Annotated in this window: 52 protein-coding genes and 1 pseudogene (1 of these 53 cut by a window edge); 25 read left to right on the plus strand and 28 right to left on the minus strand. The window is 68.2% G+C overall.

The annotated features are described in order from the left end of the window. The 4 genes in view from Q0C38_RS06840 to Q0C38_RS06855 are tightly spaced (at most 52 nt apart) and all read right to left on the minus strand, a layout consistent with a single transcriptional unit that may run on beyond the window. Positions 1-1,385 carry the 5' portion of a HAMP domain-containing sensor histidine kinase gene (locus Q0C38_RS06840; RefSeq protein WP_291296324.1) on the minus strand. It extends 49 nt beyond the left edge of the window, so the window shows 1,385 of its 1,434 coding nt (coding positions 1-1,385); its start codon is at positions 1,383-1,385; its stop codon lies off the left edge, out of view. Further along, entirely contained in the window at positions 1,382-2,215 is an 834-nt protein-coding gene (locus tag Q0C38_RS06845; RefSeq protein WP_291296325.1) for a PhnD/SsuA/transferrin family substrate-binding protein, read from the minus strand. Before Q0C38_RS06845 ends, Q0C38_RS06840 begins: the two co-directional genes overlap by 4 nt. A 52-nt stretch (positions 2,216-2,267) precedes the next feature. After that, entirely contained in the window at positions 2,268-3,938 is a 1,671-nt protein-coding gene (locus tag Q0C38_RS06850; protein WP_291296381.1) for an AMP-binding protein, read from the minus strand. 2 nt (positions 3,939-3,940) lie between these two features. Further along, positions 3,941-4,753, minus strand: a complete 813-nt coding sequence (locus Q0C38_RS06855; protein WP_291296326.1) for an enoyl-CoA hydratase — start codon at positions 4,751-4,753, stop codon at positions 3,941-3,943. A 190-nt stretch (positions 4,754-4,943) separates the two neighbouring features. Between Q0C38_RS06855 and Q0C38_RS06860 the strand changes: the two genes are divergently transcribed. Beyond that, positions 4,944-5,924, plus strand: a complete 981-nt coding sequence (locus tag Q0C38_RS06860; protein ID WP_291296327.1) for a tripartite tricarboxylate transporter substrate binding protein — start codon at positions 4,944-4,946, stop codon at positions 5,922-5,924. Between the two features lie 28 nt (positions 5,925-5,952). Here Q0C38_RS06860 and Q0C38_RS06865 read toward each other — a convergent pair whose 3' ends face one another. The 8 genes from Q0C38_RS06865 to Q0C38_RS06900 form a co-directional block, all read right to left on the minus strand. After that, positions 5,953-6,708 carry a hypothetical protein gene (locus Q0C38_RS06865; protein WP_291296328.1) on the minus strand — a complete coding sequence of 252 codons (756 nt, stop codon included), beginning with the start codon at positions 6,706-6,708 and terminating at the stop codon, positions 5,953-5,955. A 34-nt stretch (positions 6,709-6,742) separates the two neighbouring features. Then, on the minus strand, positions 6,743-7,495 hold the full coding sequence (locus tag Q0C38_RS06870; protein ID WP_291296329.1) for a DUF3750 domain-containing protein: 753 nt from the start codon (positions 7,493-7,495) through the stop codon (positions 6,743-6,745). Positions 7,496-7,655: 160 nt separating this feature from the next. Beyond that, on the minus strand, positions 7,656-8,699 hold the full coding sequence (locus tag Q0C38_RS06875; protein ID WP_291296330.1) for a 5-methyltetrahydropteroyltriglutamate--homocysteine methyltransferase: 1,044 nt from the start codon (positions 8,697-8,699) through the stop codon (positions 7,656-7,658). 22 nt (positions 8,700-8,721) lie between these two features. Further along, complete coding sequence (locus tag Q0C38_RS06880) at positions 8,722-9,540, minus strand: ABC transporter permease (protein WP_291296331.1); 819 nt, start codon at positions 9,538-9,540, stop codon at positions 8,722-8,724. After that, positions 9,537-10,355: an ABC transporter ATP-binding protein gene (locus tag Q0C38_RS06885; RefSeq protein ID WP_291296332.1), complete on the minus strand. Its 819-nt coding sequence runs from the start codon at positions 10,353-10,355 to the stop codon at positions 9,537-9,539. The genes Q0C38_RS06880 and Q0C38_RS06885 overlap by 4 nt, the downstream gene beginning before the upstream one ends. Next, positions 10,334-11,089, minus strand: a complete 756-nt coding sequence (locus Q0C38_RS06890) for an ABC transporter permease (RefSeq protein WP_291296333.1) — start codon at positions 11,087-11,089, stop codon at positions 10,334-10,336. Before Q0C38_RS06890 ends, Q0C38_RS06885 begins: the two co-directional genes overlap by 22 nt. After that, a complete protein-coding gene (locus Q0C38_RS06895) occupies positions 11,086-12,099 on the minus strand; it encodes an ABC transporter substrate-binding protein (protein WP_291296334.1) in 1,014 nt (337 codons plus the stop codon). The genes Q0C38_RS06890 and Q0C38_RS06895 overlap by 4 nt, the downstream gene beginning before the upstream one ends. 66 nt (positions 12,100-12,165) lie before the next feature. Continuing rightward, positions 12,166-12,399, minus strand: coding sequence for a hypothetical protein (locus Q0C38_RS06900; RefSeq protein WP_291296335.1), 234 nt, complete (start codon positions 12,397-12,399; stop codon positions 12,166-12,168). 189 nt (positions 12,400-12,588) lie between these two features. Between Q0C38_RS06900 and Q0C38_RS06905 the strand changes: the two genes are divergently transcribed. Beyond that, the gene (locus tag Q0C38_RS06905) at positions 12,589-13,338 is read left to right on the plus strand and encodes a GntR family transcriptional regulator (RefSeq protein WP_291296336.1); all 750 of its coding nucleotides are present in this window, start codon (positions 12,589-12,591) and stop codon (positions 13,336-13,338) included. Positions 13,339-13,351: 13 nt separating this feature from the next. Here Q0C38_RS06905 and Q0C38_RS06910 read toward each other — a convergent pair whose 3' ends face one another. After that, positions 13,352-14,224, minus strand: a complete 873-nt coding sequence (locus Q0C38_RS06910; RefSeq protein ID WP_291296337.1) for a tripartite tricarboxylate transporter substrate binding protein — start codon at positions 14,222-14,224, stop codon at positions 13,352-13,354. A 250-nt stretch (positions 14,225-14,474) separates the two neighbouring features. Here Q0C38_RS06910 and Q0C38_RS06915 point away from each other — a divergent pair, with 250 nt between their 5' ends. Beyond that, positions 14,475-15,491, plus strand: coding sequence for a dipeptidase (locus Q0C38_RS06915; protein ID WP_291296338.1), 1,017 nt, complete (start codon positions 14,475-14,477; stop codon positions 15,489-15,491). Beyond that, a complete protein-coding gene (locus Q0C38_RS06920; protein WP_291296339.1) occupies positions 15,488-16,351 on the plus strand; it encodes a carbon-nitrogen hydrolase family protein in 864 nt (287 codons plus the stop codon). Before Q0C38_RS06915 ends, Q0C38_RS06920 begins: the two co-directional genes overlap by 4 nt. Here Q0C38_RS06920 and Q0C38_RS06925 read toward each other — a convergent pair. The 4 genes from Q0C38_RS06925 to Q0C38_RS06940 are packed head-to-tail and all read right to left on the minus strand — an operon-like array spanning position 16,281 to position 20,910. Continuing rightward, entirely contained in the window at positions 16,281-17,936 is a 1,656-nt protein-coding gene (locus tag Q0C38_RS06925) for a GMC family oxidoreductase (protein ID WP_291296340.1), read from the minus strand. The genes Q0C38_RS06920 and Q0C38_RS06925 overlap by 71 nt on opposite strands. 10 nt (positions 17,937-17,946) lie before the next feature. Then, complete coding sequence (locus Q0C38_RS06930) at positions 17,947-18,669, minus strand: transporter substrate-binding domain-containing protein (protein WP_291296341.1); 723 nt, start codon at positions 18,667-18,669, stop codon at positions 17,947-17,949. 53 nt (positions 18,670-18,722) lie between these two features. Continuing rightward, complete coding sequence (locus tag Q0C38_RS06935) at positions 18,723-19,973, minus strand: M28 family peptidase (protein ID WP_291296342.1); 1,251 nt, start codon at positions 19,971-19,973, stop codon at positions 18,723-18,725. A 28-nt stretch (positions 19,974-20,001) separates the two neighbouring features. After that, complete coding sequence (locus Q0C38_RS06940; protein WP_291296343.1) at positions 20,002-20,910, minus strand: LysR family transcriptional regulator; 909 nt, start codon at positions 20,908-20,910, stop codon at positions 20,002-20,004. Positions 20,911-21,062: 152 nt separating this feature from the next. On the opposite strand from Q0C38_RS06940, the gene Q0C38_RS06945 reads away from it, so the two are divergent. The 4 genes from Q0C38_RS06945 (at position 21,063) to Q0C38_RS06960 (ending at position 24,406) form a co-directional block, all read left to right on the plus strand. Then, positions 21,063-21,839 carry an amino acid ABC transporter ATP-binding protein gene (locus tag Q0C38_RS06945; RefSeq protein WP_291296344.1) on the plus strand — a complete coding sequence of 259 codons (777 nt, stop codon included), beginning with the start codon at positions 21,063-21,065 and terminating at the stop codon, positions 21,837-21,839. Positions 21,840-21,886: 47 nt separating this feature from the next. After that, positions 21,887-22,696, plus strand: coding sequence for an ABC transporter substrate-binding protein (locus tag Q0C38_RS06950; protein WP_291296345.1), 810 nt, complete (start codon positions 21,887-21,889; stop codon positions 22,694-22,696). 61 nt (positions 22,697-22,757) lie between these two features. Continuing rightward, positions 22,758-23,423, plus strand: coding sequence for an amino acid ABC transporter permease (locus Q0C38_RS06955; protein WP_291296346.1), 666 nt, complete (start codon positions 22,758-22,760; stop codon positions 23,421-23,423). Between the two features lie 35 nt (positions 23,424-23,458). Then, positions 23,459-24,406, plus strand: coding sequence for an arginase family protein (locus Q0C38_RS06960; RefSeq protein ID WP_291296347.1), 948 nt, complete (start codon positions 23,459-23,461; stop codon positions 24,404-24,406). A 6-nt stretch (positions 24,407-24,412) separates the two neighbouring features. Here the strand turns inward: Q0C38_RS06960 and Q0C38_RS06965 are convergent, their stop codons facing one another. From Q0C38_RS06965 to Q0C38_RS06995, 7 genes are all read right to left on the minus strand, one after another. Continuing rightward, positions 24,413-25,675 carry a TRAP transporter large permease gene (locus tag Q0C38_RS06965; RefSeq protein WP_291296348.1) on the minus strand — a complete coding sequence of 421 codons (1,263 nt, stop codon included), beginning with the start codon at positions 25,673-25,675 and terminating at the stop codon, positions 24,413-24,415. 28 nt (positions 25,676-25,703) lie between these two features. Continuing rightward, positions 25,704-26,237: a TRAP transporter small permease gene (locus Q0C38_RS06970; RefSeq protein WP_291296349.1), complete on the minus strand. Its 534-nt coding sequence runs from the start codon at positions 26,235-26,237 to the stop codon at positions 25,704-25,706. A 34-nt stretch (positions 26,238-26,271) separates the two neighbouring features. Beyond that, the gene (locus tag Q0C38_RS06975) at positions 26,272-27,261 is read right to left on the minus strand and encodes a TRAP transporter substrate-binding protein (protein WP_291296350.1); all 990 of its coding nucleotides are present in this window, start codon (positions 27,259-27,261) and stop codon (positions 26,272-26,274) included. 87 nt (positions 27,262-27,348) lie between these two features. Further along, positions 27,349-28,338, minus strand: coding sequence for a transketolase family protein (locus Q0C38_RS06980; RefSeq protein WP_291296351.1), 990 nt, complete (start codon positions 28,336-28,338; stop codon positions 27,349-27,351). Beyond that, positions 28,335-29,174: a transketolase gene (locus tag Q0C38_RS06985; RefSeq protein WP_291296352.1), complete on the minus strand. Its 840-nt coding sequence runs from the start codon at positions 29,172-29,174 to the stop codon at positions 28,335-28,337. The genes Q0C38_RS06980 and Q0C38_RS06985 overlap by 4 nt, the downstream gene beginning before the upstream one ends. Beyond that, complete coding sequence (locus Q0C38_RS06990; protein WP_291296353.1) at positions 29,174-29,923, minus strand: SDR family NAD(P)-dependent oxidoreductase; 750 nt, start codon at positions 29,921-29,923, stop codon at positions 29,174-29,176. Before Q0C38_RS06990 ends, Q0C38_RS06985 begins: the two co-directional genes overlap by 1 nt. Positions 29,924-30,009: 86 nt before the next feature. Then, positions 30,010-30,948 carry a LysR substrate-binding domain-containing protein gene (locus Q0C38_RS06995; protein ID WP_291296354.1) on the minus strand — a complete coding sequence of 313 codons (939 nt, stop codon included), beginning with the start codon at positions 30,946-30,948 and terminating at the stop codon, positions 30,010-30,012. Between the two features lie 100 nt (positions 30,949-31,048). Between Q0C38_RS06995 and Q0C38_RS07000 the strand changes: the two genes are divergently transcribed. Then, a complete protein-coding gene (locus Q0C38_RS07000) occupies positions 31,049-33,025 on the plus strand; it encodes a transketolase (RefSeq protein ID WP_291296355.1) in 1,977 nt (658 codons plus the stop codon). A gap of 123 nt (positions 33,026-33,148) precedes the next feature. On the opposite strand, the gene Q0C38_RS07005 is transcribed toward Q0C38_RS07000, so the two are convergent. Beyond that, on the minus strand, positions 33,149-33,838 hold the full coding sequence (locus Q0C38_RS07005) for a PEP-CTERM sorting domain-containing protein (RefSeq protein WP_291296356.1): 690 nt from the start codon (positions 33,836-33,838) through the stop codon (positions 33,149-33,151). Positions 33,839-33,991: 153 nt separating this feature from the next. Further along, a complete protein-coding gene (gene gcvA / locus Q0C38_RS07010; protein ID WP_291296357.1) occupies positions 33,992-34,969 on the minus strand; it encodes a transcriptional regulator GcvA in 978 nt (325 codons plus the stop codon). A 119-nt stretch (positions 34,970-35,088) separates the two neighbouring features. Here gcvA and leuC point away from each other — a divergent pair, with 119 nt between their 5' ends. The 16 genes and pseudogenes from leuC (at position 35,089) to Q0C38_RS07090 (ending at position 51,661) form a co-directional block, all read left to right on the plus strand. Beyond that, positions 35,089-36,513: a 3-isopropylmalate dehydratase large subunit gene (gene leuC, locus Q0C38_RS07015; protein WP_291296358.1), complete on the plus strand. Its 1,425-nt coding sequence runs from the start codon at positions 35,089-35,091 to the stop codon at positions 36,511-36,513. Beyond that, positions 36,513-37,154 carry a 3-isopropylmalate dehydratase small subunit gene (leuD, locus tag Q0C38_RS07020; RefSeq protein WP_291296359.1) on the plus strand — a complete coding sequence of 214 codons (642 nt, stop codon included), beginning with the start codon at positions 36,513-36,515 and terminating at the stop codon, positions 37,152-37,154. Before leuC ends, leuD begins: the two co-directional genes overlap by 1 nt. Positions 37,155-37,229: 75 nt before the next feature. Beyond that, the gene (locus Q0C38_RS07025) at positions 37,230-38,228 is read left to right on the plus strand and encodes an ABC transporter substrate-binding protein (protein WP_291296360.1); all 999 of its coding nucleotides are present in this window, start codon (positions 37,230-37,232) and stop codon (positions 38,226-38,228) included. Further along, on the plus strand, positions 38,228-39,055 hold the full coding sequence (locus Q0C38_RS07030; protein WP_291296361.1) for an ABC transporter ATP-binding protein: 828 nt from the start codon (positions 38,228-38,230) through the stop codon (positions 39,053-39,055). Before Q0C38_RS07025 ends, Q0C38_RS07030 begins: the two co-directional genes overlap by 1 nt. Then, positions 39,052-39,804: an ABC transporter permease gene (locus tag Q0C38_RS07035; RefSeq protein ID WP_291296362.1), complete on the plus strand. Its 753-nt coding sequence runs from the start codon at positions 39,052-39,054 to the stop codon at positions 39,802-39,804. Before Q0C38_RS07030 ends, Q0C38_RS07035 begins: the two co-directional genes overlap by 4 nt. Then, a complete protein-coding gene (locus tag Q0C38_RS07040; protein ID WP_291296363.1) occupies positions 39,804-40,541 on the plus strand; it encodes an ABC transporter permease in 738 nt (245 codons plus the stop codon). The genes Q0C38_RS07035 and Q0C38_RS07040 overlap by 1 nt, the downstream gene beginning before the upstream one ends. A gap of 145 nt (positions 40,542-40,686) precedes the next feature. Next, the gene (gene ilvD / locus Q0C38_RS07045) at positions 40,687-42,561 is read left to right on the plus strand and encodes a dihydroxy-acid dehydratase (RefSeq protein WP_291296364.1); all 1,875 of its coding nucleotides are present in this window, start codon (positions 40,687-40,689) and stop codon (positions 42,559-42,561) included. Positions 42,562-42,633: 72 nt separating this feature from the next. Beyond that, positions 42,634-43,707 (plus strand): LacI family DNA-binding transcriptional regulator, encoded by a 1,074-nt coding sequence (locus tag Q0C38_RS07050; RefSeq protein ID WP_291296365.1) that lies wholly within the window; start codon positions 42,634-42,636, stop codon positions 43,705-43,707. 98 nt (positions 43,708-43,805) lie between these two features. Next, on the plus strand, positions 43,806-45,287 hold the full coding sequence (locus Q0C38_RS07055; protein ID WP_291296366.1) for an FAD-binding oxidoreductase: 1,482 nt from the start codon (positions 43,806-43,808) through the stop codon (positions 45,285-45,287). A gap of 3 nt (positions 45,288-45,290) precedes the next feature. Continuing rightward, a complete protein-coding gene (locus Q0C38_RS07060; RefSeq protein ID WP_291296367.1) occupies positions 45,291-45,569 on the plus strand; it encodes a hypothetical protein in 279 nt (92 codons plus the stop codon). Further along, the gene (gene xylB, locus Q0C38_RS07065; RefSeq protein WP_291296368.1) at positions 45,559-47,052 is read left to right on the plus strand and encodes a xylulokinase; all 1,494 of its coding nucleotides are present in this window, start codon (positions 45,559-45,561) and stop codon (positions 47,050-47,052) included. The genes Q0C38_RS07060 and xylB overlap by 11 nt, the downstream gene beginning before the upstream one ends. Positions 47,053-47,054: 2 nt before the next feature. Beyond that, a complete protein-coding gene (locus Q0C38_RS07070) occupies positions 47,055-48,131 on the plus strand; it encodes an ABC transporter ATP-binding protein (protein WP_291296369.1) in 1,077 nt (358 codons plus the stop codon). A 23-nt stretch (positions 48,132-48,154) separates the two neighbouring features. Next, positions 48,155-49,135: an ABC transporter substrate-binding protein gene (locus tag Q0C38_RS07075; protein WP_291296370.1), complete on the plus strand. Its 981-nt coding sequence runs from the start codon at positions 48,155-48,157 to the stop codon at positions 49,133-49,135. Next, positions 49,135-50,247: pseudogene (locus Q0C38_RS07080) on the plus strand (IS3 family transposase). Before Q0C38_RS07075 ends, Q0C38_RS07080 begins: the two are co-directional and overlap by 1 nt. A gap of 182 nt (positions 50,248-50,429) precedes the next feature. After that, a complete protein-coding gene (locus Q0C38_RS07085) occupies positions 50,430-50,570 on the plus strand; it encodes a hypothetical protein (RefSeq protein WP_291296371.1) in 141 nt (46 codons plus the stop codon). Between the two features lie 335 nt (positions 50,571-50,905). Further along, a complete protein-coding gene (locus Q0C38_RS07090) occupies positions 50,906-51,661 on the plus strand; it encodes a DUF6065 family protein (RefSeq protein ID WP_291296372.1) in 756 nt (251 codons plus the stop codon). An 804-nt stretch (positions 51,662-52,465) separates the two neighbouring features. Here the strand turns inward: Q0C38_RS07090 and Q0C38_RS07095 are convergent. After that, on the minus strand, positions 52,466-53,185 hold the full coding sequence (locus Q0C38_RS07095; RefSeq protein ID WP_291296373.1) for a response regulator transcription factor: 720 nt from the start codon (positions 53,183-53,185) through the stop codon (positions 52,466-52,468). Between the two features lie 2,414 nt (positions 53,186-55,599). Then, entirely contained in the window at positions 55,600-55,824 is a 225-nt protein-coding gene (locus Q0C38_RS07100; RefSeq protein WP_291296374.1) for a CRISPR-associated endonuclease Cas2, read from the minus strand. Between the last annotated feature and the right edge of the window lie 77 nt (positions 55,825-55,901).

The raw sequence follows: 55,901 nt of genomic DNA on the forward strand, positions 1-55,901 counted from the left end.
GTGATCGCCGCGCCCGGTGGACCGGCAATGGTGATGGTGGCGCCCAGTTCGGCTGTCAGCCGCGCCACGGTCCAGAGGCCGAGGCCATTTGTCGGCAGCTGGCGACCGGCCGCAGCACCTGTGAGCAGCACCTCTGCCGCTGCCGGCAGCCCGGGCCCGTCATCGGCAACGGTGAGGATGAGCGCGCCAGCCTCGGTGACGGCATGAAAGCGCAGCGTGCCCTGCGGGGGCGATGCAGCGCAGGCGTTGAGCAGGAGATTGAGCGCGATCTGGCGCACCGCCTGCGCCGGGATCGCGGGGGTCGATGCGAGATCCTGCCGCCAGGCGAGAACCAGGTCGCGGCGCCGCGCCTCGCTTTCGATCAGGTAGCGGAGATCGTCGATGTCGCCGGGCGCGAGGGGGCGGTCATCCACCTCGCCGCGCCACAGCATCAGCGAGGCACGGACCACGTTGTGGATGCCGGTCAGCCCCCGTTCGAGCAGGGCCGCCGCGCGGGCGCGGTGCACCGGATCGGCGCCGTGGCGTTCGATCATGCGGACGGCGTTGAACAGGCCGCCGAGCGGGTTGTTGACCTCATGCGCCATGGCCGAGGCGTAGCGGCCGACCAGGGCGCGGCGTTCCTGCTCGGCAAGGCGCTTCAGCAGTGCCTCGCGCTCGGTGATCGCCGCTGCAGCGGCGTTGTAGCGGCGGTAGGCACGGCCCTCATCCGTATCCTCGGGCGGCAGCTCCGCCTCGGGAATGGGATCGAGCCGCCCCTCACTGGCTTGCGCGAGCCGGTCCGACAGGCGGAGCACCGGGCGCAGCATCCGCTGCACCAGGAGCCAGCCGAGTGCCGCGAGCAGGATGGTCAGCGCCGCGTTGAGGCCGACCAGCGCGGCAAGTGCCGCGCGCCGTTCCGCCGCCAGCGCGGTGACGTCGATCTCGGCGGCGATCCTGCCGATCGCCACGCCGGCCTCGACCATCGCCCGATGGATCCACACCGTGCCGTGCGCGGTATCGAGCTGCGTCGGGTCGCCATCTGGGTGGGAGGCGGGCGGGGCCGGAGAGCCGAGCGGGTGGGGCAGAGGATCGGAGGCTGCGAGCACCGTGTCGTCGGGCAGCACGACGAGCACGCGCAGCGCCGCGACGCCGGAGTAGCGCGTGCGCGAGCGGTCGAGCGCATCGAATGCTTCCCACGGATCGCGGCGGATCAGCGCCGGCTGGAGCGCGGTCGAGAGCCCATCGAGATAGGCGCCGCCGAGCTCGGTGAAATGCGCTGCCTGCGTCGCCTCGATCCGCAGCAGCACGAGCTTGGAGATCGCCGCGGCGACACCGATCATCAGCGCCGCGACGAGCAGCGGCACCTTGATGGCAAGCGGCCAGCGCATCCTCCGCCGCGCGCTCATCCTGCCTCCCTCACCTGGCGCCAGAGCGCCGCGATGCTGTCGAATTGCGATGGGGCGACCGGGGCGAACCCATCAAGGCGGAGTGTGGCGAGGATCTCCTGCCCGATCGTGCTTCTGTCCATCCCGAGGAATGCTGCCTTGGTTGCGGCGATGATCGAGGGCTCGGTCTGGCGGGAGGCGGCGATGGGCGGGAAGCCCATCGGCTCCGAGGTTCGCAGGATGCGCGTCGCCCTGACCAGAGCCGGCTCGAGCTCGGCCATCACGTCCCACACATAGCCATCGACCGATCCGGACTGGGCGAGGCCCGAGGCGACGGCCCGGATGACGTTGCGATGGCCGTAGGTGAAGAAGCTGCGTGCGAAGAACCCGGCGGCCGTCTCTCCCCTGGCGGCCAGCGCGGCGCTCGTGACCAGGAACCCGGAATTGCTGTCGGGGTCCGAGAAGGCGTGGATGTCGCCGCTGAGGTCGGCGAGGCTCTCGGCCCGCCTGTCGCGGCGAACGATCACGTAGGAGCGGTAGAGCGACGCGCCGCGATAGAGCGGTGCCGCCACGAGGCTCAGCGCCTCGCGGTGCTGCACGAAGGGAAAGCCGCAGATCCAGGCGGCGTCGAGCTGGCCGGCAATGAGCAGCGCGCTGATCTCGCGATAGGTGCGGCGCTTGACGACCTGCACCGTCCTGCCGAGGCGGCGGGAGAGATAGGCCTCGATCTGGCGCACGAGCACGATGTCGCTGTCGAGGAAAACTGGGGTGAGCCCGAGCGTGATGGGCCGTGCTGCCCTGGCGCTGCCCGACCAGCCTGAGGCCAGGGCAAGCGCGGGGGAAGCGGCCATGAGGGCACGACGGGTCGTCCACGTTGGCGTCGCGTGCGCCCCTTCCATCATCCTACCGCTCATCGCCGGGCGGTGCATCGTCGCCGCGCGCAAGACGGCGCAGTACGTGCTTCTGCACCTTGCCGGTGGAGGTTCGCGGCACGGTGGTGAACACCACCCGCCGCGGTGCCTTGTAGTGGGCGATCGCCCCGCGCACGAAGGCGATCAGCTCGTCCTCCGTCGCGCCGGCACCTGGCTTGAGCTCGACGAAGGCGCACGGGCTCTCGCCCCAGCGCTCGTCCGGCATCGCCACGACCGCGGCGACGGCAACCGAGGCGTGGCGGTAGAGCGCGTCCTCCACCTCGATCGATGAGATGTTTTCCCCGCCGGAGATGATGATGTCCTTCGCACGGTCCTTCAGCTGGATGTAGCTGTCGGGATGCATCACGCCGAGGTCGCCGGTATGGAACCAGCCACCGGCGAAGGCCGCCTCGGTCGCTGCCTCGTCCTTGAGATAGCCCTTCATCACCACGTTGCCGCGCATCAGCACCTCGCCGATCGTTTCGCCATCGGCCGGCATAGGCAGGAGCGTTTCCGGATCGGCGACCGTCAGCCCCTCGAGCGCCTGGTAGCGCACGCCCTGTCGCGCCATCTTCCGCGCGCGATCCTCCGCCGGCAGCGCATCCCACGCCTCGTTCCACTCGTTGACGACGGCAGGGCCGTACACCTCCGTCAGCCCATACACGTGGCAGACGCGGAACCCCGCTTCTGCCATGGCAGCGAGCACGGCTTCCGGCGGCGGGGCGGCGGCCGTGAGGAATGTGGGCGTGTTCTCAAGGCGCGGCCGTTCCGCAACGGGAACGTCGAGCAGCGTCGCCATCACGATCGGCGCGCCGCAGAGATGCGTCACGCCATGCGCGGCAATCAGCCGCCACATCTCGGGCCCCCGCACGTGCCGCAGGCATACATGCGTGCCGGCCAGCGCGGTGATGGTCCACGGAAAGCACCAGCCGTTGCAGTGGAACATCGGCAGCGTCCAGAGATACACGGGATGCCGCGCGATATCGCCCGCCGTGACGTTGCCGAGTGCCAGCAGATGCGCGCCGCGATGGTGGTACACGACACCCTTCGGCCGGCCCGTCGTGCCACTCGTGTAGTTGAGGGCGATCGCGTCCCACTCATCCTCCGGCCTCAGCCAGGCCCAGCCGGGATCGCCGCCAGCAAGCAGCGCCTCGTAAGCGATTCCCCCAAGCGTCTCGCCGCGCGCGGTTTCCGGGCAGGGCGGATCGTCCACCTCGATGATCAGCGGTCGCGCGGCGCAGTGACCGAGGGCTGCGCGCAGCAGCGGAATGAACTCGCGATCGACGAGGATGGCCCGCGCCTCGCCGTGGTCGAGGATGAAGCCGATGGTCGCTGCATCCAGCCGGGTGTTGATGGCGTTGAGCACGGCACGTGCCATCGGTACGCCGAAATGCGCCTCGAGCATCGCCGGGCCGTTCGGCAGCAGCGCGGCAACCGTGTCGCCGCGGCCGATGCCGTTGCCGTCGAGTGCAGAGGCAAGCCGCACTGCGCGGTCACGGAAGGCGCGGTAGCTCGTCGTTCCGCCTGCGTGCAGGATGGCAGGACGGTCGGGGAAGACGGACGCCGCGCGCGCCAGGAACGGCAGCGGCGAGAGCGGGACGAAATTCGCCGCATTCCGCTCCATCCCGGCATCGTACTTGCCCTGTCGCGAGGCCCCCCCCACCGTCAACGGTCCTCCCACACGGGCGGGCGCTTGGCGAGGAATGCGCCGATGCCCTCGCCCGCGTCGCGCGTCATCAGGTTCTCGACCATCACGCAGGCGGCGTCGCGATACGCCTCGCTGAGATCACGGCCGAGCTGGCGGTGGAACGACGCCTTGCCAAGGCGCACGGCGACGGCAGAACGGGCGGCGATGCGCGCGGCAAGCGCGAGCGCATCATCGCGCGCCGCCCCCGCCACGACGACGCGGTTGACGAGGCCGATGCGATGCGCCTCGGCAGCGTCGATCACGTCTCCTGTCAGCAGCATCTCCATCGCTGCCTTGCGCGGCACGGCGCGGGAGAGGGCCACGGCAGGGGTGGAGCAGAAGAGGCCGATCGACACACCAGGCGTGCAGAACCGCGCGCTCTCGTCGGCGACCGCAAGGTCGCAGGCAGCGACGAGCTGGCAGCCGGCCGCGGTCGCCATCCCGCGGACCGCCGCAATCACTGGCTGCGGTAGCGCAACGATGGCTTGCATGAAGGTGGCACAGGCGCCCATCGCGTTGGTGAAGAACGCCGCGCCGCCATCCTCGTCGGCCCTGTGCGCATCGAGTTCCGCCAGATCGTGGCCGGCGCAGAAGGCAGCCCCCTCGCCGGCGATGACGACGACGCGAACGCCGGGGTCTGCCGCGATGGAGACGAGGGTTGCATTCAGCGCGCCGAGCATGGCGAGCGAGAGGCTGTTGCGACGTGCTGGCCGGTTCAGGCGGAGGAGGGCAACGCCATCCCCCCGCCGCTCGACGATGACCGGCATCGCTGCATCCGCCGCTGTGTCCATGACGTTCTCCTCACCGACCATCCGGGACGCAGGGTGCCGCCAAACCGGCCCGGCCGCCAGCACCGAGGGGGCGGGTGCGCACGTCAGGCTGGCATCCGTCGCCGGATCGCCGCATTCTTGGCTCAAGAGCATTGCGCATGCCGCCGGGGCGGTGCGCAGCGATGCCGGAACGAAGGGAAACGTCATCATCATGCCGACACGCCGCCGCACCCTGTCCCTCGCCCTCGCTGCGGGCCTCGCCCCCTCGATCGTCCGGGCGCAGGGCGCCCCGGCCTGGCGCCCGACGCGCCCGATCCGCCTGGTCGTTCCCTTCGCTCCTGGAGGATCGAACGACATCGTCGGGCGCATCATCGCGGAGGCGACCGGCCAGGCCCTCGGCCAGCCGATCGTGGTCGAGAACCGCGCCGGTGCAGGCAGCGTCATTGGCTCTGACCATGTCGCGCGATCGGCCCCCGACGGCTACACCGTACTGATCAACAGCGCGCATGCCACCGTGCCGGCGATCGTCGCGCGCGTGCCCTACAACGCGATCAACGACTTCGCTGGGGTCGCTGTCGCCGGCTTCTCGCCACATGTCGTGGTCGTCACGCCGCAATTCCCGGCGCGGACGGGGCAGGAGCTGATCGCGGCGATCAAGGCCAATCCTGGCCGCTACAATCTGGCAACCGCCGGCATCGGCAGCGGCGTTCACGTCGCGGCCGAACTGTTCCGCGCGAGGACGCAGATCGAGGTCGAGCTCGTGCATTACCGCGGCGGCGGGCCCGCCGTGGCCGCCCTCGTGGCGGGGGAAGCGCAGCTTGGCACGCCGACCATGGCCTCCTCGATCGGGCAGATCCGGGGTGGTGGCCTGCGCGCCATCGCGGTGATGGCGGAGCGGCGCACCGAGGTGCTGCCGGACGTGCCAAGCGCGCCGGAGGCTGGTTTTCCGCAGGCGATCTTCGAGGAGTTCTTCCCTATCCTCGCCCCCGCCGCCACGCCGGCGCCGGTGCTGGCAGCACTCGGTGCCGCATTCCGTGGCGCGATCCAGCAGAACGCGGCACGGCTCGCCGAGCTTGCCGGCGTCACGCCGCGCGCCGGGTTCGAAAGCCCGGAGCAGGTGATGACGCTGGTGCGACAGGGGGTCGAGAGCTACACGGCGATCCTGCGCGCTGCCGGCGTGCAGCCCGAATAGTGCGTCCGGGGCGTCGCGGGCGGTCGGCTCAGATCACGATCGTCCGCGCCGGGCCCATCACGTCCATCTCGACATCGAGGCCGACGACGGGCGGGCGGGCGTAGTGCCACACAACGCCCGGTCGAAGCACACCGCGCGCCCCGAAGCAGTCGCCGAAGAGATGGCCGATGTCGAACACGGTGTAGAGCTGCGCCTGCACCGCATCGGCCCAGGTAAGGCCGAGCGCTGCAAGCCGGGCCTCCATCGCATCGCGCACGAAGACGAGCTTCTGGCGAAGCGCCTCCGGGTGAGTCTCGCCGTGGCGGACCGTGCGGTCGCGATAGGGGCCGCTGCCCTCTGCCGCCTCGCCGCCGCCGGCGATCACGAAGCTCGGCCGTGCCGATGCCCCGCGCGCGGGAACCGTGTAGGAGAAGGCGAACATCACCGGCTCCGACGGCGCATCGTAGAATGGGCAGACATTGGTACGCGCGACGGGATTCGCGCCGTCGCGCCAGATGCCCCAGCGCTCCAGCGTGGCAACGTAGAATCGGTTGAAATCGGTAAACCCCTGGTCGGTGAACGGGGCGGGGGAGCGGAGCTCGCACGCGGCGAAGGCTGTGGGTGGGCGGCCGAGTGCTTCGAGGTGGCGCTCGACGAATGCGAAGGCCTGCGACATCGGCAGGGGGCGGTGCAGGCACGCGCGCTCGACCTCGAACCCATCGAGGGCAGCGATGCCGGCGGAGTACTGGAACACCGAGGGGATGTAGCGGTAGCCTCCTGCGTCAAAGCGGATCGCCTGCGTCACGGTCATCTCCCTTGGTCGTTGGGCGTGGGTCGCGTCATGGTGCGGTCCCGGCGGGAAGTCCGAGCCGGCCGAGGCCGGGGAGCTTCAGCGCGGGCCGGCGGATATCAATGCCGGCGACGCCGCCGAGGATATTGAGCTCGATGCCTTCGACCCAACCGATCGTAAGCCCGGCATAGCCGCCAAGCGTGAAGCGGATGCCGGTGCCGGACCCGGTGAGGCCGGCCCAGCTGCCATCATGCGGGAAGTCCTTGCCGATCGCGGTCGGCGGCAGTGCCACCAGCGTCTCCGGCACCGCGGCGAGAACGGCGGCGACGAAGGTGTTCGAGTTCGGCCCCGGCCAGGCGCGATAGTCGCCGAGGTTGCGCCATGCATAGGCCTCGATCGCTGCCTGGATGCGCGGGATCATCGCTGCCGCCACCTCGCCATCGGCGGCGAAGACCACCTCCGGGTGGCGGCCGAACCAGCGCCCGTCAGCCGCGAAGCCGTTGACGCGGATGGGCGTGCCCCAGGCGGTGTAGTCATATCGCGTGTAGCTCGTGGCACCTTCGGGCTTGATGACGATCCAGCTGTGCACCGCAAAGATACCGCGCCAGCGCACGGTAGGGGCGGCGAACACACGCACCATCGCGCCCTGGTTCTCCGCTATCGGAGGCAGGTGCCCCGCGCTCGACCGATCAGCGGTCCGCCAATCCGCGCCCACGCTGGTGAATTGGTGGAGCACGGCCGAGATGCCGATGGGCAGGAGATAGAGGAGCACGAACAGCGAGAGCATCACGCGCGAAAGCATGGCCCACCGAACGCCTATTGCCCAGCGTCGTGGTCGCTGCATGACGACCCCGCTCACGAGGCGCCCTCATGGCAGGAGATGAAGGACGAACCCACGGGAAAAATATCGCGTGGGTTCGCTGTCTCCGCAATGCGCGTCTCAGCCGATTTCCCCGCAGGTGCTACCCGCCGATCTCCTTCCGCACGATCGCCGCCCCCTCCGCCAGGGCGCGGAGCTTGCCGAAGGCACGATCGCGCGGCAGGTACTTCATGCCGCAATCGGGTGCGGGGACCAGCCGCTCCGCCGGCAATACGCGAAGGCCAGCGCGGATCCGGTCAGCCACCACGGCAGGCGTCTCGATCTCCTCCGCCCCGAGGTCAAGCACGCCGAGCATCACGGTCTTGCCGGGCAGGTCGCGCAGAATGGCAAGGTCGAGCCTCGGCTGTGCGGCCTCGATGGAGATCTGTGCGGCCGTCGTTCCCGACAGTTCCGGCAGGAAGCTGTAGCCGGAGGGCTTGTCGCTGCTGACCATCGCGGCATAGCCGAAACACATGTGAACGACGGTGGTGCCGGCGATGCCGGCGAGCGCGCGGTTGATGGCGTGGACGGCATAGCGGCGTGCCTCGTCGGGGAAGGCCTGCATCCACGGCTCGTCGAGCTGGATGACATCGGCGCCGGCCGCCTTCAGGTCGCGGATCTCGGCGTTCAGCGCGTCGGCGAAGTCCATCGCGAGCTCCGCGTCGTCGCCGTAGAACTCGTTCTTGGCCTGGCGTGTCATGGTGAACGGGCCTGGCAGGGTGATCTTCACCTGGCGGTCGGTGTTCGCGCGGCAGAAAGCGACGTCGTGCACCTCGACCTGGGCTGTACGGCGCACGCGGCCGGTGATGCGCGGCACGATGGTCGGCTTGCCGGTACGGCCGATCACCTCGCCGGGCCGCTCACGGTCGATGCCTTCCAGCGCATTCGCGAAGTGGTTGGAGTAGCTTTCCCGCCTGATCTCGCCATCCGTGATGATGTCGATGCCGGCACGCTCCATGTCGCGGATAGCGATGATGGTCGCATCGTCCTGCGCCTCGGCGAGATACGGCTCGGGCACCCGCCAGATCTCGGGCGTGCGCACGCGCGGGACGTTCTTTGCGCGCAACGCCTGGTGATCGACCAGCCATTCCGGCTGGGGATAGCTGCCAACGACCGTTGTCGGCAGGAGCGGAAGCGGATGCGGCATGCGTGGTCTCCGTTGGTAGGGTTCAGGCAGCGTTCGCCTGACCTGTCTCGCGCGCGATCGGACGTCTTCGGGGTACTTGCGCCGGCGCTCCACCGCCCCAGGCGGCGCAGCGCCGTTCGACGACGCGCATCGCCATGTCGAAGCCCATCGCGATCACCAGCACGAGCAGCACGCCCGCGAATACGCGCGGGCTGTCGAGCACGGTGCGCGACGATGTCACCAGATAGCCGATGCCCGCGGCAGAGATCAGCATCTCGGCAACGACCACGCCGACGATGACGAGAGCGCCGCCGAGCCTGAGGCCTGCAAGCAGCGTCGGGATCGAGGCGGGCAGGATCACGCGCAGGAGCCGCTGCACCGGGGTCGCCCCCATGCTCCGTGCGGTGAGCACGAGGTTCGGGTCGATCGTCTGGATGCCAGCGGCGGTCGCGAGCATGGTGGGGAAGAAGCCGTAGATGGCGGCGAAGGCAATCTTGGACTCGGAGCCGATGCCGAACCAGGCCGTGAACACGGGGTACAGCACGACGATCGGGACCGCATAGAAACTCGAGAACACCGGCAGCAGGATGCGCCGCGGCCCTGCGAGCGCGCCGACGAAGGCACCGATGAGGATGCCGCCACCGACAGCGAAGACAAGCGCTGCCGCGACCTCGGTCAGCGTCACCACAAGGGCCGCGCCGTACACACGCCAGTCGGAGAAGCCGGCGACAAGTGTCGTCGTCAGCGGCGGCAGAAACAGCATCGGCACGAGCCCGAGCCGCGGCAGCGCTTCCCACAGCACGAGAACACCAAGAATGATGAGTGTGCGAACCGCACCAGGACTCATCGCCCCCAGGCTCATCGCGCGGGCGCCTTGATCTGCTGCCAGATGCGGTCGCGCAGCCGGCCGAACACCGCACCTGCCATCATCTCGTAGGTGCGCGGGCGCGGCAGCTCTACCTCCATCCGGTCGACGATGCGGCCAGGCCGAGCCGACATCACGAGCACCTCGTCGGCGAGGTACACAGCCTCGGTCAGGCTGTGGGTGACGAACACCACCGTCTTGCGCGTGGCCGACCAGATGCGCAGCAGCTCCTCGCCCATCGCCATGCGCGTCTGTTCGTCGAGCGCGGCGAAGGGCTCGTCCATCAGCAGCACCGGCGGGTCCTGCACGAGGCCGCGGGCGATCGAGACGCGCTGCTTCATCCCGCCCGACAATTCGTGCGGATAGCGCCCGCCGGCATCACCGAGCCCGACGAGTTCGAGCATCGCGTTCGCCCGCGCGGCGCGCTCCGCGCGCGACACGCCGCGCAGCGCCAGGGGGAAGGCGACATTGTCGATCGCCGTCAGCCACGGGAACAGGTTCGCTTCCTGGAACACGACGCCGACGCGATCAGGGTCGGGGTCGGTGATCGGCCTGCCGCTGCAGAGGATGGTTCCCGCGGTCTGGTGACGCAGCCCTGCGAGCATCATCAGCAGCGAGGATTTGCCACAGCCGCTCGGGCCCACGATGACGACAAAGCGCCCTTCACCCACCGTCAACGCGATGTCGGACAGCGCATGCACCGGCCCGTCCCGCGACGGGTAGACGTGATCGAGGCCGCTGACCTGGATGATCGGCCGCTCGGGCGCGATCGCCTCGTCGACCACCGGCTTCAGCTCCGCCAATGGCTGCATCGCACTTCCACGGCCCTGATCGCCTCGTTCAGCACGATCGCCACGATCGCGAGCAGCAGCACGCCCGCGAACAGGCGATCCATCATGAAGTTCTCCCCCCAGCTCGCGATCTGGTGGCCCATGCCGGTGCGCGAGGCATACATCTCGGCGAGCAGCACCGCGGTGAAGCCGAAGATCACCGCGAGCCGGAAGCCTTCGAGCAGGATGGGCAGCATGCTCGGCAGGTAGACGCGCCAGGCGATCTGCGCCCGCGTCGCCCCGAAGGCGCGGGCGACGAACACGTGATCGGGCCGCACGGCGCGCACGGCGGCCGTTGCACTCATCAGCACGATGAATACCGTGGAGAACACGCCGAAGGCGACCTTCTGCCAGAAGCCGATCCCCATCGTGAGAATGAACATCGGCAGGAAGATCGATTTCGGGATGCTGAACAGGAAGAACACCAGGGGATCGAAGATCGCGCCGAGGCGTGGGTTCTCCGACAGCAGCAAACCGAGCAGCGTGCCCACCGGCAGTGCCACAGCCACCGCGACCAGGAGCTGGACCGTCGTGATCGCGAGATCGGCGCGGAGTGCAGGCCGCGCGAGCAGGCCCCACAGCGTACCGAGCACGGTGGAGAACGGCGGCAGCAACTCCGGATCGGCCACGCCAAGCCGCGGCAACGCTTCCCAGGCGCCGAGAAACGCAGCGATCAGCAAGGCGCGGCCGAGCAGAACGGGCAGGCTGCTCCTCATGCGCCCGTCGGCACGGGCTTGAACCGTGTCGTGAACGTTTCCGCTGCCGGCGCAAGATCCGTCATGCCGCCGAGCCGGGCGAGGTCGAGCGCGACCTCGATCTGTGCCTGGTCGAGCGCGCCATCGGTCAGCAGCTTCAGGATCGTCTCCTCGTACTCGATCGCGGCGATTTCTGCCGGGATCTCGTTGTTCTCGGCGATCAGCGCGATCGCGCCATCGCGGTTGGCGCGGAGCCACGCGAGCCCGCCGAACAGGGCGTTCACGCTGCCCTGCACCGCCTGCGGGCGCTCCTGGATCAGCTTGTCGGTGACGATCCACCCGGCGACGGTGTGGCGCGGCATCGCGGTAGTGAAATCGATCAGGCTCCGGGCCTGGCCCGCGCGCATCAGCTGGAACGTCAGCGGTGAGTAGATCACCGCGGCATCGAGATTGCGCGTGCGCAGGTTCGGAACGAGGCCACCGCCACCGACGGGAACGCGCGTGAACTCGACCTTGCGGTCCTGCCCGGTCCAGAGTGCGAGCAGATCGGAGCCGGAGCCCGCGGCGGTGATACCGACCTTCTTGCCTGCAAGCTCCGACACCGCGGTGATCGGGGAATCCTGGCGCACCATCAGGTGCCAGCCGTAGTAGGCATCCTGCGCGCCGGCGACGAGTTTCGAGCGCACGCCGCGGCGAATGCCGGTGGCGACGAGCGAGGGCGGATCGAGGATGATATCGGCAGCACCCGCCGCCAGGGCCTCGAAACACTCGGCACCGCTGCGGTAGATCGTCATCTCCGCACGCAGGCCCTCCTTCTCGAACAGTCTCTGGCGCAGCGTCGCCAGCGTGACGATGGTCGGCCAATAGGCCTTGGTCGGCACGCCGACGCGGATCATTCCGCCGGACTGCGCGATCGCTGGTGCTGCCAGCGCCGCGGCGCCGAGGCCGAGCCCGAGCTTCAGTGCGTCGCGACGGTCGATCATCATGCCGCGTGACACGCTGTGCTGCGTGTCGGTTCCTTGCTTTGACATATCGTTTCGCTCCCTGGTTGTTCTGATCTTTGGTTGTCGCCGATCCTGCCGCGTCTGTTTCGGCCGTCAATCGAAGGGTGACGCACCGCCGCGCCGGGCTGGGTTGCGCGCCGCGGGACTGCTGGTCAGCGCATCGTGCATGCTGCACGGCCCCGCGTGGGTGACGGCGTCACGACCTGTCTGATCGCACCCTGCGGGGAAGGCAGGATCAGCGAGCTTGTGGTCAGGCACGATGAATGCGGCGAGCAGCCTGTGCCTGTGCAGCACATTGAGCACCGGACAGTTGTCGAACCCGAGCATGATGCGGGATCAAGCGCCGCTCGCTGGCTTCCGACCGACTTCGCAACAGGGCGGTGTGCCGCTTCATCGGCTACGATGCGCATGCTCCCTCCCCGTGCTGGCCGATAGCGTTTATCGACAAAGAAGGTGCGTCAAGCATTTTTGTCGACATTCTTGTGTCATGCGGCGCGGCGACGCATGCTTCCCCTGATGACAGCGATTCCAGCCACGACCCATCGCGGTGGCCCCGGCGGGCCGCCGACCAGCGAAACCCTGGCGACCGCGGCGTATCGCCGGCTGCGTGCCGATATCGTCGAGGGGCGGCTCGCACCAGGCTTGAAACTGAAGGTGCATGAGCTCGCGCGCCGCTATGGCGCCGGACCGGCGCCATTGCGTGAGGCGCTGGCGCAACTCACGGCCGAAGGGCTGGCAGTGCGGATGGAACAGCGCGGCTTCCGCGTGCGTGCGCTCGATCCGCGCGCACTCGGAGAGCTCGTGCGCACACGCTGCCTTGTCGAGGGGCTGGCGTTGCGCGAATCCATCCTGCGCGGCGATGCGGCGTGGGAGAACGCGATTGCGGGTTCGGCACATCGGCTCGCCAGCCTTCCCGTATCGCTCGCGCCCGATCGCTTCATTGCCAATCCGGCCTGGGAGGCTGCGCACAGGGCGTTTCACCGCGCGCTCATCGACGCCTGCGAGGCAGCGCCGCTGATCGACTTCTGCGAGCGGCTGCGCGAGGAGGCCGATCGCTATCGAACGCTGTCGAGCGTTGCGTCCTATCCGCAGCGTGACGTTCCCGCCGAGCACGCGGCGATCGCGCGCGCAGCACTTGACCGTGACGCTGAGCGTGCGCCGGCTCTGCTTGCCGAACACCTCGCCAGGACCGGCGATGTCGTACGCCTCGGGCTGAAGGAGGGGCCGGAGCCAGCTTTCCGGCGCGGGGCCGCAGAACCTCGTTGACGGTGCGAAGCGCCTACTCGGCGCGGATCCCCGCCCGCGCAGCAACGCGCCCCCACTTGCCGACCTCCGCTTCGATGAAGCTGCGGAACTCGGCTGGGCCAAGCGCCTCCGGCACGAGGCCTCGCTCGGTCAACGCCGTGGCGAAGCCTTCGTTCATCAGGCGTTGCATGTCAGTGGAAATGCGCGTGACGACCGCGGCCGGTGTTCGCGCCGGCGCGACCAGCCCGACCCAGCTGCCACCGGTGAACCCCTTGAGGCCCTGTTCATCCAGCGTCGCCACGTCAGGCGCGAGCGGCGAGCGCCGCAGCATGCCGACGCCAAGCGCGCGCAGCCGCCCAGCCTGCACATGCGGCAGGCCTGCTGGGAACGTGTCGAACGCGATCTGGAGATTGCCGGCGATCAGGTCGGTGATCATTGGGCCGCTGCCGCGGTAGGGAACGTGGGTGATGTCGATCCCGGCTTCTGCCTTGAGCAGCTCACCAACGAAATGATTGGATGTGCCGTTGCCGAAGCTGCCGAAGTTCAGCGTGCCCGGCCGCGCCTTCGCGAGTGCGATCAGCCCCTGGACGTCCTGCGCCGCGACGGAGGGGTGCGCGAGCAGCAGGAAAGGTGACTGTGCCACGAGCATGATGGCCGCGAAGTCTCGCACGGGATCATACGGAAGGTTGCGCAACGTGCTGCGCGCGATCGCGATCTCCGGGCTTGCCGCCATCAGCAGCGTGTAGCCATCCGGCGCTGCCTTGGCGACGCCATCAGCCCCGATCGTCCCGGCAGCGCCGGAGCGGTTCTCGACGATGACGGACTGACCCCACAGCTGTGACAGACGTTCGGCAGCGAGCCGGGCGACGATATCGGTGCTGCCGCCCGCGGGGTAGGCGACGATCATGCGCACAGCGCGCGTCGGCCACGCGTCCTGGGCACGAGCGGCCGGTGCAACGACGATGCCTGCGGCACCCGCGAGAAAAGCGCGCCTGCCCGGCCGGGTTGCCCCGCGGCCTGTGGCATGGATCGGTGGTGTCCCGGTCAGCACCATGATGTCCCCCTGTTTTCGCACTCTTTCCAATACGACCATGTTGGCCTTCAATCCGCAATCCGATCCGCCGACGGATCGGAACAGGGTCAGGGGGAGTGCCGGCATGGCATCGTTGCACGACAGGCTGCTGGTGATCGACGGGCTGATTTTCCATTCCGATGGCGACCCACGCTGGTTGCGCGAGGGCAACATCAGCGCGGTCAACCTCACCATCCGTTCCCCGATCGATGATTTCGAGCAGACCTTCGACGCCTTCGCCGCCTGGCGCCGCCGCACCGCCGATCCGGCATCAGGCTGGCACCTCGTTCTCACCGGCGCCGATATCGATGCGGCGAAGGCAGCAGGCAAGGTCGGGCTCATCATGGGCTGGCAGGACACGAAGATGCTGGGTGACCGGGCCGAGCGCCTGGAATGCTTCCACCGCCTCGGGCTGCGCGTCGTGCAGTTGACCTACAACGAGGCCTGCCCCGTCGGCGATGGTTGCCTCGAGACGCGCAACGCCGGCTTGTCGAACTTCGGTTACGAGGTGGTGGCAGAGCTCAATCGCCTCGGCATCGCGATCGATCTCTCGCATTGCGGCGAGCAGGTGTGCCTCGACGCCGCTGCCGCGACGAAGGTGCCCATCCTGTTGACGCACGCCAACGCCAAGGCCGTGACGGCCCGCGTGCGGAACAAATCCGATGCGGCGATCCGCGCCGTCGCGAATACCGGCGGCCTGGTCGGCGCGTCGATCCATGGCTTCATGAACTGGGACGGCAACCCGGCAAATCCGCCCACGCTGGACCTGTTCCTGCGGCATCTCCGCCACATCGTCGATCTCGTCGGCATCGACCACGTCTCGTTCGGTACCGACATGGCCGCGCTCGCGAGCGAGAGTGCTGCGGATTCGATCCTGCAGATGAGCTTCAGCCGCTACGGCGGGGCGACGGCCGACTACATCCGCGCCTTCGGCAACACGCTCGCCAAGCGCTATCCCGACGAACTGAACAACCCGCGCCTGATGCACCGCAAGACCGATGCGCTCCTCGCGGCCGGATACAGCGAGAGCGATGTCGAGAAGATCATGGGCCGGAACCTTCGCCGTGTCCTCGGCGAGATCTGGGGCGCCGGCGCAGCATGACGCGCAGCGTCACGATCGGGCTGGCCCAGACGGGCCCCGTCGTCAGCGACAGCCCTGCCAACCAGCTCGGCGTCGCGGAGGCGATGTTCGACCGCGCATCGGCCGAGGGCGTAGCCCTCCTCTGCTTTTCCGAGCTGTTTCTGGCTCCATTCTTTCCCAACCGCCTGGACAAGGCATTCGACCGCTTCTTCATTCGCCTCGACGGGCCTGAAATGCAGGCGCTGCGGGGGATGGCGCGCCAGCGCGGCATCGGTGCCGTGTTCGGCGTCGCCGAGGCTGCCGATGACGGCTATTTCAACAGCGCCGTCGTCGTCGGGCCTGACGGCGCCATCCGCGGCGCGTATCGCAAGACGCACATCCCTGCCTATTTCCCCACCGATGCGCCCGGTGGAACCGGGAGCTTCGAAAAGCTCTATTTCGCGCCAGGCAACGCGCTGCCGGTGTTCGAGCTCGCGGGGTGCAGGTTCGGCATCCAGATCTGCAACGATCGGCTCTACCCTGAGCCGAGCCGTGTTCTCGCGCTCGCCGGGGCCGAGGCGATCGTCATGCCGATCTGCTTTTCGACCTACGCCGATCCAGGGCGCCGCGCGTCGATCTGGGAAATCCCTCTGCGGGCGCGGGCGTATGAGAATGGCGTCTGGGTGCTGGCGGCGAACCGCGTCGGCGTCGAGGGGCCGCGACACCATCTTGGCCGGAGCATGGTGGTCGACCCGCGTGGCATGATCGCTGCCGAGGCGGGCACCGACGGCGAAGCGCTGCTCGTGGCGACGATCGATCTCGATGAGGTCGTCAGGGCCCGGAAGGACTTCCCCTGGTGGCGCGATCGGCGGCCGGACCTGTACGGCCCTGTCGTGGCGTGAGCATCCGCCCTGCCTTGATCCGGCGTGCCGCCATCTCGCCGATCATCACACAGGTGAAGTGCAGGTTGGCGCGACAATCCGTCGGCATGATCGATGCGTCGGCGATGCGCAGGCCCTCGACGCCGCGGACGCGGAGCTCGGGATCGACCACGCCACGCGGATCGCCATAGGTCGCCATGCGGCATGTTCCGGCAGCGTGCTGGATGTCGCCCGCTTCCGCGAGCATGAGGGCGTCGAGTGCGTCATCGGGAAGTGCGGCCGCGGCTTCGATCGCGAGCGTGGTGTCGCCGAAGGTGATCGCCTCGGCGATGCGCGTGACCGGCGGCAACGCGCAGAGTGCCGCAAGGCGCCTGATACCATCGCGCATGCGCAGCCGGTCGGAGGGATGGTCGAGCATGTTCTCCTCGACCACCGGCTGGGCATCCGGATCGGCGGACCGCAGCCGCACCTCGCCACGCGAGAAGGCGTCGTATAGCGCGATGCCGATCGCCCCGACGGGTGCCACGCCACTCTCCGCGAGGCCGCGGTGATTGTAGGCAATCATGATCATGTCACGCTCGCCGCCGCCACCGAGGCCGCTCGAGTAGGTGACGCAGCAGTTGGTATGTCGCGCATCCGCCCCCGTGGCACGGCTTCCCGGCGTCAGCGCAAGGCTTGCGCGGAGGATCGGATGGTCCATGAAGTGCTGGCCGACGGCGGGCAGGTCGCGCAGCACGGCGATGCCGAGGTCGCGCAGCGCAGCAGCCGGTCCGATGCCGCTGCGCATCAGGATGCACGGGCTGTGGATCGCCCCGGCAGACAGCACCACCTCGCGCGCCGCGATCTCCTGCCACGGCCCTGCGCCGAAGCGGACGCGCACGCCGCTGGCGCGACGCCCGTCGAACAGCACGCGATCGACCAGGGCGTCGCCGCGGATCGTCAGGTTCGCACGATCGCGTGCCGGCTCGAGATAGGCGTCGTTGGTGGTGATGCGAATGCCATCGCGCAGGTTGATCGGATTGCACGAGATGCCCTCGCCGTCCGGCGCATTCAGGTCGGGCTTCCACGCATGGCCTGCCATAAGTGCTGCCTCGCGCAGCGCATGGTCGACAGCGCCCCACCGCTCCTCCGGCATGCGCCACACGGGCAGGGGGCCGCCCTGACGGCGACCGGCAACGCCATAGGTCGCGTCGTCCTCGATGAGGTCGAACAGCGGCAGGACGTCATCGGCTGACCAGCCCTCGCAGCCTGCCTCAGCCCAGGCGTCGAAGGCGGCGGGGACGCCGCGGATGGCGATCTGCGCGTTGACGGTCGAGGATCCGCCGAGCGCCTTGCCGCGCCAGTAGAAGCGTGGCGCCTGTGCCGTCGTGCGACGCGTCATCAGCCCCGGCCACTGCCATGCCGCCTGGTGCGCCGGGTCATGCATGAACGGCACGATGTTCGGGCTGCGCAGCGCCGCGGGTGCATCGGCCGCGCGCCAGTCACGCCCTGCCTCGAGCAGCAGCACGTGGCAGGTGGGATCCTCCGAGAGCCGTGCGGCAAGTGCAGCGCCGGCAGATCCTGCGCCGACGACGATCACGTCATACGGGGCCTGCGTGGCGTCCATCGATTGAGCTTCAGCCAGCCGGCGCGACCGAGAGGCCGACAACGCCGTGCCGCGCGATGAGATCAGCGACCAGCCCCGATGCCTTGGCCTCCTCGACGAAGCTTCGCAGGAAGGCCGCACCAGCGCCGTTGCCGCGCGCGGTGCCGATCGCCTGCTGCACCGCCATGAACTTGCCATCGAGGATGCGGGCACCCGGCATCGCCCCGACATCCTTCAGCAGACGCGGCCTGAGCCCGGCGAGCACGTCTGCCCCGTCGGCGACGAAGCGCTGGAACGCAGCGTCGATGCTTTCGGTGCGCACCACCGTCGCGTGGCGGATGTTGCGTTCGAGCCAGAGATCGTACGCCGCGCGTGCCGTCGAGACGATGGTGATGCCGGCGCGGTCGACCTCGGCAAGCGTGGCGATGGGCGAGCCTGGCGGCACCATGTAGGTCGCCTCGATCTCGGCGTAGGCCGCCGTGAATGCGATCTTCTCCGCGCGCTGCGGCTCGGCGCCGATCAGCCCGATGTCCCACGCGCCAGTACCCACCGCGTCGGCCAGCTCACCCGGCATCGGGTAGGGAACGAGCGCCAAGGGAACGCCAAGCCGGCCGGCGATCGCGCGCGCCATGTCGGGCGACACGCCTTCGGGTTCCCCGGCGGGGCCGCGGCTGGAGACGAGCAGGAAGTTGCTCATGTTGATTCCGGCACGAAGCGTTCCGCTTGGCGCGAGCTGGGCAATGACGTCCTGCATGGGTCCTCGATCGTTCGGTGCGGCACGGGAGAGTGCGTGTGGTGGGCGGCAAGTCAACCCCGCCAGCGGGCTACCTCGTCGTCATCGGCGGTGCAGGCTGTTGCGACGATCGCCGCGGCGAGCGAGGCAGCCGCGCGCAGCTCCATCCGCGACACCTTGTCGCGCGTGTCGGCCTCCGTCAGCACGTGGCGGACGGGGCTTGCCATGTCGTCGAAGCCGGAGACGAGACGGAAGGCAGGAATGCCGGCGAGCGCGTAGTTCGCGTGGTCGGAATTGCGCATCAACGGGCGCACGGTCCTGAGCGCGGTGCCTTCGCGTGCGGCGACATCGAGCAGGAACGGCTCGATCCCCGCAAAGCCGCTCGTCAGCGCGGCCAGCGGCCCGGAAACGCCGACGGTGTCGATGTTGACGTTGAGCGCGATCGCCGCCCGTTGCGGCCCCGACATGGCAGCGACATGCTGCGCCGAGCCTGTCAGTGCCCATTCCTCGACGCTGTAGAGGGCAAGCGTCACGCCCCGTCGCCAGCCCGTCACCTCGGATGCAAGGGCGCGCGTGACGGCGAGTGCGGCAGCGACCCCGCTCGCATTGTCCATCGCACTCTCGGCCAGCGCGTGTCCGTCGAGATGGGCGCTGAGCACCACACGGCCCTCGCCACGGCCAGGCATGTCGAACAGCAGCGTGCGCGACATGGCAGGCGCCTCTGCTGTATCGATGTGCATCGTCACGCGTGGCCAACCGGCCTCGCTGCGGACGAGCCGCGCAGCCATCTCCGGCGAGAGGCCGAGGGCAGGGATGCCAGCGTCATCTTCTCCCCTGCCCGACGAGCCGGCAACGAGCGATGCCGCGAGTGGCCCTGCGATCAGGAACGCAACGGCACCGGCCGCGCGCGCCATCTCCACCTTGCGGCCGCGATGGATCGTTCCGGCCGTGAACATGTGCTCGTGGCGCACGAGGGCCGCGCGGCCGGCCAGATCGGCCGCATGCGCGGCGAACTCCTCCGGTGTTCCGCGTCCGACATCGACGACCTCGACCGTGAGCCCGCCTGGTGGCGTCGGCGCCGAACGCAGCAGCGGGTGGCAGCGTGCGATGGCGCCATCAGGCAAGGTCAGCCCTGCCGAAACCCCCTGCCAGCCGCTGTAGTGGACGGGAATCTCCCGCATCGCGACGCCAGATGCAGCGGCGCCGCGCTGCGCTGCCCAGGACAGCGCCGCGCGCTCTCCCTCCGTGCCGCAGAGCCTGCCGCCGAAATCGCAGAGCGCGGTGAAGTCGGCCCAGAGTGCGTGGTGATCGATCGTCACGGGCATGGATTGGTCCTGTCAGCGCGGGGGACCTCTACCTCAGCGGGTCGAGATGCCTGGCGTAGGTGGTTTCGAAGAGCTCGAGAAACGCGGCGGCGAGCCGCGACAAAGGCTGGCCGATCGGGTGGAACACGGCAAACTCGTAGGAGAGGTCGGGCAAGACCGGCCGGGCGACGACGCGGCCGGTTGCCGCGGCGGCATCGGCGCTGATCCGGTCGACGAAGGCGACGCCCGCACCCTCGGCGGCAAGGCCGATCGCGGTCGCATAGTAGTCGCACGAGGCAACGGGGGACCAGCGCGTGCCGGCAGCCTCGAAGGCGCGCGTGGCGGCGACCTGCGCTGCGTGGCCGCGATACATCGCGATGATGGGTTGCCCATCGAGCAGGCGGGGGGTGACTACCTTGCGGGCAGCAAGCCTGCTGCTGGGCGCCATGACGGCAACGATACCGAGGCGGAACCGCCGCACCATCGCCATCGGGTGTTCGATCGGCGGCTCGGCGAAGGCGAGATCGAAGGCCCGCGTCGGGATCATCTCGCGGATGGATTGCGAGCGCCGCGAGATGAAGGAGATCGTCACCCCCGGCCGCTCATTGATGAAGCGCGCGGCCACGGGCGGCAGCCAGGCGATGCTTGGCCCCGGGTGGGCGGCGACAGCGAGCGAGCCGAAGCGATCCTCCCTGATCCCGGCGGCGACGCGGCCGAGCTGCTCGTGCGCCGCCAGCGCCCTGCCGGCCTCGACGCAGAGGATCGTGGCCTCCGCCGTGGGGTGCAGGGAGCGGCCGATGCGGGTGAACAGCCGGAACCCGACGCGGCGCTCGAGCCTGGCGAGCAGGCTGCTGACCGCCGGTTGGCTCACGCCGAGGGCCGCCGCCGCACGCGTGACGGAGCGGAGCTCGACCACCGCGCGCAACGCTTCGAGCTGCCTGATATCCAGCATATCCATTACGCCGCATTATGGTTTTCTGTCCCGTCGAGGCAATGGATTTAGGCGCTGAGATCGCCGATGCTGGAACGAACCGAGTGGCATGACGATTGCTGATGTTATTCAGCCATGACTGCGCCGTACGCCGTGCTGGAGGGGCAACGCCTGCCGTGATGACGGGAACCGCAACGATGGCACCTGCCGCGATCATCGCGGCGGAGGGTTTGCACAAGTCCTTCGGCGCGGTGCACGTTTTGCGCGGCATTGACCTCGCCGTGGCCGAGGGCGAGGTGTTGTGCCTGATCGGCCCCAGCGGATCGGGGAAGACAACGCTGCTGCGCTGCTTCGCGATGCTCGAACAGCCGAGCGGCGGGGCGATCAGCATGCGCGGGGCAACCATTGCCTCCGCCACCCCCGATGCTGCAACCCGGCGTGCGGCGAAGGCGGTTCGGCCCGAGATCGGCATGGTGTTCCAGCACTTCAACCTCTGGCCACACATGACGGTGCTCGGCAACATCATCGAGGCGCCGATGCGCGTGAAGGGCACCGCGCGCGCCGAGGCCGTCGCACTGGCCGAGCAGCTGCTCGCCAAGGTCGGCCTCTCCGACAAGCGGGATGTCTATCCCACGCGGCTCTCGGGCGGGCAGCAGCAGCGCGTGGCAATCGCCCGCGCACTCGCCATGGCACCGCAGGTGATGCTGTTCGACGAGGTGACATCTGCGCTCGACCCGGAGCTGAAGCGCGAGGTGTTGCTCGTGATGCGCGCGCTCGCGGCCGAGGGCATGACGATGATCGTTGTTACCCACGAGATGAATTTCGCCCGCCACGTCGCGCGGCGGATCGTGTTCATGGACGAGGGGCGCATCGTCGAGGAGGCACCGCCGGCGGCCTTCTTCGATGCGCCCGCGACGGATCGTGCGCGGCGCTTCCTCCAGCAATTCGAGGAGTAGGGGCCAACATGCGTTTCAGGCAAGGCCACAGGCAGAAGGAGGTTTCCATGTCATTGTTCCGCAGGGCACTCACGCTCGCCGCCGCCGCGGCGGCACTGCTCGTTGCAGCACCAGGAAGCGGCAGCGCGCAGCAGGCGCAGTCGCGCCTGTTCGAAATCACGCAGAGCAAGAAGCTCAAGGTCTGCGTGTTCCCACTCTACTACGCCATCTCGTTCCGCAATCCGCGCACCGGCCAGCTCGAGGGCATCGACGCCGACCTCTCCAAGGAACTCGCCAAGGAGCTCGGCGCCGAGATCGAATATGTCGACACGAGCTTCGGCACGTTCATCGCCGACCTGCAGGCGAACAAATGCCACATCGGCATGTTCGGCGTCGGCGCCACGCTCAGGCGCGCGCAGGCGGTGGAGTTCTCCAAGCCCTACCTGCTGACAAGCATCTACGCCGTGACGCGCCGCGGCAGCCGCGTGCAGAGCTGGGCGGACGTGGACAAGCAGGGCGTGCGCGTCGCCGTCTCGCTCGGCAGCTACATCGAGCCGTTCATGCAGCGCTACCTGAAGAACGCCACGCTTGTCTCAATCGCGCCGCCAGCGACGCGCGAGGCGGAACTCGTCGCCCGCCGCGCCGACGTGATCATGACCGACTTCCCGACCGCCATCAAAGTGACCGACGAGTTCGACTGGGCGGTGTTCTTCACCCCGCCCGAGCCGCTGGCCGTCACGCCCTACTCCTACGTCATCCCGCAGGGCGACCAGATCTGGCTGAACTACGTGAACCTCTTCATCGATACCATCCGCCTCGACGGGCGGCTGATGGAAGCGGCCAAGCGCCATAAGCTCGATCCGATCGTCGTTCGGTGAGAGCGGCCTGCACCGTCCGGCCCGGGCCTCGTGCCCGGGCCGAATATCCAGGACATCGCCGATGATGACGTATCGCTTCCGCTGGGATGTCGTCTGGAGCAACGCGGGCTTCCTGCTGTCCGGCCTCGAGCTCACGCTGATGATCTCAGCGATGACGCTTGCCATCGCCATCGTGCTCGGCCTCGTCATCGCCGTGATGCAGATGTCGGCGAGCCGCATCCTGCGCTGGATCGCGATCGCGGTCGGCGAGGTGGTGCGGAACACGCCGATCCTCGTGCAGCTGCTCTGGGTCTACTACGTGCTGCCGATCGTGTTCGACATCGAGATCAGCGCGATTTCTGCCTGCGTGATCGGCCTCTCCGTCTACGCGTCGGCCTTCATCGCCGAGGCGTATCGTGCGGGGATCCAGGCGGTGCCGCGCGGGCACAGCGAGGCCGCGCAGGTGCTCGGCCTCACCGGCGTGCAGACCTTCCTGCGCATCGTGCTGCCGCAGGCGATCCGCTTTACCCTGCCGCCGCTCTGCGCCAATTTCGTGCTGCTGATCAAGTACTCCTCGCTCGGCGCCGTCGTGTCGGTGAGCGAGATTACCCGCAAGGGGATGGAGCTTTCTGCCTCTACGTTCCGGCCGCTCGAGATCTTCACGTTCATCGCGGTCGTCTACTTCTTCATCTGCTGGCCGCTCACGATGAGCATCCGCGCGTGGGAGAGGCGGCTCGCACGCCGCTGACCCGACGGGCCGTCAATCCGGGAGGAGAACAACACATGACGACGCTGGCCGACGACGGGCTGTTTCGTGCGCCGCGCACCTTCATGGGTGCACCCTACGGGCGGCCGGGCGAGGGCAGCCGCGCGGCCTTCATCGGCCTTCCCTTCGATTGCGGCGTGCATCCCTTCCGCGTCGGCTGCCGGCAGGGGCCGCATGCGGTGCGCGAAATGTCGGCGCTGATGCGACGCTACAACCCGACCTATGCCGATTTCGACCCCGTGAAGGCACTCGGCCTCGTCGACTGCGGCGATGTCGAACTGACGCCGGGGCGCATCCTCGATGCCTATGCGCGGATGGAGGCGGGCGTGTCGGCGATCGTCGAGGCAGGGGCGATCCCCGTCACCGTCGGCGGCGACGGCTCGGTCTCGGTGCCGGTGCTTCGCGCGGTGGCGAAACGGCACCCGGGCCTCGCCGTGCTGCACATCGACAGCCACACGGACACCTACCCCTACGACGACCCCGATGACCGCTACAACGCAGCGACGCAGCTGACGCACGCGGTCGAGGAGGGCCTCGTCGATCCGCACCGGTCCTGGCACATCGGCATCCGCGGCTCGACCTTCGCGCAAGGGGTTGTGAAGCGCGCACGGTCGCTCGGCTACGGGGTGGTCTCGATCGACGATCTCGTCCGCCGCGGCTTCGCGCAGACGATCGCTGAGTTCCGCGAGGGCGTGGCGCGCCGGCCGGTCTACATCTGCTTCGACATGGACGTCTTCGACCCATCCTGCGCACCAGGTGTCGCGACGCCGACCTGGGGCGGCCTCAGCGCGCGCGAGGGCATCGACCTCATCCGCACGCTGACCGACCTCGATATCGTCGCGGTCGACATCAACACGGTGAGCCCAGCGCAGGATGTGAACAACATGGCAGCACATCTCTGCGCGCATGTGGCCTACGAGTTCCTGGTGCTGCTCTGCCGCAACCTTGGCCTCGCCGAGGACTGAGCGCCGTCAGAACCGCATCGTCAGCCCGGGGAAATAGCTGAACAGCAGCAGCACCGTTAGGCCGACGGCATAGAAGGGCAGCAGCTCCACCGTCGCGCGCAGGATCGGAACACGCGCGATCGTCGTCGAGATGAACAGCGTGGTGCCGACCGGCGGCGTGTAGAGGCCGATCGCGAGGTTCAGCACCATGATCACGCCGAGCTGCACCAGGTCGAGCCCGATCGACTGCGCGAGCGGAACGAAGATGGGGCCGAGGAGAAGGATCGCGGCCGGCAGGTCGATGAACATGCCGGCACCGAGCATGATCGCGTTCATGGCAAGCAGGATCAGCCATGGCTGTTGCAACGTGCCGGTGGCCCAGGCGGCGAAGGCCTGTGGTGCCTGCACGAAGGTCATGATCCAGCCGACAGCCGCACTTGCCATGATGACGAGCATCACGACGCCCGTGGCGCGCCCTGAATTGACCAGCGCGCCGAGGAAGCGCGCGATCGTCATGTCGCGATAGATGAAGGTGGCGACCACCAGCGCATAGAGCACCGCCATCACCGAGACTTCCGTCGGCGTGGCAACGCCGAAGCGAAGGCAGGCGAGGATCAGCACCGGCATGGCGAGCGCGGGCAGCGCACGCAGCGCGAGGCCCCACACCTCGCCACGCGCGAGCCGCTGGTGCGTGACCGGAAAACCGCGCAGCCGCGCGGAGACGTTGCACACGAGCAGGAATCCCGCGGCCAGCATCAGGCCGGGCAGCACGCCCGCGACGAACAGCGCACCGACCGAGACGTTGCTGACGAGCGCGTAGAGGATCATCGGGATCGAAGGCGGGATCAGGATCGCGATGGTCGCCGCCGCCGCGTTGTTCGCGGCGGCGAACCCTGCCGGATAGCCCTCGCGCTTCTGCCACGGGATCAGCACCGAGCCGAGGGCGGAGGCATCCGACACGGCGGAGCCGGAGACGCCGCCGAACACGACGGAGCCGACGACCGTCGTGCTCGCCAGCCCGCCGCGGTAGTGTCCGACAGTGGCCGAGGCGAAGCCGATCAGCCCCTGGCCGAGCTTGCCCGTCATCATCAGCTCGCCCGCAAGCACGAAGAACGGCAGCGCGAGCAGCGGGAATGACTGCGTTTGCGCGAACATCTGCTGCACGACGAGCAGCAGCGGCAACGCGCCATCGGCCCAGAGCGATGCGCCGGAGGCGATGACGAGGGTGTGCGCTACCGGAACCGACAGCACGAGCAGCCCGAAGAACACGAGCGAGAGGACGAGGCTCACCGTTGCGGATCCTTGAAGTTGCCTCTGCTCACGTCACCGCGTCCTCGGGCGCTGCCTCCGGGGCGGCACCCGAGCCGAGCAGGGCAACCCGCAGCGCGATCGTCGCTGCCGTCAGCGCCGTCAGCGCGGCGAGCATCGCCATCGCCCAGTAGCCATAGCTGCCGGGGATGCGCAGGATCGTGCTCTGCTGCAGCTTCGCGATCTCCGCCACCTCGAGCGCCAGCAGCGCCAGCCAGGTGTAGGACGCGACGACGAGCGCGTTCACGATCACGATCAGCAGCTGTCTGCCGCGCTCGGGCAGGGCGCGCGGCAGGATATCGACGGCGATATGCGCGCCCGACTGCGCGGCCAGCACGACGCCAGCCGCGATGAACCAGGGAAATGCCTGCTCGGGGATCTCCTGCGCCCAGGAGAAACCGCCCATGCCGAGCGCGTAGCGCGCGATCACGTTCGCCGAGAGAACGCCGAGCAGGAGCAGGCCGGTGGCGACAACGACCACGCGGCAGAGAAGGGCGACGGCGCGATCGATCGCCGCCGCCCCGCCGAGAAGGAGCGCGCGCATCGCGCCCGCTCCCCGCCCGTTCCGGCCCTCTCCCTCAGGCCGTCGCTGCCCGGCGCACCTCTCGCACGAACTCGCCGAAGGGCCGCTTCTCCCACGCATCGAGAACGCCCGCGGTCGCGGTGCGGAACGCGCCCTGGTTCGCCTCGTTCACGGCAACGTTCGCGTTGGCCTTGAACTCGGCGAGCAGCGTCGTGTCGCTCTCCACCATGATGCGGCGGTTCATCGCCTCTGCCTCCTTCATCGCGTCGAGCAGCAGGCGCCAGTCGGCATCGTTGATGCGCGCGCGGGCGATGCGGCTGAAGAGGACGGGCGTGCTCTCCCACTTGTGGGCGGAGAGGGAGATGTACTTGTTCACCTCGAACAGCTTCGAGGAGTGGATGTTGGCTAGCGGGTTCTCCTGCCCGTCCACCACGCCCTGCTGGAGGGCGACGTAGAGCTCGGAGAAGTTGATCTGCTGCGTCGCCGCGCCAAGCGCCTGGAACGTGTCGATCGTCGCCGGGTCGGCCGGGGTGCGGATCTTGAGGCCGCGCAGGTCGTCGGGCGTGTTGATCGGCCGCCGGCTGTTGGTGATGTGGCGGATGCCGTTGTCCCAGTAGCTGACGAGCAGGAGGCCGAGCGGCTCGAACCGCTTCGCCAGGTTCTGCCCGACGGGGCCATCGACCAGGCGATAGGCCTGGGCGTTGGTCGCGAACAGGAAGGGCAGTCCGAGGGCGGCCATCTCCGGCACGAGCGAGGAGGACGGCCCCTGGCTGTTGACCGAGATGTCGAGCGTGCCGGTGCGAAGGCCCGTCAGCATGGCGAGGTCATCGCCGAGCTGCGCGGCACCGGCGACGCGCACCTCGATGCGGCCGTTGGAGCGTGTCTTCACCAGCTCGGCAAAGTGGTCGGCAGCGACCCAGCGCGGGTTGCCGCGCGCGGCATTGTGGCCGAGCGTGAGGCGGACCTGCCCCTGGCCGCGGGCGATGGAGGGGGCGGCAAGCAGCCCGGCCGCGCCAAGCAATGCGGTGCGGCGGGTCGTCTTCATCCGGTTGATCATGATCTTCGTTCCTTCCCTGTCGATATCCCCAGCCGGCATCGTTCTCCGGCGGGCCTTGGTGAACTCACGTCCCGGTCACAGCCACTCCCTGATGCGGCGTGCGACTTCTGTCGTCGAAATCCCGTACCGGTCATGCAATGTCGGCAAGGCGCCGGCATCGAGGAACCGGTCGGGCAGGGCGATCTGGCGGAAGCGGGGGCCATGGCCGTGGCGGAGCAGCAGCGCCGCCACCGCCTCGCCAAGCCCGCCGATCTCGCTGTGGTTCTCGGCCACCACCACGAGCCTGCCGGGCCTCGCTGCCGCGGCGAGGATCGTCTCAGTGTCGAGCGGCTTGATCGTCGGGCTGTGCAGCACCGCCGCACCGATGCGGTCGGCTTCGAGAAGCTTTGCAGCCTCCAGCGCGCGCATCGTCATGATGCCCGACGAGATGACGAGAACATCCGCCCCGTCACGCAGCATCGCTGCGCGGCCGAGTTCGAAGCGGTAGTCATACTCGTCGAGCACCAGCGGCACGTTGCCGCGCAGCAGCCGCATGTACACCGGGCCCGGGTGGGCGGCGATGGCGGGAACCGCACCGGCGATGTCGTGCGCATCGCACGGGTCGATGATCGTCATGCCCGGCATGCCGCGGAAGATCGCCAGATCCTCCGTCGCCTGGTGGCTCGGCCCATAGCCCGTCGTGAGGCCGGGCAGCGCGCAGACGATGCGGACGGGCAGGTGCTCCTCGGCGATCGCCATGCAGATGAAGTCATACGCCCGGCGCGAGGCGAACACGGCATAGGTGGTGGCGAACGGCATGAACCCTTCGCGCGCCATGCCGGCTGCGGCGCCCATCAGCAGCTGTTCGGCCATGCCCATCTGGTAGAAGCGGTCGGGGAAGCGCTCGGCGAACACGTGCAGGTCGGTGTACTTGCCGAGATCGGCCGTCATGCCGACGATGCGGTCATCGGTTTCGGCGAGACGGGAGAGAGCGTGTCCGAACGGCGCGGGCGCGGTGCGCTGCCCCTCTGCCGCAAGCGAGGCGATCATCGCCGATGTGGTGGCGCGACGTGGTGCGGCCGTCATGGCGCTGCCCCCTCGACCAGCCTGATCGCATCGGCCCATTCATGCGGCTCGACGCGCAGGAAGTGGCTCTTCTCCCGCGCCTCAAGGAAGGGAACGCCGCGGGCCATGCGCGTGTCGCAGATGATGACGCGCGGGCCGGCGACCGTGGCGTTGCGGGCCGCATCGAAGGCAGCGACCAGGCTCGGGATGTCGTTGCCGTCGACACGCTGCGCATGCCAGCCGAAGGCGCGCCATTTCTCCGCCAGCGGCTCGAAGCCGAGGACGGAGGAGGATCGCCCATCGGCCTGCATCTGGTTCACGTCGACAAGTGCCACGAGGTTGTCGAGCGACCAGTGGGCGGCCGACATCGCAGCCTCCCACGTCGCCCCCTCGTTCAGCTCGCCGTCCGACAACAGCGTGTAGACGAGCGACCGTGACGCCTTGCGCTTCAGCCCCAGGCACATGCCGACAGCAACCGTCAGCCCCTGGCCGAGGGAGCCGCCGGTGATCTCCATCCCCGGCGTGTACGCCGCCATGCCCGACATCGGCAGGCGGCTGTCATCCGACCCGTAGGTGTCCAGCTCCGAGACCGGAACGATCCCGGCCTCTGCCAGCGCGGCATAGAGGGCGATGGCGTAGTGGCCGATCGAGAGCAGGAAGCGGTCGCGCCCCTCCCACGCCGGATCCTCGGCCCGAAAGCTCATCGCGTGGAAATAGGCGACCGCCAGCACATCGGCGATGCCGAGCGCCTGTGCAATGTAGCCCTGCCCCTGCACCTCGCCCATGCGGAGCGCGTGCAGCCGAATGCGGCGCGCGCGCTCAGGCAGGGTGGGGGCGTTGGCGAGGGCGGGGGGCATCAGTGGATCAGCATGCCGCCGTTGACGTCGATCACCGCGCCGGTGACGTAGCCGGACAGGTCGGAGGCGAGGAAGAGGTAGATGTTCGCGACGTCGATCGCGTCGCCGAGCCGGTTCAGCGGGATGCCCTTCTTGATGTCCTCCTTCATCTCCGGCGTCAGCTTGCCGCCGGTGATGTCGGTCTGGATCAGGCCTGGCGTCACGCAGTTGACGCGGATGCCATCGGGGCCGAGCTCGCGCGCCATCGCCTTGGCGAGGCCGAGAACGCCCGCCTTCGCCGCCGAGTAGTGCGGCCCGCCGAAGATGCCGCCGCCGCGCTGCGCCGAGACCGAGCTCATGCAGGCAATCGCACCCTGCTTGCGCGAGCGCATGTGCGGGATGAAGGCCTGGCTGAGGTAGAGGACGCCGGAGAGGTTCACGTCGATCACCCGGTCCCAGTTGTCGGGGCGGATGTCCATGATCTTGAGCGGCTGGGTGATGCCGGCGTTGTTGATCAGGATGTCGACATGGCCAAGCCCGGCGATCGCGGCGTCCGCCGCTGCGGTGCAGCTCGCGGGGTCAGACACGTCGCAGCCGAGGCCGAGATGCTGTGGCCCGAGCGCCGCCGCGGCTGCCTTGGCGCCGTCTGCGTCGATGTCGAGGATGGCGACGCGGGCGCCGTGTTCCGCGAAGAGGCGGGCGGTGGCGAGCCCGATGCCGCGCAGGCTCGCGGCGCCAGAAATGACGGCCGTCTTGTTGGCAAGCAGCACTGTTCCCTCCGGGTATTCTCGTTGGAGTGCACTATCCGGGTGGCCAGCCTCACCAGCAAGTGAGGAAAACCCGCCGTCACATGAACTCAGTTCACCGGTGTGCCATCAATCACTGTCAGGTCGAGCGGGAGGGCGAGCTCGCGGCTCAGCCAGTCGATGAAGAGGCGCAGCGCCGGCGCGTAGCGACGCGCGCGCGGGAACACCAGCCAGTGCCCGACATAGGTCACGTCCTCGCCCACGCCGGCGAGCGGCCTGACGAGCCGCCCGCTGGCGAGCTCGCGCTCGGCGAAGCGGAGGGATTCGAGCGCGACGCCAAGCCCCTCGGCGGCTGCGGAGAGCGAGAGGAAGCTGCGGTCGAAGCGCGGCCCGCTGCTCTCCGGCGCGATCAGGCCATTGGCCGAGAACCAGTCGGGCCAGCGGACCTTCTTCACCGCACTTTCGATCAGCGTCTGGCCGAGCAGGTCGCGCGGCGCCCTGATCGCGCCGGCAAGCGAGGGCGCGCAGAGGGGTGTGACCGTCTCGTGGCCGAGCGGCATGACGACCAGCGCCTGGAAGGCCTGCGTGCCGTAATGCTCCGGCCGGGGTGCGCCGTAGACGATGTCCGCGTCGAACTCGTCGCCGCGGAAGCGCGTGTAGTCAGCCCCCGCCGCGATGCGGAGTTCCAGCCCGGCATGCTCCTCCAACAGCCGCTTCAGCCGCGGCACCAGCCATTGCGCCGCGAAGGAGGGCGCGCAGTGAAGGCGCAGCCGCTCGGGCCCGCGCGCGGCGATCGTGCTGATGCCGAGGCGGAGCTCGCCGAACCCGCGCTCGACATGCCCCATCAGCGTCTCGCCCTGCGCCGTCAGCCGGGTGCCGCGCCCCTCGCGCAGGAACAGCGGGGCGGCCAGCAGGTCCTCCAGCCCGCGGATGGCGTGGCTGACGGCACTCGGCGTCAGGCCAAGGTCGGCGGCGGCGGCGCGGAAGGAGCCGGTGCGCGCCACAGCCTCGAAGGCGCGGAGGGAGGAGAGGGGCAGATGCGGTCTCATCGGCCAATGATGAGCCTGTTTCACCGCCCTGCGCAAAATTCTCTCTTGCCGGTGACTTCGCCGCACGCAAGGGATGCGGCGAAACTCGGGAGGAAACAGCATGTCCAACGTCGATCCGCGGCGCATGGCGGATGCGATCCGCATCCTCACGGTCGATGCGTGCGAGCGTGTGGGCGAGGGGCATTGGGGCACGCCGCTGGGCGCGGCCGAGATCGCGACCGCGCTGTTCACCCGCCACCTGCGCTTCAACCCCGCCGACCCGACCTGGTTCGACCGTGACCGCTTCGTGCAGTCGAACGGCCACGGCTCGATGCTGCTCTATTCCCTGCTGCATCTGGCCGGCTACGCGCACATGCCGCTCTCGGCGCTGAAGACGTTCCGCGAGATCGGCTCGATCTGCCAGGGCCATCCGGAGCGTGAGACGGAGGCGGGGATCGAGATCACCACCGGCATGCTCGGCCAGGGCATCGCCAACGCCACCGGCATGGCTGTGGCGGAGGCCTATCTGAGCCACCTCCTCGGCCCCGGCATTGTCGACCACCGCACCTGGGCACTCGTCGGCGATGGCTGCCTGCAGGAGGGCATCGCGCAGGAGGTGATCTCGCTCGCTGGCCATCTCCGGCTCGGCAAGATGACCTGGCTCTGGGACGACAACCTGATCCAGGACGATGGCGGGGTCGAGCAGTCGGTCAGCGAGGATGTGGATGCCCGGTTCCGCGCCTCGGGCTGGCATGTGCAGCGCGTCGACGGGCATGACATCGAGGCCGTCTCGGCCGCCATCGCCGCGGCGAAGTCCGACCCGCGCCCCTCGCTCATCGCCTGCCGCACCGTGATCGGCCGCGGCGTTCCGGGCCTCGAGGGAACCCGCTACGCCCATGCCGGCCGCCTCACACGCGAGAACACCGATGCCGCACGCGCGGCCCTCGGCTGGGAGGGAGAGGCTTTCGCTGTGCCTGACGACATCCTTGCCGCCTGGCGCATGGCCGGAAGGCGCGCGGAAGCCGAGCATGCCGCGTGGCAGGCCCGCGTCGCCGCGCTGCCGGAGGAGAAGCGCGCGCTGGTCGCGCGGCTCCAGGCCGGCCACCTGCCGGAGGGGTGGCAGGAGAGCCTCCGCGCCTATGCGCGCGACGCGGCGGGGCGGAGCGAGTTCGGCATCTTCTTCTCGGGCGAGATCGTCGATCGCTTGGCCGCCGCCATTCCGGAGCTGCTCAGCGGGGCGCCGGATCTCGAGGCGGCGACGAAGCACAAGCGCTCCCTCACGGCCTTCACGGCGGAGGATCGCGGCGGGCGCTACGTCCACTATGGTGTACGCGAGCACGCGATGGGCGCGATGCTGAACGGCATGGTCGCGCATGGCGGGGTTCTGCCCGTCGGCGTCACCTATCTCGTGTTCGCCGATTACGAGCGGCCGACCTTCCGGCTCGCGGCGATGATGGGGCTGCCCACGGTGTTCGTGTTCAGCCACGACAGCATCGGCATCGGCCGCAACGGTCCGACGCACCAGCCGGTGGAGATCCTGGCCAGCCTCCGCGCGATCCCGAACATGCTGGTGTTCCGCCCGGCCGATGGCGTCGAGGCAGCCGAGGCATGGGAGCTCGCGCTGGCCAACCGCACCGGCCCTTCATGCTTGGTGTTCCCGCGCCAGAAGCTCGGCCCCGCGCGCGCGGCGGTGACGGTGGGCGAGAACCTCTCGGCCCGCGGCGCCTATGTGCTGGCCGAGGCGGAAGGCGGGGCGCGGCGCGCGACTCTGCTGGCCACCGGAACCGAGGTCGCGATCGCGCTGGCCGCGCGTGCGATGCTCCAGGCCGAGGGCGTGCCGACGGCGGTGGTCTCGATGCCGTGCTGGGCGCTGTTCGAGCGGCAGGACGAAGCGTATCGCACCGCCGTGCTTGGCCCCCGCACGGCGAGGGTGGCGGTGGAAGCGGCCGTCAGGCTTGGGTGGGACCGTTACGTCGGCCCCGATGGCGGCTTCGTGGGGATGAGCGGCTTCGGCACGTCAGGGGCGGAGGATGCCCTCTACCGGCATTTCGGCATTACGCCGAAGGCAGTCGTAGCCGAGGTTCGGGCGAGGCTCTGAGCGTCACGGTCGCTGCCCACCCGTTCACGAAGAATGGGATGGCACGATGTGCCATCCCATCTTCACGGGCGAAGGGCCTGTAAAGGATTCCGACACCCCTCCGAAAGGGGTGTCGGACCTGGATCAGGCGCGGCGGCGGCGGGCGAGGCCGAGGCCGAGCAGGCCAGCGCCGAGCAGCGCGAGCGTTGCGGGCTCAGGCACCGCCATCGCAACCGACGACACTTCGAGCTCGGAGATGTCGAACCCGTCGGCGGAGGTGTTCAGCGAGTAGTCGACGAAGCGGATCGAATTGAAGTCACCGGTCACGCCGCTGATCGAGTAGCGCGTGCGGCCTTCGGTGCCGCCGCCGACCGTCGTGGCGCTGAGCGTCGGGCCGCCGGCGAGGTCGATCACCGTGCCGCCGAGGTTGGTGTTCAGGAACGAACCGATCTCGACGTAGCCGGCATCGTCGATGCCGAGGAACACGCGCACCTGCTCCTGGTCGGACGAGCCGACGTTCGTCCGCTCAACAGCGAGGCCGCTGGTGATGCGGTTGGTCGTCGGGTCGATCACGAGCGACAGGATGCCGCCACGGCCGAGCGACAGGAACGTCCCCACCTCGTTGTTGTCGAAGATGTTGAGGAAGTCCACGCCGCCATTGCGGCTGGCGTCGCCCGCCGGGAAGCCGGCGCCGGGCGTGAAGGTGATCGAGGAGAACTCTGCGAACGTGTCATGCACGATCGACGCGGCATTGGCCTGAGGTGCTGCGAAGGCAGCGGCTGCGGCGATGGTGGCGGCGAGAAAACGGCCCTTCATGATAAACTCCAGGTTCATGAGTGATAGATGTCAATAGTTGATGCAAGTCATGTGCCAAAGCGCTAGTTGCCTGATTCCTCACGCTTTCCGTGCACGTCTGCCAACTAGCTGTAAAAAATCCTGACAACGTGGCATCAGCACCCCGCCATCGCCGTCGCGACCAACCTGCCGTCAGGGTGCGCGGGCGTCAGTGACCGGGGCGGAAGCCGCGACGGCACCGTGCAGGCGCTCGGTCGCCGCCCCCTCCTCCGCCAGCCAGTCGCGCAGCAGTCGCACCTTGCGAAGCCTCGCCTTGGCGCGCGGATAGGTCAGCACATAGCCCATGTCGGTCGGCGCCTTCAGCGGATGCGCCTCGACGAGCCTGCCGGTCTTGAGCTCGTCATGCACGAAGGCGAGTTGCGCGATCGCGATGCCGAGGCCCTCGATGGCGCCCTGGTAGGTCAGGCTCGAGTTCTGGAAGATCATCGTCCGCTTCAGGGCCTGGTCGCGCACGCCGGCTGCGTCGAACCAGCGCGGCCAGTCACGCGGGCGCTGGATCGAGTGCATCAGGACCTCGCGGGCGAGGGCAGTGGGCGAGAAGCCACCCTGCGGCATCGGGAAGCGTGGGCTGCAGACGGGGACCAGCACCTCGCCGAACAGGCGCTCGCCTTCGACGCCGCGTGGCGGGCGGCCAATCCATTGCACCGCGGCATCGACATCCTCGCGGTCGAAATCCACGGCGTCGTGCGAGGTCGTGATCTGGACCGAGAGCGTCCCGTCGCGCGCATGCAGGCTGGCGAGGCGCGGGATGAGCCAGCGGATCGCGAAGGTCGGCGGCAGCTTCAGGCGCAGCAGCCGCTCGTCATCCGCAGGCACCAGCCGGGCGGTTGCGGCCGCGATCTGGTCGAACGCCGTCCTGATCCCGTCGAGATAGGTTTCGCCGGCGCGGGTGAGCGAGACCGAGCGATGCTGCCGCTTGAAGAGCCGCACGCCCAGATGCGCCTCGAGCAGCAGGATCTGACGGCTGACCGCCCCGGCCGTGACGCAGAGCTCTGCGCCTGCCAGGGTGAAGCTCGCATGCCGTGCTGCCGCCTCGAAGGCCCGCAGCGCGTTGAGCGGAGGGAGGCGCCGTCCGTCGCTGCTTGAGTTTTCATCGATGATGGCGATCATTTTATCGCTCGCGATGTCGCGCTCCCGGTGATCACATGATCCTGTTCCGACATGGTCGTCGGAGCAAACCAAGATTTGGGCACGGCCCGTCAACGCGGCCGGTGGGAAATGGGAAGGGTATGCACGCACGAGCGCACGGTGGCGGGCGGAGCCTGTTCGAGAAAATCTGGGACAAGCATCGCATCCGGGAGCTTCCCGGCAACCGCGACCTGGTCTTCGTCGACCGGCACATCGTGCAGGAGACCACGAGCGCGCTCGCCTTCGATGGCCTCTCGCGGGCCGGCCGGCCTGTCGCGCGGCCGGAACTGACCTTCGCCGTCCAGGACCACATCGTTTCCACCGCGCCCGATCGCGACGAGGACACCAACCCTGGCGGCCGCGAATTGATGCGCGCGATCCGCAGCAACGCGCTCGCCCGCGGCATTCGCCACTGGGGTGTCGAGCATCCGCGCCAGGGCATCGTGCACGTCATCGGGCCTGAGCTCGGCATCGCACTTCCTGGAACGATCCTCGCCTGCGGCGATAGCCATACCGCCACCGTCGGCGGCATCGGCGCGCTCGGCATCGGCGTCGGCACCAGCGAAACCGAGCACGTGCTCGCGACGCAGACGCTGGTTCTGCCGCGGCCGAAGCCGATGCGCGTCTCGTTCGAAGGCACGATCCGCCCCGGCGTGACGGCGAAGGACCTGATCCTTTTCGCCATTGGCCGTCTCGGCATCGATGCCGGGCGCAGCCATGCGATCGAGTATGCCGGGCCGGTGATCCGCGCGCTTCCTGTCGAGGGGCGGCTGACGATCTGCAACATGTCGATCGAGCTCGGCGCGCGGCTTGGCGTGATCGCTCCCGATGATGCGACCTTCGCCTATCTCGCCGGCCGCCCCTATGCCCCCGCGGGCGCCGACTGGGAGCGTGCCGTCGCTGCCTGGCGCGACCTCTCGAGTGACGCGGATGCCGCCTTTGCCCGTGACGTGGCCCTCGATTGTTCTGCCGCGGCGCCGCAGGTGACCTGGGGCACGACGCAGGACCAGGTCGTTGCCATCGACGGCCGCGTCCCCGACCCCGACGGCATGCTGGACCCGGAACGACGCCGGCTCGCAGCGGCCGCACTTGCCTACATGGACATTCCGCCCGGGCGACCGATCGAGGGCATCGGCATCGACATCGCCTTCATCGGCTCCTGCACCAATGGACGGCTGTCCGACCTTCGCGCAGCCGCCGAGGTGGCGAAGGGCAGGCGTGTCGCCCCAGGCGTCCGGGCGCTGGTCGTGCCTGGCTCGACCACAGTGCGCCGCGAGGCGGAGGCGGAGGGTCTCGACAGGGTTTTCACCGAGGCAGGCTTCGAGTGGCGGAGCGCCGGATGCTCGATGTGCGTGAGCATCAACGAGGACGTTGTGCCGCCGGGCGCGCGATGCATCGCGACATCGAACCGGAACTTCGAGAACCGCCAGGGGCCGGGCAGCCGCACGCATCTCGCGAGCCCCGCGATGGTCGCTGCCGCGGCCATCACGGGGGCGATCGCCGATGTCAGGAAGGTGCTCGGCTGATGCAACCCTTCGTCGCCTTCAGGAGCGTCGGCGCCCCGCTGAACCGGGCGAACATCAACACCGATGCGATCATCCCCTCAGCCTGGCTCCGCTCCGCCGAGGCGGATCTCGCGCGCGGGCTGTTCGCGGCATGGCGGTTCGACGCTGACGGCAACGAGATCGCCGATTTCGTGCTCAACGTTCCGCCCTTCCGCACCGCGCGACTGCTGTTCGCGGGTGCCAATTTCGGCTGCGGCAGCTCGCGCGAGGCAGCGGCCTGGGCGCTGAAGCGCTTCGGCTTCGGCTGCATCGCCGCGCCATCCTTCGCCGACATCTTCCATGAGAATGCACTGCGCAACGGCCTGCTGCCGGCGCGCATCTCCGAGGAGGATCTCGCCCGCGCGATCGCGCTGATCGAGGCCGACCCGAACACGCGGTTCCACGTCGACCTTGCCGGAGAGGCGATCACGCCCGAGGCTGGGCTTCCGTTCCGCTTCGCGATCGAGGCGCACCGCAAGGAAGCGCTGCTGCGTGGTGACGACGAGATCGCAGCGACGCTGCGGCACGGCGAGGCCATCGCCGCCCATGCCACGGCGGACATGGCGGAACGCCCGTGGCTCTATGCAGCGCTCGCTCCAGACGCTGCGCGGGAGAAGGTGTGACCTGACGAACGGAGTGCCGCACACACGCGAAACAGTCCCGCGCAGACAAGGCGGGCAGCATGGGAGGAACGAACGATGATGAAGCCAGCACGACGACAGGTGATGATCGGCGCGATGCTCGCCTCCGCCGGCCTCGCACGGCCAGCGCAGGCGCAGGCGGCGCAGATCGTCGTCAGCAACTACGCTGTCTCGACCAACGGCATGCCCTACGCGGTGGCGCTGGAGAAGGGCTTTTTCCGCGAGGAGCGTGGCGATGTCAGCGGCATCATCACCTCCGCCGGCGGCGGCACCACGCTCAGGAACATGATCGCGGGCGGCGTTCCCTATGCCGAGGTGAACCCCACCGTGGCGATCGCCGCGATCCAACAGGGTCTCGACCTCATCATGATCAGCGACAACGTGCTGACGGTGGCCGAATTCGTCTGGGCCACGCGCGCTGATTCGCCGATCCGCTCGATGGCTGACATGCGCGGCAGGAAGATCGGCTTCACCAACCCGCGCTCGACCAGCCAGGCGCTCGCCAACATGCTCGTGCAGCAGGCTGGGTTGCCGCAGGGCTCGGTGGAACTGGTCCGCACCGGCGGATTCGGCGAGGGCATGGCCGCCCTCGAACGCGGCATCGCCGATGCCGTTCCGCTGCCGGAACCGCTCTGGTCGCAGCACGGCAGCAAGTATCGCGTGATCGCGAGCGCGAGCGAGCTTCTGCCGCCGCTCGCCAACGTCATCGGGGTGACGACGCGCAACATGGCCGAGACGCGCGGCGACTTCATCCGGGGCGTCATCCGCGCCCGCCGCCGCGCCGTCACGTTCATGCACGAGAATCCGGACGAGGCGGGCGATATTGTCGCGCGCGTCTACAACATCCCGCCCCAGGTCGGGAAAACCGTCGTCCGGAACCTGACCACGAGCCGAACCCAGGGCATTCCCTACTGGGGCTCAGGCCAGTTCGAGATGGCCGGCCTCGTGCGCATGGTCGAGCTGCAGAAGAGCGTCGGCGCCCTGACCGGGGAAGTTGACCTGGCGAAGATGATCGACACCAGCTTCCTGCCGGAAGACATCAGGGCGCTCGCCTGATGCACGGCCCCGGACGCCAGGGCGAGACCCATGTGCGGCTCGAGGGCGTGACGAAGGTGTTCCGCGGCCTCGGCCGCGGACGCCCCGACGTCCATGCCCTCGGCCCGATCGACCTTGACCTTGCCAAGGGCGAGTTCTTCGCCGTCGTGGGGCCCTCGGGCTGCGGCAAGTCGACGCTGCTCGAGGTCCTCGCCGGACTCGCGACGGTGACAGAGGGCACGGCGACGTTCGAGGGCAGGCCGATCAAGGGCGAGGTGCCGGACGGCGTCGGCGTGGTGTTCCAGGAGGATGCGTGCTTTCCCTGGCTCACGGTCGCCGAGAACATCGGCTTCGGTCTGCGTGAAACGTCACTGCCGGCCGGTGAGGTCGAGGCGCGCGTGCGCCGTGCCGTGGCGACGATGGGGCTCGACGGCTTCGCCGGCGCCTATCCCTCACAGCTTTCGGGCGGCATGCGCCAGCGCGTGTGCATCGCCCGCACGCTCGTGCTGCAGCCGCGGCTGATCCTGCTCGATGAGCCCTTCGGCGCGCTCGACCAGCAGACTCGCCTGTTGATGGGCGAGGAGCTCCTGAAGCTCTGGCGCGAGACGGGGGCGACGGTGTTCCTGATCACGCACGCGCTCGACGAGGCCGCCATGCTCGCCGACAGGATCGGCGTGATGTCGGCGCGGCCTGGCAGGCTGCTCGAGATCATCGAGACAGGCTGGCCCGCCGACCGCGACAGCCGGATCATCGAGGAGAGCGCGTTCGGTGCGATCACGGCCAAGCTATGGCGCCACCTGCGCGCGGAATCGCTCAAGGTGCTCGGCAAGGGAACGGACGCGGCATGAAATATGCCTCGCTCGTGCGGCTGGTGATCATCGTCGGGCTGATCGGCCTGATCGAGGTGATGTGTCGCACCGGCGTGATCACGCGCTTCACCATGCAGCCGCCGACCCTGATCCTGCGTGACCTTGCCGATATCCTGGTCTCCGGTCGCTACAACGCGGCAATCGCGAAAACGCTGACCAACTCGGCAATCGCCTTCGTCTCGGCCGTCGTCGTCGGGGTTGCAGCGGGCGTGGTGATCCACGGCGTGAAGCTGCTGCGCGAGGCGCTGGAGCCGCTGTTCGCGACCTACTACGCGATCCCCGTTCTCGCCTTCTATCCCCTGCTCATCATCCTGTTCGGGATCGGCGATGCGCCACAGATCATGATCGGGTTCATGCTGGGCGTCGTCGCGGTGATCGTGAACACGCTGAACGGGATTGACCGCGTGCCGCGCGTGCTGATGAAGACCGCGCGCATCGCCCGCCTCTCGCGCGCCGCCACGGCGCGGCGGATCACGCTTCCCTACGCCATCCCGTTCGTGCTCACGGGCGTGAAGCTCGCCCTCGCCTACTCGCTCATCGGCGTGATCGGTTCCGAGTTCATCATGTCGACGGGCGGGATGGGGTTCGAGATCTCCTTCGCCTACAACAACTTCGACAACGCCACGATGTATCCGCTCATCGTTCTCGTTCTCTTCACCGCGATCGGGCTCAACATGATCGTCAGGCGCTGGGAGCGGCTTGTCCTCGGCCGCCGCGGGATGCAGTGATGAACGATGCTCCCCCCTGGCGTGGCCCGCTGCTGCTCGTGATCGGCGTCACCGCCGTGTGGCAGGTTCTCTACCTGCTCGTGGGCGAAATCGCGCTGCGCTCGCCCGCCGAGACCGTGGCGTCTCTCGCTGGTCTCCTGGCCGATCCGCGCTTCTGGCCGCATCTGCGCGAAACCACGCTGGCATTCGGCTTCGCACTGCTGCTCGCTGCAGCGTCCGGGCTGCTGATCGGCATCACGCTCGGGGTGAACCGTTTCGCGCGCGACGTGGCCGAGCCGATGCTGGTGGCCATCTACTCCATTCCGAAGGTGACGCTGTATCCGATCCTGCTGCTCGCCTTTGGTCTCGGCATCTCGGCGAAGGTCGCGTTCGGGGCGATCCACGGCTTCATCCCGATCGCGCTGTTCACGATGAATGCAGTGCGCACGATCCGGCCGGTGCTGATCAAGACAGGGAGGATCATGAAGCTGTCCCCGCCGGCGCTGATGTGGCGCATCCTGCTGCCGGCAGCACTGCCGGAAATCTTCACGGGCTTGCGCATCGGCTTCTCGCTGACGCTGATCGGCACCTTGCTCGGCGAGATGTTCGCCTCGCAACGTGGCCTCGGCTTCATGCTGATGAACGCGATCGGCCTGCATCATGTCGACATCATCATGTCGATCACGCTGCTGGTCACCGTGTTCGCCGTCACCGTCAGCCTCCTGCTCATCCATCTCGACCGCAAGCTGCCGCGGTGAGAGCCCTGCAGGCGCCGCCGGCCATGCGGGCCGGTCGCAACGGCCGCGCCCATTCTTTCCCTGCCTGACGGAGTCCTCCCTTGCCCGACGGGGCCCGGTTGCCCGACAAAGGGCGCTCGCCTCCCCTGGCCGGAGATCATCGCCAATGCCCCAGTACCGCTCCCGCACGACCACGCATGGCCGGAACATGGCCGGTGCCCGCGGCCTGTGGCGTGCCACGGGCATGAAGGACGGCGATTTCGGCAAGCCGATCATCGCGGTGGTCAACAGCTTCACGCAGTTCGTGCCGGGCCATGTCCACCTGAAGGACCTTGGCCAACTCGTCGCACGCGAGATCGAGGCGGCGGGCGGGGTCGCCAAGGAGTTCAACACCATCGCGGTGGATGACGGCATCGCCATGGGCCATGACGGCATGCTGTACAGCCTGCCCTCGCGCGAGTTGATCGCAGACAGCGTCGAATACATGGTCAACGCCCATTGCGCCGACGCGATGGTGTGCATCTCCAACTGCGACAAGATCACGCCTGGCATGCTGATGGCGGCGATGCGCCTCAACATCCCCGCCATCTTCGTCTCCGGCGGGCCGATGGAGGCGGGCAAGGTCGTCCATCGCGGCCAGAAGCGCAGCGTCGACCTGATCGATGCGATGATCGTCGCCGCCGATGCGAGCGTGACCGACGAGGAGGTAGCGGTCATCGAACGCTCTGCCTGCCCGACCTGCGGCTCGTGCTCGGGCATGTTCACCGCGAACTCGATGAACTGCCTGACGGAGGCGCTGGGCCTCGCGCTGCCGGGAAACGGCACGGTTCTGGCCACGCACGCCGACCGCAAGCGCCTGTTCCTCGAGGCCGGGCGGCGGATCGTCGAGATCACGCGCCAGCACTACGAGACCGACGATCTCTCCGTCCTGCCGCGCAACATCGCGACCGTCGTTGCCTTCGAGAACGCGATGACGCTTGACATCGCCATGGGCGGGTCGACCAACACCGTGCTGCATCTGCTTGCCGCCGCGCAGGAAGGCGGCGTCGCCTTCACCATGGCCGACATCGACAGGCTGTCGCGCCGCGTGCCGGTGCTCTGCAAGGTCGCCCCCTCGGTGCAGAACGTTCACGTCGAGGATGTGCACCGCGCCGGCGGCATCATGGGCATCCTGGGCGAGCTCGATCGTGCGGGGTTGCTCGACACCTCCGTCAGCCGCGTCGATGTGCCGACGCTGGCCGAAGCGCTTGCGCAATGGGATGTGCGGCGGACGGCGGAGGAGCGCGTGCACCACTTCTTCCGCGCGGCACCAGGCGGCGTCCCGACGCAGGTGGCGTTCAGCCAGGATGCGCGGTGGGATGACCTCGACCTCGACCGCGAAAGCGGCGTGATCCGCGATCTGGCGCACGCGTTCTCCGCCGATGGCGGGCTCGCGGTGCTCTACGGCAATCTCGCCGAGGAGGGCTGCATCGTGAAGACTGCCGGCGTCGATGCCTCGATCCTCAATTTCTCCGGCCCCGCCCGCGTGTTCGAGAGCCAGGATGCGGCGGTTGACGGCATCCTCGGCGGCACGGTGAAGCCGGGTGACGTGGTGCTCGTGCGCTACGAGGGGCCGCGGGGTGGGCCCGGCATGCAGGAGATGCTGTATCCGACGAGCTACCTGAAATCGAAGGGCCTCGGGAAAGCCTGCGCGCTCGTCACCGATGGGCGGTTCTCAGGCGGTTCCTCGGGCCTCTCGATCGGGCATTGCTCGCCGGAGGCAGCGGAGGGCGGAACGATCGGCCTCGTCGAGGATGGCGACCTGATCGAGATCGACATCCCCACCCGCCGCATCCACCTCGCAGTCAGTGAGGTTGAGCTGGCGCGGCGGCGCGCGGCGATGGAGGCGAAGGGCGACGCTGCCTGGCAACCTGACATGCCGCGCAAGCGCCAGGTGTCCACCGCGCTGCGCGCCTATGCGGCGATGGCGACCTCCGCCTCACGCGGCGCCGTGCGGGATGTCGACAGCGCGGGGCGGCGGCGCGGCTCGGCGCGCGGCTGAGCCTGGGCGAGCGGGCAGGGTGCGACGCCGCTTGCCGGACGCGGTGAAGGCGCGGCATCGTCCCCTGCAACGATGACCCGGAGCATGGCCCCTGCCGCCCGACGCGCCGCGAGACCGGCCCCGCGGGCGGCCGTCCCGACCCTCTCCGACGTGGCGGCTAAGGCAGCGGTCGATGTCTCGACGGCAAGCCGCGTGCTGCGCGGCGAGCAGGGGCAGCGCGTGCGCGATGAGACGCGCGCGCGCATCCTCGCGGCAGCCGATGCGCTCGGCTACAGGGCCAACCCGGTGGCGCGTGCCCTGCGCACCGCGCGAACCCACACGCTCGGCATCGCGGTGCCGCAGCTCGACAACCCCGTGTTCGCTGCCGCGATCGCCGGCGCTGAGCGCGTTGCAGCGGCCCGCGGCTATGCCCTGCTGATCTCGCATCTCGAGGATGCCCTGCCCGCAAAGGATGCCTACGCGCGGCTCGCCCAGCTGAACCGCGTCGACGGGCTGCTCGCTGCGACCTTGGAGGAGGATGCGCCCTTCGCCGAGGCGCTCGCGGAGGCAGGCGTACCCTTTGTCGCGCTCAACCGCGTCCTGCCTGGCGCCTGTTCGGTTGCGCTCGACAACCTGGCGGCAGCGCGCGTGGCGATCGATCATCTCGTTTCGCTCGGGCATCGGCGGATCGCGCATCTCGCGGGTCGCGTCGGTGGCTGGAACGGCCAGGGCAGGCTTGCCGGCTGGCGGGCGGCGCTCAAGGCGCATGGCATCCGGCACGATCCGGAACTTGTCGAGCATGCCGGCTACACCGCGTCGGGCGGTGCGGCGGCGATGGCAGCCCTTCTCGCGCGCGTCCGTACGCGCCCGACAGCGGTGCTCGCCGCCACCCTCGTTTCTGCCGCCGGCGCCTTGCGCACGCTCCGCCAGGCGGGGCTTGCCGTGCCGGGCGACATCTCGGTCGTCGCGCTGCATGACGGGCCGGTGGCGGAACTTGTCGAGCCGCAGCTCACCACCGTCGCGCTGCCGGCCGAGGCGATGGGTGCTGCCGGGGCGGAGGCGCTGATCGCGATGATCGAAGGTGGCGCGACCAGCGCGGCGGCAACGCTCCTTCCTCCTGGCGGGCTTGTCCGCCGGGCCTCGACCGGCCCCGCGCCTGAGCGGTAACCGGCCCCGCGCCTGAGCGTTGACAAGCATATGAAGCCGCGCCAGCATCCACTCAGAACAAACGATTGCGCACACGGAGCGTGTGCCTGGAGGAAACAATGTTGCCGATGCTGGCGGCCCAGGCCGCGTCCGGCCCCGATGCCGCGCTCGCCGACGCGCTCGCGGGGATCGTGGGTGTCGCCAATGTCCTTGCCGATTTCCCCGATCGCCTCGCCGCATCGCGTGACCGGGCCCCGCTCGCCACTTTCGCCTTCCGCGATGGCCTGGTGCCCGGCGTGCTTCCTCGCGCCGTCGTTCGCCCCGGCACGCATGACGAGGTCGCCCGCGTGCTCGCCTGGGCGCACGCCAATGCCGTGCCGGTCATTCCCTACGGCGCCGGCTCCGGCGTGCTCGGTGGCGCCATTCCGCTTGGTGGCGAGATCGTGCTCGACCTCAAGCGACTCAACCGTCTCGTCGCCGTCAACGCGACCGACGGGCTCGCGACGGTCGAGGCCGGCATGAATGGCGGGCGGTTCGAAGCGGCGCTCGCGGCGCAGGGCTTCACGTGCGGCCACCTGCCGCAGAGCCTGCATATGTCGACAGTCGGCGGTTGGCTCGCCTGCCGCGGTGCGGGGCAGAACAGCACGCGCTTTGGCAAGATCGAGGACATGGTGGTCGGCCTTCGCGCCGTACTTGCCGATGGCACGAACGTCGAGGTGCGGCCGGCAGCCCGGCGGTCAACCGGCCCGTCGCTGCGCGATGTGTTCGTCGGCTGCGAGGGAACACTCGGCATCATCACCGAGGCGACGCTGCGCATCTGGACGCGCCCGGAAGCGGAACTCCCACTGATGCTCTCCTTTCCCGACATTGCTTCCGGGCTTGAGGCAGGGCGGCGGATCATGCAGGCGGAACTTCGCCCCGCCGTGTTCCGGCTCTACGACGACACCGAGACGGCGCCGCGCACCAAGGACCTCGCCGGCTTTGTTAAGGGACGCGTGCTTGCGATCCTCGTCTTCAGCGGCATCGAACGGCTTGCTTCCCTCGAGCGTGACCTGGCGCGCGAGATCACCGATGCGCTGGGCGGGCGGGAGGAGGGCGATGCCCCCTACCGCCACTGGCTCGCGCATCGTTTCGAGAGCTATTCGCCGCCGTGGCAGGCCTCCGGCCACTACATGGACACGTGCGAGATCACCGGTGCGTGGAGCCGTCTCGTCGAAATGCACGGGCGGATGCGCGAGGCGATCCTCGGCCTCTGCCCAGGCGCGCATTTCGGCGCCCACTGGTCGCACGCCTATCCCGAGGGGGCGTGCCAGTACATGACCGTCCGCCTCCCGCCGATGCCGCGTGCTGACGGCCTTGCGCTCCACGCCCGTGCCTGGGACCTCCTGCAGACGCTGACGGTGGAGATGGGTGGGTCGATCGCGCACCATCACGGCGCGGGGCTGCTGCGCGGTCCGTGGATGGCAGCGGAACTTGGGGCTGGCGGTGCGGCGATGCTGCAGCGGATCAAGGATGCGCTCGACCCTGGCAACATCCTCAACCCCGGCAAGCTTGGCTTGCGCGGGCGGGACGGTGCTGCCCGCGTCGGCGGGGAGGGCTGAGCGATGGCTGACGCGATGGCCACACTGCGCTTCTGCGCCTGGTGCCCCAATCTCTGCCGCAGCGCCTGGCCGGACGGAGCTCCGCAGCGCGAGGCGTCGACGCCGTCTGCGTTGTCTGCGCTCACGCTGATGCTGGCCGAACGGCGCGTGGCCCCCGATGCATCGATCGCCGCTGCCCTCGGCGACACGGCGATGGCGGAGGCGTGCCGCGCGGCCTGCCCCTACGGATACGACATCCCGGCAGCGGTCGCTGCCGTCGCGGGAGCGGCCCATGCCGGCTGAGCTCCTCCTCGGCATCGACCTCGGCGCCGGCTCTCTGAAGGCGACGCTGATCCGCACCGACGGCACGGTGGCCGGAGAGGCATCCGCCATCGTCACGACCCTCTCTCCACACCCGGGATGGAGCGAGCAGGACCCCGCCGGATGGTGGGCAGCGCTGGTCGATGCGGTGCCGCGCGCGATCGCGGCCTCGGGCGAGGGGGCGGGGGCGATCCTCGCGATCTCGTTCTCCGCCGGCGCGCATACCCAGGTTCTGGAGGACGTCGACGGTCGCGTGATCCGCCCAGCGATCCTCTGGAACGACCAGCGGAGTGCGGCAGAGACGGCGGAGCTTCGGGCCGGCCACGACGCGCGCATCCTCGCGCACGGTGCCAATCGCGCGAACCCGACCTGGACGCTGCCGCAGATGCTGTGGGTGCGCCGGCACGAGCCGGAGGCCTTCGCGCGCGTGCGGCGGATGTATCTCGCCAAGGACTGGCTCCGCACGCGGCTGACGGGCGGTTTTGAGACCGATACGATCGATGCGCTCGGCGCGCTGATGGTGGATGCGGCGAAGAAGACATGGTCGGCGGAGCTTTGTGGGCTCATCGGCTGGGATATGACGACGCTGCCGCCGATCATCGAGCCCACGGCACGCGCTGGCGTCGTCACCGAAGCGGCCGCGAAGGCCACCGGCCTCAAGGCTGGAACCCCCGTGATCTGCGGGACGTCCGACACCGCGATCGAGACCTTCGGCGCCGGCATGGTCGAAACGGGGCTCGGCTGCGTGAAGCTCGCCACCGCGGCGACCGTGAGCGTGCTTGCGCGTGAGCCACGGATCGATCGCGAGTTGATCAACTACTATCACGTGGTGCCGGACCACTGGTACGTGATCACCGCCACCAACTCCTGCGCCTCGGCGCATCGCTGGCTGCGCGACACGCTGTTTCCCGGCGAGAGCTTCGCCACGCTGGACGCGCTCGCCACCGCGGCGCCGCGTGGCAGCAAGGGACTGCTGTTCCATCCCTACCTGAACGGCGAGCGCTCGCCCTACTGGGACCCGAAGCTCAGGGCCGACTTCGTTGGCCTTTCCTTCGCGCACGGACGCGGCGAGATCGTCCGTTCACTCTACGAAGGGATTGCCTACTCGCTTCGGGACTGTACCGAGGTGCTGCGGAGCAGGGGGCTCGGCTTCACGACCGCGCGGATCACCGGCGGGGGTGCGCGCAGCGCCACATGGCGGCAGATCGTGGCCGATGTGCTCAATGCCACGATCGAGCTTCCAGCCACGGCGGATGCAAGCTTCGGCGCTGCCCTGCTCGCGGGCGTCGGCATCGGCGTGTGGCCCGATCCGGTAACGGCGGCGCGGGCGGCCGTTCGCATCGTGGCGCGGCACGAGCCGGATGCAGCGGCGGTGGAGGCCTATGACAAGGGCTTCACGTTGTACCGTCAGGCGCAGGCAGCGTTGGCGCCTGTCAACCACGCGCTCGTCGACGCGGCGCGCTGACGATGGCCTCGATCACGCTCGATCGGGTGAGCAAGCGGTTCGGTGGCCTCACCGTCGTCGATGCCGTCTCGCTCGACATCGCCGACGGGGAGTTCATGGTCCTCGTCGGACCGTCGGGCTGCGGCAAGTCGACGACCCTGCGGATGATCGCTGGCCTCGAGGAGAGCAGCGAAGGGCGCATCAGCATCGGTGCGCGCGACGTGACGAGGCTCGAACCGCGTGACCGGAACGTCGCGATGGTGTTCCAGAACTACGCTCTCTATCCACACAAGTCGGTGTACGACAACCTCGCTTTTGGCCTGCGCATGAAGAAGCTCGACAGGGCGGACATCGAGCGTCGGGTCCGGCGCGCCGCGGCGATGCTCGGCATCGAGCAACTCCTCGCCCGCAAGCCGCGGCAGCTCTCCGGCGGCCAGATGCAGCGCGTCGCGCTCGGCCGTGCCCTGGTGCGGGACCCCGAGGCCTTCCTGCTCGACGAGCCGCTGTCGAACCTCGATGCCCGCATGCGCGTTCAGACACGAGAGGAGATCGCCAAGCTGCACCGCGAGGTCGGCACCTCGATGGTCTATGTCACGCATGACCAGGTCGAGGCGATGACGTTGGGCGACCGGGTGTGCGCCATGCGCGATGGGCGGATCCAGCAGGTCGGCCCGCCGCTCGCGCTCTACGATCGCCCCGCGAATCGTTTCGTTGCCGCCTTCATCGGTTCCCCCGAGATGAACCTGGTTGAGGCGGATGTCGTGCCAGGGCCGACGGTACACATCGGCGAAGCCGTGTTGCCGTTGCCGGAGCATGGCATCCGACTGCCGGCACCGGGAAGCCGCATCACGCTCGGCATCCGGCCGGAACATCTGGCGGTCGCCGACGGCGCCGGGCCGCGCATCACCGGCACGATCGGCATGGTCGAGCGGCTCGGTGACCGGACGCTGGTCGGCCTCGATGTCGCTGGCATCATCATCAAGGCCCTGCTGCCGCGCGATGACGCGCTGGCGCCCGGCCAACACATCGCGCTGGCGCCCATGCCGGGCCGCCTGCATGTCTTCGACGGCGAGACGGGCGCGAGCCTTGCCGTTCCATGAACCATAACGGAGGAGACGTGACGATGAACAAGGGGACACAACCAGGCGGCGTTGGCCGCCGCACGTTGATCTCGGCCGGCACGGCTGCTGCTGCCTATGCGGGGCTGCCGATGCCGGCGGTGCATGCGCAGGTGCGCGAGCTCCGCTTCCTGAACGCAGAGCCCGGCATCGACAGCGTTCGTGCGCTGCGCGTGGCCGCCGCGCAGTACGAGCGTGAGCGCCGCGTCAAGGTGGTGATCGATACGGTGCCGCCGGGCGATGCGTATACGCGCATGGTCTCCGCCATCCGTGGCGGCAGGCCGTATGACATCGGAACGCTCATTTTCGTCGCGCACGTGCTGACGCTCGCGAACGAGGGGCAGCTCACGCCGATCACGGAGCTCGTCAACAAGCACCAGTGGGGCAAGCGCATCCTGTTCCCCATCGGCGGTCAGCACTACTGGTACATGTATGATTACAACCTCTGCTGGCTGTTCTACCGCAAGGACGTCTACGACCAGCTCAAGCTCGAGCCGCCGAAGACCTGGGCGCAGCTGCTCGACAACAGCCGCCGGTCGATGACTGAGGGCGCGACGCGCCGCTTCGGCTACACGACACCGATCGGCTCGAACGACGCGACGAACTGGATGAGCATCGGCCGTCTCTGGGCCGAGGACGTGAAGCTGTTCGACGACAACTGGACGCTGGTGTTCGACACGCCCGACATGCGGCGCAAGACGGCGGCTTGGCTCGACTTCTTCGGCGAGCTCTACAAGACGATGCCGCCAGGCCTCACGCAGGTGACATTCGGCAACATCCTCGCGCAGTTCGCCGCCGAGCAGGCGGTGCACGCGCCCTATGCCGGGCGGATGATCGAGTTCATCGAGCAGCGCGCGCCCCAGCTTGCCGACAAGTACGGCATGATGCCGTATCCGGATTCCGGTGGCGTACGCTCGGCCGTCAATGACCTTGCCCCTGAGGATGCCTCCGGTCTGCGGCAGAGTCCGTCGCAGGGAGACGGATGATGAAGCGATCGAGGTTTACGCAGGAGTTCATCAATCGTGTGCTGAAGGAGAACCCGGCCGGTGCGGCCGCACCGGATCTGTGCCGCAAGTATGGGATCAGCGAGGCGACGTTTTACGCCTGGCGTCGAAGTACGGCGGCATGGAGGTTTCCGATGCCCGCAAGCTGAATACCCTTGGGGAGGAGAACGCGCGGCCGAAGAAGCTGCTCGCGGAATTCATGCTCGACGTCTCAACGCTGCGGGAGATGTTGACAAAAAATGCTTCTGACGCCCGGCTCGCGGAGAACGGCAGTGACCTGGGCGATCGAGGAGAAGGACTACTCGCAACGGCGCGCCTGCCAGCTCGTCGGCCTGGCACCTAAGACGTATCGCTACGTCTCTCGGCGCCCCGACAATCACGAGGTCCGCATTCCGCTGCGAGCGCTGGCGAATGACCGCCAGCGCTTTCGCTACCGGCGCCTGCACATCCTGCTGGCGCGTGAGGGGCACCGGCTGAACCACAAGAAGCTGTTTCCGTCTGTACCGGGCGAAACGCCTTGGTGTACGGCGGCGTGGCGGTCGCAAGCGCGCGCTCGGCACGCGCGCGACGATGGTGGTGGCGCAGGCGATGAACCAACGCTGGTCGCTGGACTTCGTCTCCGACGCGCTGGCCTACGGGCGGCGGTTCCGCGTCCTCGCCGTGGTGGACGACTTCACCCGCGAGTGCCTGACGCTGGTGGCGGACAAATTCGCTGTCGGGGTTGAGCGTTGAGCGTGAGCTCAACCGGATCGTGGCGCTGCGCGGCCGCCCGGCGCTGATCGTGAGTGATAACGGCACCGAACTAACCTCGCGTGCGATGCTGCGTTGGCAGCAGGAGCGTTGTGTCGGCTGGTACTACATCGCGCCGGGCAAGCCGCAGCAGAACGGGTTCTCGAGAGCTTCAACGGCCGGTTCCGCGACAAGTGCCTCAACGAGCACCTGTTCAGCAACCTGCTCGCAGCGCGCCGGATCTTCGAAGAATGGAGGAACGACGATAACACGTCCCGCCCACACACGAGCCTGAACGGGCTCCCCTAGCAGCCTTTGCAACCCGCCCCGCATCGAGGCAAATGGAGAACAGGCTCTGCTCATGAACGAGGGCGCATCGAGGGCTAGGTCAGACGCCGACGCGGCCGATGTGCCACAGGGCCCCATCGGTCTCATTAACCATAAGAAATAGGGACCATAGTCGATTAACCGTTTTTTCAGAGTTCTCGCACACATTCGCGTTCGGCGACTTGGACAGGCCAAGTCGACCTTCGCGTAGGAACAAAACATGATGAAACGCATCCGCCTGCCTGCAGCCTCTGCTGTTGATGCTGGTAAAGTCCGCCTTGGCGGCATCATTAACCCGCTGCAGCGGGCGATTGCCGACAACGTCAGGGTCCGCCTCGGCGGCATCGCGCCAATCGTGTGATCCACTTCTTTCGCTGCTATTTTCGCTGGGGCGCCAAATGTGTTCGAGGCTTGGTGAGGTTGAGTTCCGCCAAGCCTCGAACTTTACCTCGGAGCCAGCTTCGTTGGAATCGCAGAAGCCTGAGGCGCACCGAAGGGGCGTGCCTTTTTCTGGGGCAATGGTGGTGCGAGTTACCCTTTCAACCCGCTGTTCCGCTGCGAGAGGCAAGAGGACCATAGCTGCCCGAAATGTTCTCAATAGGAATCCGCCCTGTGTCGAAAACCTTCGATCCCGGAACAGCGACCCGCGCCAAGCACTGGTTGGCACCGCACAACCCTCTGGTCACCTTCAACCGCATGATCGGCACCGCCCGCGCCCCCCAGCGCGCTGACCGCTCGGGCGCAGGCACGCTGCCCACGCGCGCCTTCCGCTACTGCGAGGCGGTGACCACCGCGACGGGCCTTGGCTGGTACGTCTTCCCCCCGATCGGCCTCACCTTCCTCTGGGACGGCTCGCAGGTGTTCTGGACGTGGGATGGCGGAGAGGAGCACGGCTTCCTGCCGCTGTCCGTCGCGCAGTTCCCGGGCTTCGCAGACACCTTCGATGCCGCGGCACCCGAGAAGGTGCGCGGCTATTCGCCGCCCTTCGTCGCCGCGCTGAAGGAACCTGGCGTGGTGCAGATCTGGTCCGGCCTGATCGCCCGCACTGCCCCCGGCTGGAGCCTTCTGGTCCGCCCTCCCGCCAACCTGCCGCGCGCGCCCGGCTACGAGGTGTACGAGGGCGTGGTCGAGACCGACCGCTGGTTCGGCCCCCTCTTCACGAATATCCGCCTGACGAAGACCGACGTGCCGGTGCGGCTCGACCCCGACTTCCCCTTCGCCACCGCCGTTCCCGTGCCCCGCATTATGTACGCCGAGGAGCTGCAGAACTCAGGCCGCGTTGTCGCCGACATCGCGACGATGACCGACGAGGACTGGGCCGACTACCGGGCGACCGTCGTCGAGCCCTCCATCGATCCAGAGCGCAACCGCGGCCGCTATGCCAAAGAGGCGCGCAAGCGGCGCAGCAAGGGGCTATGCCCCTACGCGGCGGCACCCCAGGCCACCGCCTAAGCCTCTCTGTTGACGCGCCCGGAGCGATCATATCTGCGCATCCGCGGCAATCGTGCTGCGCGCGGCCCTTGTACATTGCGGTTCGGCGCAGGATGACTCAAGTGGTTCCGTCGCTACATGACGTTGACTAAACCGCCGCCGCGTCAGCTTGCCCTGCTATGGATTGAGCGGCTCAGCCGGCTGAAGCCCACGACCAGTCCTGCCGCTGCCCCTGACCCCGACCCGATGTTCCCGCGACGTGCCTGAGCGCGTCGGCGAGTTAACCCGGCGGGCGACACCTAGCGGCACTGCCTGGCGCCGCTGCCGCGCACAGAGCGTGTCTCTCGCCACGCGTGCGCGGAGAGCCAACATGACTGGGGCGTGCGCGACACACTGCAGGGGCGATCGCTGGAGGCACGTAGCGACGGCGCTGCCCTGACCATTCCGCGCGGGTCGCGGTCACCGGATCGTTATCAGGCGTTAGCCGCCATTTTCGGCAGCATTTACAACGTTCTGACTTAAAATCTGTGCTTCGGCTGACACACAAGTGCCTGCACCGGTAACCACTCGTTAACCTTTAGGTAAAAACATACGTGGGCGTTGGGAGGAAAATCGGGAGAACGTCAGCCGATGCTTGATTTCATCGAGAACACGCAGAACGCGCGACACAGCGCAGACCAAGCGGAAATGCAAGACATCATCCGTACCGTCTGCGTAGCGCTAGACCTATCAGTTCCAAACGCGAAGCTGACAGCTGAAGAGGCCCATCTCCGTGTAATTCTTTTTTCCCAAAGGAAGCTCCTGGAGATGTCGGAGCGCCTGATCTCAAGCACCGCACCCAGCCGGCCCCTCGGTTCCGTCAGTCATAGGGCGCTCTAACTCGCGCATAATGTAGCCGCTGCCCCAAGCTGTCGCGATGACGTTCGGGCTGCCCGCATTAGCGAGCTTTTTACGCAGCTTGCACACGAAGACGTCGACGATCTTGATCTCGGGCTCGTCCCTGCCGCCGTAGAGATGCGTCAGGATCGCCTCCTTCGACAGCACCATGCCCTTGCGGGTCATCATGAGCTGGAGGATCGCCTGCTCCTTGCCAGTTAGGTGCACGTGCCGCCCGTTGACTTTGCAGTCATGCGACTGGAGGTCCATCTCGACCGGGCCGGCGCGCAGCGTCTGGTCGGCGAAGCCCGAGGCGCGGCGGACGATCGCGAGAAGCCGCGCGACCAGCTCCTGCGGCTCGAAGGGCTTGGTCAAGAAATCGTCGGCGCCGAGGGTGATGCCCTTCACGCGGGTGGCGCTGTCGCCATGGCCCGAGAGCATCAGGATCGGCGTGGTGATGCGGGACGTGCGGACGCGGCGGACGAATTCGAGCCCGTCCATGTCCGGCAGCATGCGGTCGAGCACCACGGCGTCGTAGGTGTAGGTCCGCAGGTGGTCGAGGCCGTCTTCGCCGCTGCCGGCAATATCGGTCGTGATCCGGTGCCCACTCAGCAGCGCGGCGACCGATCGTGCAACGACCAGCTCGTCTTCAACGAGAAGCATACGCATCGCCGTTTACCCTACGCCCAACAGCTGCACAACTCATACGCGAGCATTAAGGCAGCGACGGCGTGCGAGTCTATCGTCAACCAACCTTGGGTTGCATCATGATGGCGATTTAACGCTTTTTCCCGAGTATCAAGCAGCGTGATCCCAGTCGATCCAGGGATGGGTCACCGGTTCCGAGATTTTTGCTGCGGCCTAAGCCTTTGGGTAGCCTCGGTCTGCACGCGTCATTCTTCCACTTTTTGCGCTTCGCAACGAGGCGCGCGAGGCCGGTCCCGCCGGTGTGCTGCAACGGTTTCTCCTACGGGCTGCGCAGCAAGGCCGAGACATCGCTGGCGGCACGCGTGAGCGAGACGATGACCCGCTGGGCCTATGCAGCGGGAGGAAGGCGCCGCGTTTACGGCGGCCGCAGCACCACCTCCGGATCTGCCCCGCCGCGCTGATGAGCGTCTGCGCGACGGGATCGTTGGTCGCAATGCCCTGCTGCACCATGATGCGGTCCGCGAGTGCGGCGCGGCTGACGGGAGCGAACGCGAGCGGGACGACTGCCTCCCAGATGCCTGCGGCCTAGACGCCCTCCGCCACCACCGAGAGCTGCACGGGCACGTCTGGTAGCGATCCAGGCTCGGCATAGGGCTCTGACATGGCGCCAGCGGTGGCCAGGGGCGTCTCGCACGGTATCGGCCGTAACTGCCTCCGCCGCCAGCAACGGCTGTCGCTGTGAATTGCGGCTGCAGAGACTAAGGGCTGCGTGGGGTTCAGAAAACCTCGTCCAGGCTCATGCACATGCGTTGGCCGCTTGTCGGGGGAACGATCCATTAAGGTTTGCACGGCATACCTATGTCCGCAGGCGGCTGGATCGGCCAGTCGCCACTGGGAAAAAGGGGTTCATGCAGATGACGAGCAAGCGTATCCGCGTTCCGGGGCTGACGACCGACGCCGGCAAAGTTCGCCTTGGGGGCATCATCAATCCCCTCCCTCGTTCGGTGGCTGATGGGGGCCGGGTCCGTCTCGGCGGGATTGCGCCGATCGTCTAATGCCGTGTCTTCAACCCGCCACGTGGAGGCGCGTGGCGGGTTCAACTGCTCTTTCCTCGCATGACCGTTGGACGATTCCACCGAAGCCACTTTGGTCCTCGACACGTCTCCCATAATGCTCATGCTTGGCGCCCTGGGTCGTGTAGCACGCTAGCCAGAATACATGCGCCAGCCTTCGGCAAGCCGCGCTGGACTTGGTTAACGCTGACGTGAATACGAACATTAACCGTTCGACAACTTCTTTGGCGGCACGCTTACGTGTGTGTCGGTCGAGGAGGCAAGCACGTGCGGGACCTCATTCGCGATCCATATGCGTTTCTAGCGCGTGCCACTGCGCGTGAGGCCTGGAACGAGTGCAACCTGACGCGGGCGGCCCTCGGCTTGCCCAATTCGGGAACCGAGGCTGAGAGATCCGTGACACTCGTCGGGCAGTTGCTGTGCGTCAGCTCCTGGTGGACGAGCAAGGCGGAAGACGCAGTCATGGAGCACTGCCCGGCCTGCCCGGCCAGGCACTATTGGGAACTGCGCCCACGAAGGCATCGCTGACGCCACCGTCCGGCTCGGCTCCGAAGGCGCGGACAAGCGTTCAAGATCGGATCCCGAAGCTGGCTGACGCCTATCATCGGCGCGGAGAATCCGCGGCCGACTGAGCTAGGCGCCAGAACGCCGAGTGCGCTGCCCTGGAGCGGGGCTCGGCCTCCTAGGGGCCCGTGGTCGGGCTCTACCAAGGAGAGCGCTGACGCTGACGAGCGTGTCGGACACCAACCTCACGTCGGGCATGTGGGGCGCGTACATTCCGCCTTAAGCAGATCATCTGGCTCGGGTACCTGGATCGAAAGCCCCAGTCACCGCGAAACAGGCGCTGCCGCATGCGATGCTTCGATCCACGCCCCCGAGGAGCCGATGCCGCCGAGCGCCTGGCGCATGTGCTGGCGCCGCAGTTCCGCTTTATGCCCCTGCAAGGGGGCGATCGGGCGAGGGGGGCGACCGGGCTGGGCGCCGCACCCCGCCGAACTTCGGCCAGTTTCGATCCACGCCCCCGCGAGGGGGCGACTCGCCCGTGGTACCGCTTTTGACTCTGCCGTCGAGTTTCGATCCACGCCCCCGCGCCGGGGGGGGGGGGGGCGGAGGCGACCATCTCCATTTATCTCTGCCTCGCGCCAGGAATGTTTCTATCCACGCCCCCGCGAGGAGACGACGGCCAAGTCAGAACATGTACTCCGCCAAAGAGAATCTATCGCAATCCGCGAGCCCTCTGATGCGCCTACAAAAATCGACAGTACGAATTATCGGGTGAGGTAATTTTGCAGCGTTAAAAATGCTGTATCATCTTCCACAACACGCCAGGGTGCATAGACACTATGGGTATCAGAATATGCGTCAGATCAAGAGCGGACCACTAAGGACGGGCACAGCCTTAGCGGCGATGCCCTGGCCCCCGCGAGGCCCATCAGCGCCAAGGCGATAGAACAGCGGGCTATCGGCGTTGGGATCAACCTCAGACACCAATCGCGTTCGGAGCAGTGCCCACTGCGCCGGGTCATCCTCGCACTCGCACACTGGCTCCTGCACCCGCTGCCCAAAATCAAAGCACGCCCAAGCCACGCGGTGAAGCTACCAGCGTCCAGCGGCGACGCGCTGCACCGCTGGCCCGGCGGACCGCAACGGGAGGCAGCGCTTCG

The organism is Elioraea sp. (assembly GCF_022842375.1).
GTDB lineage: Bacteria > Pseudomonadota > Alphaproteobacteria > Acetobacterales > Acetobacteraceae > Elioraea_A.

Excerpts from the sequence above, each read along its gene's own strand:
- Q0C38_RS07035 (WP_291296362.1), top strand. The coding sequence starts at position 39,052 with ATGAAATATGCCTCGCTCGTGCGGCTGGTGATCATCGTCGGGCTGATC.
- Q0C38_RS06950 (WP_291296345.1), top strand. The coding sequence starts at position 21,887 with ATGTCATTGTTCCGCAGGGCACTCACGCTCGCCGCCGCCGCGGCGGCA.
- Q0C38_RS07070 (WP_291296369.1), top strand. The coding sequence starts at position 47,055 with ATGGCCTCGATCACGCTCGATCGGGTGAGCAAGCGGTTCGGTGGCCTC.
- Q0C38_RS06925 (WP_291296340.1), bottom strand. The coding sequence starts at position 17,936 with ATGGACGCCACGCAGGCCCCGTATGACGTGATCGTCGTCGGCGCAGGA.
- Q0C38_RS07005 (WP_291296356.1), bottom strand. The coding sequence starts at position 33,838 with ATGAACCTGGAGTTTATCATGAAGGGCCGTTTTCTCGCCGCCACCATC.
- Q0C38_RS06910 (WP_291296337.1), bottom strand. The coding sequence starts at position 14,224 with ATGATCGTCGCCTACCCCGCGGGCGGCAGCACCGATATCGTCGCCCGG.
- Q0C38_RS07030 (WP_291296361.1), top strand. The coding sequence starts at position 38,228 with ATGCACGGCCCCGGACGCCAGGGCGAGACCCATGTGCGGCTCGAGGGC.
- ilvD (WP_291296364.1), top strand. The coding sequence starts at position 40,687 with ATGCCCCAGTACCGCTCCCGCACGACCACGCATGGCCGGAACATGGCC.
- Q0C38_RS06880 (WP_291296331.1), bottom strand. The coding sequence starts at position 9,540 with ATGAGCCTGGGGGCGATGAGTCCTGGTGCGGTTCGCACACTCATCATT.
- Q0C38_RS07000 (WP_291296355.1), top strand. The coding sequence starts at position 31,049 with ATGTCCAACGTCGATCCGCGGCGCATGGCGGATGCGATCCGCATCCTC.
- Q0C38_RS07090 (WP_291296372.1), top strand. The coding sequence starts at position 50,906 with ATGATCGGCACCGCCCGCGCCCCCCAGCGCGCTGACCGCTCGGGCGCA.
- Q0C38_RS06935 (WP_291296342.1), bottom strand. The coding sequence starts at position 19,973 with ATGCCCGTGACGATCGATCACCACGCACTCTGGGCCGACTTCACCGCG.
- Q0C38_RS07050 (WP_291296365.1), top strand. The coding sequence starts at position 42,634 with ATGACCCGGAGCATGGCCCCTGCCGCCCGACGCGCCGCGAGACCGGCC.
- Q0C38_RS06975 (WP_291296350.1), bottom strand. The coding sequence starts at position 27,261 with ATGAAGACGACCCGCCGCACCGCATTGCTTGGCGCGGCCGGGCTGCTT.
- Q0C38_RS06905 (WP_291296336.1), top strand. The coding sequence starts at position 12,589 with ATGACAGCGATTCCAGCCACGACCCATCGCGGTGGCCCCGGCGGGCCG.
- Q0C38_RS06995 (WP_291296354.1), bottom strand. The coding sequence starts at position 30,948 with ATGAGACCGCATCTGCCCCTCTCCTCCCTCCGCGCCTTCGAGGCTGTG.
- Q0C38_RS06980 (WP_291296351.1), bottom strand. The coding sequence starts at position 28,338 with ATGACGGCCGCACCACGTCGCGCCACCACATCGGCGATGATCGCCTCG.
- Q0C38_RS06875 (WP_291296330.1), bottom strand. The coding sequence starts at position 8,699 with ATGCCGCATCCGCTTCCGCTCCTGCCGACAACGGTCGTTGGCAGCTAT.
- Q0C38_RS06870 (WP_291296329.1), bottom strand. The coding sequence starts at position 7,495 with ATGCTTTCGCGCGTGATGCTCTCGCTGTTCGTGCTCCTCTATCTCCTG.
- Q0C38_RS07095 (WP_291296373.1), bottom strand. The coding sequence starts at position 53,185 with ATGCGTATGCTTCTCGTTGAAGACGAGCTGGTCGTTGCACGATCGGTC.
- Q0C38_RS06970 (WP_291296349.1), bottom strand. The coding sequence starts at position 26,237 with ATGCGCGCGCTCCTTCTCGGCGGGGCGGCGGCGATCGATCGCGCCGTC.
- Q0C38_RS06920 (WP_291296339.1), top strand. The coding sequence starts at position 15,488 with ATGACGCGCAGCGTCACGATCGGGCTGGCCCAGACGGGCCCCGTCGTC.
- Q0C38_RS07025 (WP_291296360.1), top strand. The coding sequence starts at position 37,230 with ATGATGAAGCCAGCACGACGACAGGTGATGATCGGCGCGATGCTCGCC.
- Q0C38_RS07085 (WP_291296371.1), top strand. The coding sequence starts at position 50,430 with ATGATGAAACGCATCCGCCTGCCTGCAGCCTCTGCTGTTGATGCTGGT.
- Q0C38_RS06915 (WP_291296338.1), top strand. The coding sequence starts at position 14,475 with ATGGCATCGTTGCACGACAGGCTGCTGGTGATCGACGGGCTGATTTTC.
- Q0C38_RS06860 (WP_291296327.1), top strand. The coding sequence starts at position 4,944 with ATGCCGACACGCCGCCGCACCCTGTCCCTCGCCCTCGCTGCGGGCCTC.
- Q0C38_RS07060 (WP_291296367.1), top strand. The coding sequence starts at position 45,291 with ATGGCTGACGCGATGGCCACACTGCGCTTCTGCGCCTGGTGCCCCAAT.
- Q0C38_RS06900 (WP_291296335.1), bottom strand. The coding sequence starts at position 12,399 with ATGCTCGGGTTCGACAACTGTCCGGTGCTCAATGTGCTGCACAGGCAC.
- Q0C38_RS06940 (WP_291296343.1), bottom strand. The coding sequence starts at position 20,910 with ATGGATATGCTGGATATCAGGCAGCTCGAAGCGTTGCGCGCGGTGGTC.
- Q0C38_RS06960 (WP_291296347.1), top strand. The coding sequence starts at position 23,459 with ATGACGACGCTGGCCGACGACGGGCTGTTTCGTGCGCCGCGCACCTTC.
- Q0C38_RS06855 (WP_291296326.1), bottom strand. The coding sequence starts at position 4,753 with ATGGACACAGCGGCGGATGCAGCGATGCCGGTCATCGTCGAGCGGCGG.
- Q0C38_RS07075 (WP_291296370.1), top strand. The coding sequence starts at position 48,155 with ATGAACAAGGGGACACAACCAGGCGGCGTTGGCCGCCGCACGTTGATC.
- gcvA (WP_291296357.1), bottom strand. The coding sequence starts at position 34,969 with ATGATCGCCATCATCGATGAAAACTCAAGCAGCGACGGACGGCGCCTC.
- Q0C38_RS06930 (WP_291296341.1), bottom strand. The coding sequence starts at position 18,669 with ATGCAGGACGTCATTGCCCAGCTCGCGCCAAGCGGAACGCTTCGTGCC.
- Q0C38_RS06895 (WP_291296334.1), bottom strand. The coding sequence starts at position 12,099 with ATGTCAAAGCAAGGAACCGACACGCAGCACAGCGTGTCACGCGGCATG.
- Q0C38_RS06845 (WP_291296325.1), bottom strand. The coding sequence starts at position 2,215 with ATGGCCGCTTCCCCCGCGCTTGCCCTGGCCTCAGGCTGGTCGGGCAGC.
- Q0C38_RS06955 (WP_291296346.1), top strand. The coding sequence starts at position 22,758 with ATGATGACGTATCGCTTCCGCTGGGATGTCGTCTGGAGCAACGCGGGC.
- leuC (WP_291296358.1), top strand. The coding sequence starts at position 35,089 with ATGCACGCACGAGCGCACGGTGGCGGGCGGAGCCTGTTCGAGAAAATC.
- xylB (WP_291296368.1), top strand. The coding sequence starts at position 45,559 with ATGCCGGCTGAGCTCCTCCTCGGCATCGACCTCGGCGCCGGCTCTCTG.
- Q0C38_RS07040 (WP_291296363.1), top strand. The coding sequence starts at position 39,804 with ATGAACGATGCTCCCCCCTGGCGTGGCCCGCTGCTGCTCGTGATCGGC.
- Q0C38_RS07055 (WP_291296366.1), top strand. The coding sequence starts at position 43,806 with ATGTTGCCGATGCTGGCGGCCCAGGCCGCGTCCGGCCCCGATGCCGCG.
- Q0C38_RS06890 (WP_291296333.1), bottom strand. The coding sequence starts at position 11,089 with ATGAGGAGCAGCCTGCCCGTTCTGCTCGGCCGCGCCTTGCTGATCGCT.
- Q0C38_RS06945 (WP_291296344.1), top strand. The coding sequence starts at position 21,063 with ATGACGGGAACCGCAACGATGGCACCTGCCGCGATCATCGCGGCGGAG.
- Q0C38_RS06985 (WP_291296352.1), bottom strand. The coding sequence starts at position 29,174 with ATGCCCCCCGCCCTCGCCAACGCCCCCACCCTGCCTGAGCGCGCGCGC.
- Q0C38_RS06885 (WP_291296332.1), bottom strand. The coding sequence starts at position 10,355 with ATGCAGCCATTGGCGGAGCTGAAGCCGGTGGTCGACGAGGCGATCGCG.
- leuD (WP_291296359.1), top strand. The coding sequence starts at position 36,513 with ATGCAACCCTTCGTCGCCTTCAGGAGCGTCGGCGCCCCGCTGAACCGG.